General features: G+C 43.5%; 61 protein-coding genes and 1 other annotated feature. Of the genes, 48 read left to right on the top strand and 13 right to left on the bottom strand.

The window, feature by feature from the left end:
- The first annotated feature begins 284 nt into the window (after window positions 1–284).
- From AAEO50_RS09135 to gndA, 3 genes are all read left to right on the top strand, one after another.
- Window positions 285–758: a chemotaxis protein CheW gene (locus AAEO50_RS09135; RefSeq protein WP_341982732.1), complete on the top strand. Its 474-nt coding sequence runs from the start codon at window positions 285–287 to the stop codon at window positions 756–758.
- Between the two features lie 21 nt (window positions 759–779).
- Entirely contained in the window at window positions 780–2,033 is a 1,254-nt protein-coding gene (locus tag AAEO50_RS09130) for a DNA polymerase IV (RefSeq protein WP_341982730.1), read from the top strand.
- A gap of 170 nt (window positions 2,034–2,203) precedes the next feature.
- Window positions 2,204–3,613, top strand: coding sequence for an NADP-dependent phosphogluconate dehydrogenase (gndA, locus tag AAEO50_RS09125; protein WP_341982728.1), 1,410 nt, complete (start codon window positions 2,204–2,206; stop codon window positions 3,611–3,613).
- Window positions 3,614–3,674: 61 nt separating this feature from the next.
- Here gndA and zwf read toward each other — a convergent pair whose 3' ends face one another.
- On the bottom strand, window positions 3,675–5,177 hold the full coding sequence (zwf, locus tag AAEO50_RS09120; protein WP_341982726.1) for a glucose-6-phosphate dehydrogenase: 1,503 nt from the start codon (window positions 5,175–5,177) through the stop codon (window positions 3,675–3,677).
- 416 nt (window positions 5,178–5,593) lie between these two features.
- On the opposite strand from zwf, the gene rnz reads away from it, so the two are divergent.
- Both rnz and AAEO50_RS09110 read left to right on the top strand, forming a co-directional pair.
- Window positions 5,594–6,520, top strand: a complete 927-nt coding sequence (gene rnz, locus AAEO50_RS09115) for a ribonuclease Z (RefSeq protein ID WP_341982724.1) — start codon at window positions 5,594–5,596, stop codon at window positions 6,518–6,520.
- Window positions 6,521–6,536: 16 nt separating this feature from the next.
- Window positions 6,537–7,073 carry a histidine phosphatase family protein gene (locus AAEO50_RS09110; protein ID WP_341982722.1) on the top strand — a complete coding sequence of 179 codons (537 nt, stop codon included), beginning with the start codon at window positions 6,537–6,539 and terminating at the stop codon, window positions 7,071–7,073.
- A 974-nt stretch (window positions 7,074–8,047) separates the two neighbouring features.
- Here AAEO50_RS09110 and namA read toward each other — a convergent pair.
- Both namA and proC read right to left on the bottom strand, forming a co-directional pair.
- On the bottom strand, window positions 8,048–9,064 hold the full coding sequence (gene namA, locus AAEO50_RS09105) for an NADPH dehydrogenase NamA (RefSeq protein WP_341982720.1): 1,017 nt from the start codon (window positions 9,062–9,064) through the stop codon (window positions 8,048–8,050).
- A 104-nt stretch (window positions 9,065–9,168) separates the two neighbouring features.
- Complete coding sequence (gene proC / locus AAEO50_RS09100; protein ID WP_341982718.1) at window positions 9,169–9,996, bottom strand: pyrroline-5-carboxylate reductase; 828 nt, start codon at window positions 9,994–9,996, stop codon at window positions 9,169–9,171.
- A 42-nt stretch (window positions 9,997–10,038) separates the two neighbouring features.
- Window positions 10,039–10,258: a binding site (T-box leader), on the bottom strand.
- Between the two features lie 168 nt (window positions 10,259–10,426).
- Between proC and AAEO50_RS09095 the strand changes: the two genes are divergently transcribed.
- Genes AAEO50_RS09095 through AAEO50_RS09085 form a run of 3 tightly spaced genes read left to right on the top strand, consistent with a single transcriptional unit; the run spans window position 10,427 to window position 12,782 of the window.
- Window positions 10,427–11,392 (top strand): MBL fold metallo-hydrolase, encoded by a 966-nt coding sequence (locus AAEO50_RS09095; RefSeq protein WP_341982716.1) that lies wholly within the window; start codon window positions 10,427–10,429, stop codon window positions 11,390–11,392.
- Window positions 11,393–11,407: 15 nt separating this feature from the next.
- Window positions 11,408–12,202: an SDR family oxidoreductase gene (locus tag AAEO50_RS09090; RefSeq protein ID WP_341982714.1), complete on the top strand. Its 795-nt coding sequence runs from the start codon at window positions 11,408–11,410 to the stop codon at window positions 12,200–12,202.
- A 49-nt stretch (window positions 12,203–12,251) separates the two neighbouring features.
- Window positions 12,252–12,782 carry a DUF3221 domain-containing protein gene (locus AAEO50_RS09085; RefSeq protein ID WP_341982712.1) on the top strand — a complete coding sequence of 177 codons (531 nt, stop codon included), beginning with the start codon at window positions 12,252–12,254 and terminating at the stop codon, window positions 12,780–12,782.
- Window positions 12,783–12,822: 40 nt separating this feature from the next.
- Here the strand turns inward: AAEO50_RS09085 and AAEO50_RS09080 are convergent, their stop codons facing one another.
- Both AAEO50_RS09080 and AAEO50_RS09075 read right to left on the bottom strand, forming a co-directional pair.
- Window positions 12,823–13,323: a hypothetical protein gene (locus tag AAEO50_RS09080; RefSeq protein WP_341982710.1), complete on the bottom strand. Its 501-nt coding sequence runs from the start codon at window positions 13,321–13,323 to the stop codon at window positions 12,823–12,825.
- Window positions 13,280–13,726: an alpha/beta hydrolase gene (locus AAEO50_RS09075; protein ID WP_341982708.1), complete on the bottom strand. Its 447-nt coding sequence runs from the start codon at window positions 13,724–13,726 to the stop codon at window positions 13,280–13,282. The genes AAEO50_RS09080 and AAEO50_RS09075 overlap by 44 nt, the downstream gene beginning before the upstream one ends.
- Window positions 13,727–13,925: 199 nt before the next feature.
- On the opposite strand from AAEO50_RS09075, the gene AAEO50_RS09070 reads away from it, so the two are divergent.
- From AAEO50_RS09070 to AAEO50_RS09055, 4 genes are all read left to right on the top strand, one after another.
- A complete protein-coding gene (locus AAEO50_RS09070) occupies window positions 13,926–14,780 on the top strand; it encodes a GRP family sugar transporter (protein ID WP_341982706.1) in 855 nt (284 codons plus the stop codon).
- A gap of 129 nt (window positions 14,781–14,909) precedes the next feature.
- Window positions 14,910–15,695, top strand: coding sequence for a glucose-1-dehydrogenase (locus AAEO50_RS09065; RefSeq protein WP_341982704.1), 786 nt, complete (start codon window positions 14,910–14,912; stop codon window positions 15,693–15,695).
- Between the two features lie 793 nt (window positions 15,696–16,488).
- Window positions 16,489–17,751, top strand: a complete 1,263-nt coding sequence (locus AAEO50_RS09060) for a DNA polymerase thumb domain-containing protein (RefSeq protein WP_341982702.1) — start codon at window positions 16,489–16,491, stop codon at window positions 17,749–17,751.
- Window positions 17,752–17,774: 23 nt separating this feature from the next.
- A complete protein-coding gene (locus tag AAEO50_RS09055) occupies window positions 17,775–18,110 on the top strand; it encodes a YolD-like family protein (RefSeq protein WP_341982700.1) in 336 nt (111 codons plus the stop codon).
- Between the two features lie 63 nt (window positions 18,111–18,173).
- Here the strand turns inward: AAEO50_RS09055 and AAEO50_RS09050 are convergent, their stop codons facing one another.
- Window positions 18,174–18,389: a CDGSH iron-sulfur domain-containing protein gene (locus AAEO50_RS09050; protein WP_341982698.1), complete on the bottom strand. Its 216-nt coding sequence runs from the start codon at window positions 18,387–18,389 to the stop codon at window positions 18,174–18,176.
- Between the two features lie 127 nt (window positions 18,390–18,516).
- On the opposite strand from AAEO50_RS09050, the gene AAEO50_RS09045 reads away from it, so the two are divergent.
- The gene (locus AAEO50_RS09045) at window positions 18,517–18,849 is read left to right on the top strand and encodes an iron-sulfur cluster biosynthesis family protein (RefSeq protein WP_341982696.1); all 333 of its coding nucleotides are present in this window, start codon (window positions 18,517–18,519) and stop codon (window positions 18,847–18,849) included.
- 14 nt (window positions 18,850–18,863) lie between these two features.
- Here AAEO50_RS09045 and AAEO50_RS09040 read toward each other — a convergent pair whose 3' ends face one another.
- The 4 genes from AAEO50_RS09040 to AAEO50_RS09025 all read right to left on the bottom strand — a co-directional run bounded on the left by AAEO50_RS09040 (window position 18,864) and on the right by AAEO50_RS09025 (window position 21,946).
- Window positions 18,864–19,754, bottom strand: coding sequence for an aminoglycoside phosphotransferase family protein (locus AAEO50_RS09040; protein ID WP_341982694.1), 891 nt, complete (start codon window positions 19,752–19,754; stop codon window positions 18,864–18,866).
- Between the two features lie 23 nt (window positions 19,755–19,777).
- Window positions 19,778–20,716: an alpha/beta hydrolase gene (locus tag AAEO50_RS09035; RefSeq protein WP_341982693.1), complete on the bottom strand. Its 939-nt coding sequence runs from the start codon at window positions 20,714–20,716 to the stop codon at window positions 19,778–19,780.
- A 132-nt stretch (window positions 20,717–20,848) separates the two neighbouring features.
- Window positions 20,849–20,980, bottom strand: coding sequence for a hypothetical protein (locus tag AAEO50_RS09030; protein WP_341982691.1), 132 nt, complete (start codon window positions 20,978–20,980; stop codon window positions 20,849–20,851).
- A gap of 66 nt (window positions 20,981–21,046) precedes the next feature.
- On the bottom strand, window positions 21,047–21,946 hold the full coding sequence (locus AAEO50_RS09025; RefSeq protein ID WP_341982689.1) for a hydroxymethylglutaryl-CoA lyase: 900 nt from the start codon (window positions 21,944–21,946) through the stop codon (window positions 21,047–21,049).
- A gap of 184 nt (window positions 21,947–22,130) precedes the next feature.
- On the opposite strand from AAEO50_RS09025, the gene AAEO50_RS09020 reads away from it, so the two are divergent.
- From AAEO50_RS09020 to AAEO50_RS09005, 4 genes are all read left to right on the top strand, one after another.
- A complete protein-coding gene (locus AAEO50_RS09020; RefSeq protein ID WP_341982687.1) occupies window positions 22,131–23,318 on the top strand; it encodes an acetyl-CoA C-acetyltransferase in 1,188 nt (395 codons plus the stop codon).
- Window positions 23,319–23,354: 36 nt separating this feature from the next.
- Entirely contained in the window at window positions 23,355–24,044 is a 690-nt protein-coding gene (locus tag AAEO50_RS09015) for a CoA transferase subunit A (protein WP_341982684.1), read from the top strand.
- A gap of 18 nt (window positions 24,045–24,062) precedes the next feature.
- Entirely contained in the window at window positions 24,063–24,725 is a 663-nt protein-coding gene (locus AAEO50_RS09010) for a CoA transferase subunit B (protein WP_341982786.1), read from the top strand.
- A 428-nt stretch (window positions 24,726–25,153) separates the two neighbouring features.
- Window positions 25,154–25,384, top strand: a complete 231-nt coding sequence (locus AAEO50_RS09005) for a YqkE family protein (RefSeq protein WP_341982682.1) — start codon at window positions 25,154–25,156, stop codon at window positions 25,382–25,384.
- 81 nt (window positions 25,385–25,465) lie between these two features.
- Here the strand turns inward: AAEO50_RS09005 and AAEO50_RS09000 are convergent, their stop codons facing one another.
- Both AAEO50_RS09000 and mciZ read right to left on the bottom strand, forming a co-directional pair.
- Window positions 25,466–26,389: an aldo/keto reductase gene (locus AAEO50_RS09000; protein ID WP_341982680.1), complete on the bottom strand. Its 924-nt coding sequence runs from the start codon at window positions 26,387–26,389 to the stop codon at window positions 25,466–25,468.
- 152 nt (window positions 26,390–26,541) lie between these two features.
- Window positions 26,542–26,667 (bottom strand): Z-ring formation inhibitor MciZ, encoded by a 126-nt coding sequence (mciZ, locus tag AAEO50_RS08995; RefSeq protein ID WP_341982678.1) that lies wholly within the window; start codon window positions 26,665–26,667, stop codon window positions 26,542–26,544.
- A gap of 81 nt (window positions 26,668–26,748) precedes the next feature.
- Here mciZ and AAEO50_RS08990 point away from each other — a divergent pair, with 81 nt between their 5' ends.
- From AAEO50_RS08990 to AAEO50_RS08905, 18 genes are all read left to right on the top strand, one after another.
- Entirely contained in the window at window positions 26,749–27,297 is a 549-nt protein-coding gene (locus AAEO50_RS08990) for an NUDIX hydrolase (protein ID WP_341982676.1), read from the top strand.
- Window positions 27,298–27,840: 543 nt separating this feature from the next.
- On the top strand, window positions 27,841–28,494 hold the full coding sequence (gene spoIIM / locus AAEO50_RS08985) for a stage II sporulation protein M (protein WP_341982674.1): 654 nt from the start codon (window positions 27,841–27,843) through the stop codon (window positions 28,492–28,494).
- Between the two features lie 109 nt (window positions 28,495–28,603).
- Window positions 28,604–29,059 carry a Fur family transcriptional regulator gene (locus AAEO50_RS08980; RefSeq protein WP_341982672.1) on the top strand — a complete coding sequence of 152 codons (456 nt, stop codon included), beginning with the start codon at window positions 28,604–28,606 and terminating at the stop codon, window positions 29,057–29,059.
- A 276-nt stretch (window positions 29,060–29,335) separates the two neighbouring features.
- The gene (locus AAEO50_RS08975) at window positions 29,336–29,563 is read left to right on the top strand and encodes a YqzK family protein (RefSeq protein WP_341982671.1); all 228 of its coding nucleotides are present in this window, start codon (window positions 29,336–29,338) and stop codon (window positions 29,561–29,563) included.
- Window positions 29,564–29,569: 6 nt separating this feature from the next.
- Complete coding sequence (gene xerD / locus AAEO50_RS08970) at window positions 29,570–30,463, top strand: site-specific tyrosine recombinase XerD (protein WP_341982669.1); 894 nt, start codon at window positions 29,570–29,572, stop codon at window positions 30,461–30,463.
- Between the two features lie 250 nt (window positions 30,464–30,713).
- Window positions 30,714–31,898, top strand: coding sequence for a phosphopentomutase (gene deoB / locus AAEO50_RS08965; RefSeq protein WP_341982667.1), 1,185 nt, complete (start codon window positions 30,714–30,716; stop codon window positions 31,896–31,898).
- A 123-nt stretch (window positions 31,899–32,021) separates the two neighbouring features.
- Window positions 32,022–32,837 carry a purine-nucleoside phosphorylase gene (locus AAEO50_RS08960; protein WP_341982784.1) on the top strand — a complete coding sequence of 272 codons (816 nt, stop codon included), beginning with the start codon at window positions 32,022–32,024 and terminating at the stop codon, window positions 32,835–32,837.
- A gap of 59 nt (window positions 32,838–32,896) precedes the next feature.
- Window positions 32,897–34,201: a pyrimidine-nucleoside phosphorylase gene (locus tag AAEO50_RS08955; RefSeq protein ID WP_341982665.1), complete on the top strand. Its 1,305-nt coding sequence runs from the start codon at window positions 32,897–32,899 to the stop codon at window positions 34,199–34,201.
- Window positions 34,202–34,420: 219 nt separating this feature from the next.
- On the top strand, window positions 34,421–35,587 hold the full coding sequence (locus tag AAEO50_RS08950; RefSeq protein WP_341982663.1) for a D-alanyl-D-alanine carboxypeptidase family protein: 1,167 nt from the start codon (window positions 34,421–34,423) through the stop codon (window positions 35,585–35,587).
- A 117-nt stretch (window positions 35,588–35,704) separates the two neighbouring features.
- Entirely contained in the window at window positions 35,705–36,055 is a 351-nt protein-coding gene (gene spoIIAA / locus AAEO50_RS08945; RefSeq protein ID WP_172251397.1) for an anti-sigma F factor antagonist, read from the top strand.
- A 2-nt stretch (window positions 36,056–36,057) separates the two neighbouring features.
- Entirely contained in the window at window positions 36,058–36,501 is a 444-nt protein-coding gene (spoIIAB, locus tag AAEO50_RS08940) for an anti-sigma F factor (protein ID WP_341982659.1), read from the top strand.
- A 12-nt stretch (window positions 36,502–36,513) separates the two neighbouring features.
- Window positions 36,514–37,275, top strand: a complete 762-nt coding sequence (gene sigF / locus AAEO50_RS08935; protein WP_341982657.1) for an RNA polymerase sporulation sigma factor SigF — start codon at window positions 36,514–36,516, stop codon at window positions 37,273–37,275.
- Between the two features lie 159 nt (window positions 37,276–37,434).
- On the top strand, window positions 37,435–38,055 hold the full coding sequence (locus tag AAEO50_RS08930) for a stage V sporulation protein AA (RefSeq protein ID WP_341982655.1): 621 nt from the start codon (window positions 37,435–37,437) through the stop codon (window positions 38,053–38,055).
- Window positions 38,045–38,467 (top strand): stage V sporulation protein AB, encoded by a 423-nt coding sequence (locus tag AAEO50_RS08925; RefSeq protein ID WP_341982653.1) that lies wholly within the window; start codon window positions 38,045–38,047, stop codon window positions 38,465–38,467. The genes AAEO50_RS08930 and AAEO50_RS08925 overlap by 11 nt, the downstream gene beginning before the upstream one ends.
- Before the next feature lie 24 nt (window positions 38,468–38,491).
- On the top strand, window positions 38,492–39,061 hold the full coding sequence (locus tag AAEO50_RS08920) for a stage V sporulation protein AE (RefSeq protein ID WP_341982651.1): 570 nt from the start codon (window positions 38,492–38,494) through the stop codon (window positions 39,059–39,061).
- Entirely contained in the window at window positions 39,054–40,529 is a 1,476-nt protein-coding gene (locus AAEO50_RS08915) for a spore germination protein (RefSeq protein WP_341982649.1), read from the top strand. The genes AAEO50_RS08920 and AAEO50_RS08915 overlap by 8 nt, the downstream gene beginning before the upstream one ends.
- Window positions 40,530–40,933: 404 nt before the next feature.
- The gene (gene lysA, locus AAEO50_RS08910; protein ID WP_341982782.1) at window positions 40,934–42,238 is read left to right on the top strand and encodes a diaminopimelate decarboxylase; all 1,305 of its coding nucleotides are present in this window, start codon (window positions 40,934–40,936) and stop codon (window positions 42,236–42,238) included.
- Window positions 42,239–42,902: 664 nt separating this feature from the next.
- The gene (locus AAEO50_RS08905) at window positions 42,903–43,256 is read left to right on the top strand and encodes a GNAT family N-acetyltransferase (protein WP_341982647.1); all 354 of its coding nucleotides are present in this window, start codon (window positions 42,903–42,905) and stop codon (window positions 43,254–43,256) included.
- 36 nt (window positions 43,257–43,292) lie between these two features.
- Here the strand turns inward: AAEO50_RS08905 and AAEO50_RS08900 are convergent, their stop codons facing one another.
- Window positions 43,293–43,814 (bottom strand): DUF309 domain-containing protein, encoded by a 522-nt coding sequence (locus AAEO50_RS08900; protein WP_341982645.1) that lies wholly within the window; start codon window positions 43,812–43,814, stop codon window positions 43,293–43,295.
- Between the two features lie 522 nt (window positions 43,815–44,336).
- Here AAEO50_RS08900 and AAEO50_RS08895 point away from each other — a divergent pair.
- The 13 genes from AAEO50_RS08895 (at window position 44,337) to AAEO50_RS08835 (ending at window position 57,262) form a co-directional block, all read left to right on the top strand.
- Entirely contained in the window at window positions 44,337–45,104 is a 768-nt protein-coding gene (locus tag AAEO50_RS08895) for a segregation/condensation protein A (RefSeq protein ID WP_341982780.1), read from the top strand.
- Window positions 45,091–45,684, top strand: coding sequence for an SMC-Scp complex subunit ScpB (scpB, locus tag AAEO50_RS08890; protein ID WP_341982643.1), 594 nt, complete (start codon window positions 45,091–45,093; stop codon window positions 45,682–45,684). Before AAEO50_RS08895 ends, scpB begins: the two co-directional genes overlap by 14 nt.
- Window positions 45,685–45,893: 209 nt before the next feature.
- Complete coding sequence (locus tag AAEO50_RS08885; RefSeq protein WP_341982641.1) at window positions 45,894–47,018, top strand: D-alanyl-D-alanine carboxypeptidase family protein; 1,125 nt, start codon at window positions 45,894–45,896, stop codon at window positions 47,016–47,018.
- A complete protein-coding gene (locus tag AAEO50_RS08880; RefSeq protein ID WP_341982639.1) occupies window positions 47,011–47,604 on the top strand; it encodes a nucleoside recognition domain-containing protein in 594 nt (197 codons plus the stop codon). The genes AAEO50_RS08885 and AAEO50_RS08880 overlap by 8 nt, the downstream gene beginning before the upstream one ends.
- Window positions 47,605–48,135: a spore maturation protein gene (locus AAEO50_RS08875; protein WP_341982637.1), complete on the top strand. Its 531-nt coding sequence runs from the start codon at window positions 47,605–47,607 to the stop codon at window positions 48,133–48,135.
- A 160-nt stretch (window positions 48,136–48,295) separates the two neighbouring features.
- Window positions 48,296–49,027, top strand: a complete 732-nt coding sequence (locus AAEO50_RS08870) for a pseudouridine synthase (RefSeq protein ID WP_341982636.1) — start codon at window positions 48,296–48,298, stop codon at window positions 49,025–49,027.
- Between the two features lie 228 nt (window positions 49,028–49,255).
- Window positions 49,256–49,786, top strand: coding sequence for a thiol-disulfide oxidoreductase ResA (gene resA, locus AAEO50_RS08865; RefSeq protein ID WP_341982634.1), 531 nt, complete (start codon window positions 49,256–49,258; stop codon window positions 49,784–49,786).
- Window positions 49,787–49,825: 39 nt separating this feature from the next.
- Window positions 49,826–51,508: a cytochrome c biogenesis protein ResB gene (gene resB / locus AAEO50_RS08860; RefSeq protein ID WP_341982632.1), complete on the top strand. Its 1,683-nt coding sequence runs from the start codon at window positions 49,826–49,828 to the stop codon at window positions 51,506–51,508.
- Complete coding sequence (ccsB, locus tag AAEO50_RS08855; RefSeq protein ID WP_341982778.1) at window positions 51,489–52,664, top strand: c-type cytochrome biogenesis protein CcsB; 1,176 nt, start codon at window positions 51,489–51,491, stop codon at window positions 52,662–52,664. The genes resB and ccsB overlap by 20 nt, the downstream gene beginning before the upstream one ends.
- Window positions 52,665–52,777: 113 nt before the next feature.
- Window positions 52,778–53,494 carry a response regulator transcription factor gene (locus tag AAEO50_RS08850; protein ID WP_341982630.1) on the top strand — a complete coding sequence of 239 codons (717 nt, stop codon included), beginning with the start codon at window positions 52,778–52,780 and terminating at the stop codon, window positions 53,492–53,494.
- Complete coding sequence (locus tag AAEO50_RS08845; protein ID WP_341982628.1) at window positions 53,491–55,260, top strand: ATP-binding protein; 1,770 nt, start codon at window positions 53,491–53,493, stop codon at window positions 55,258–55,260. Before AAEO50_RS08850 ends, AAEO50_RS08845 begins: the two co-directional genes overlap by 4 nt.
- Window positions 55,261–55,491: 231 nt before the next feature.
- The gene (sigX, locus tag AAEO50_RS08840) at window positions 55,492–56,046 is read left to right on the top strand and encodes an RNA polymerase sigma factor SigX (RefSeq protein ID WP_341982626.1); all 555 of its coding nucleotides are present in this window, start codon (window positions 55,492–55,494) and stop codon (window positions 56,044–56,046) included.
- A complete protein-coding gene (locus tag AAEO50_RS08835; RefSeq protein WP_341982624.1) occupies window positions 56,018–57,262 on the top strand; it encodes a hypothetical protein in 1,245 nt (414 codons plus the stop codon). The genes sigX and AAEO50_RS08835 overlap by 29 nt, the downstream gene beginning before the upstream one ends.
- Window positions 57,263–57,429: the final 167 nt, after the last annotated feature.

The following is a 57,429-nucleotide window of genomic DNA, read 5'->3' as shown; positions in this document are numbered from 1 at the left end:
CTTAGAGGCACATGTCATAAGTCAACTCGTCCAAGAAGGCAAAGAACGCCTTCGTGGACGATTCGCCTTATGCCACCCGCCTCTGAACAAAGCCCCTCCGCTTTTCTACCCGCAGGCTTGCCGAGGAGGCTCACGGGCTACCCGCGGAAAGCGAAGTCTTGCATGGAAATCAATAGCGGTAATTAGGCCCTTCACAAAATCTGGATTCTTTATCTCTCCATATCCTCTGGAATATGGTACATTAGAAGTACCATAAAGATAGAGAGTTGAGAGGAGACATCACTATGATGACAAAAGTAGTCGTATTCCATGCAGGCAGGGAAGAGTATGCACTGCCAATTGAAAATGTCGTTTCAATTGAAAAACTGGATCACATAAATCCTATTCCACATCTGCCTCCCTATGTACTCGGTTTGGTTAAAGTAAGAAATGAACTTATTCCTGTAATGGACATGTCCTCTATTTTATATAACAATCCATTAACTAACGATGAAGGTTTATTTCTGCTTGTGGTACATACAGAGACTCTTGAGGTCGGACTAGTGGTAAAAGAAGCAAAAGAAATTTTGGAAGTTGCTGACGCCTCCATTACTGATGTCGGACTGCTGTCCTATTCAAGGACCAAATATTTCAACGGCGTGATCAACCTGGAGAAACGTATGATCACAAAGATTGATCCTGAGGTTTTGGTCGAAAGCTTAGAAGGTATTAAAGAATTAAGAGATTATGTCCAGGAGCAAAAAATCTCACAAATCTAATGATATGAAAGACGCGATAGTATGAATTCACATTACCCCAAGAATGGCAGAGTCATTCTTCACGTCGATATGAATAGCTTTTACGCATCGGTTGAAATGGCTTATGATCCCAGTCTTAAAGGGAAACCTTTGGCGATAGCAGGCAACCCCAAAGAAAGAAAAGGCATTATCGTTACTTGCAGCTACGAAGCAAGAAGCTTCGGTGTAAAGACGACTATGCCTCTTTGGGAAGCAAGGAAACTCTGTCCGAACTTGATTATAAAGACCCCTAATTTCGATCGATACCGGGCAGCATCCAAAGGCATGTTCGATATACTGCGCCAGTACTCTGACCTTGTGGAGCCGGTCTCCATCGATGAAGGCTATATGGATATTACCGATTCATATGAAAAAGAAACCCCGTTGGAAATAGCCTCTTCCATTCAAACCCAAATTAATAGTCAGTTGGACCTGCCTTGTTCTATAGGGATAGCTCCAAACAAATTTCTTGCGAAAACAGCTTCTGATATGAAAAAACCAATGGGGATCACAGTTCTAAGAAAAAGGGATATCCCAATGAAGCTATGGCCTCTCCCAGTCATTGAAATGCACGGAGTCGGCTCGAAAACAGCTGAAAAGCTGAACACTCTTGGTATAGAAACGTGTAAGGATTTAGCAAAAGCAAACGATATTCAACTTAAATCTCTATTGGGGATCAACGGCCTGCGCCTCAAAGAACGTGCAAATGGTATAGACAGACGAGTTGTGGACCCTGATTCTATTTATGATTATAAAAGTGTAGGGAACTCGACAACCCTCCCGAAGGATACAACGAATCAAAGTGAGCTGCTGTCCATCATTGATAAACTGTGCGGCAAAGTATCCCAAAGACTGACTCAAAAGGATGTCGTTGGAACGACAGTCCAAATCATGATTCGTGATAAATTTCGCAAGACCATTACAAGAAGCAGGAAAGTAGAAAACCCCGTCATAAAAAAAGAAGAGCTCTTTCATCACTCCAAGGAATTATTTATCAAACATTGGAATGGAGATCCTGTACGGCTTCTGGGAGTGACTGTACAGGATCTAATTGAGAAAAATGAGGCGACAGAGCAGCTGGACCTTTTTTCTTATGAAAGTGCCGCGCAGAAAGAGCCCTTATATAATGTCCTTTCTCAATTGCAGGAAAAGTTCGGTAAAAATTCCATATCCAAAGGCGTCCGGGGGAAAGATAAGGGACCTTCCTATCATTCAAAGCAGGATACAAGTTTCAATAAGGACTTTTTACGGGATTAATGGGCATTCTAACATAAGGGGACTGAGCAAGTATCGGCATCGCGAAAAAACGGATTATTTGCATCGGCTCCGCATTCTTGTTAGATTGAAAGGGATTGTCTAACGTGTTTTAGAAATAATATAAGATTTCTATAAACAGGAAAACTTACACAGAAAGGACGTTGACTGAAATGTCTAAGCAAGAAATCGGTGTTATTGGATTAGCAGTAATGGGAAAAAACCTTGCATGGAATATTGAAAGCAGAGGATATTCTGTGTCTGTTTATAATCGTTCCCGTGAAAAAACGGATGAAATGGTGAATGAGTCAAGCGGAAAGAAAATCGTACCTACATACACAATTGAGGAATTCGTAAACTCGCTTGAGAAACCGCGAAAGATCCTCCTTATGGTGAAAGCGGGAAAAGCAACCGATGCCACAATCGATCAATTGAAACCTTTCCTCGAAAAAGGAGATATCCTGATCGATGGCGGTAATACATTCTTCGAGGATACAAGAAGACGTAATCACGAACTGAGTGAATCTGGCATTCACTTTATCGGCACAGGTGTATCAGGCGGTGAAGAAGGGGCATTGACCGGCCCGTCAATCATGCCTGGCGGTCAAAAGGAAGCTTATGAGCTTGTTGCTCCGATCCTTAAAGACATCGCTGCTAAAGTAAACGGTGAAGCTTGTACAACCTACATCGGTCCCGATGGTGCGGGTCACTATGTGAAAATGGTTCATAACGGAATTGAATATGGTGATATGCAGCTGATCGCAGAATCCTATTTCCTCATGAAAAACGTTCTCGGATTAAGCGCAGAAGAACTTCACGAAGTTTTCGCTGAGTGGAATAAAGGAGAACTCGATAGTTATCTGATTGAAATCACAGCCGATATCTTCACGAAAAAAGATGATGAAACAGGCAAGCCGATGGTCGATGTCATCCTCGATAAAGCCGGACAAAAAGGTACTGGTAAATGGACAAGCCAAAGTGCGCTTGATCTGGGGGTATCCCTGCCGATCATTACAGAGTCCGTATTTGCACGCTTTATTTCTGCAATAAAAGATGAGCGCGTCAAAGCGAGCAAAATCCTGAAGGGTCCTGACACACCAGCGTTCACCGGTGATAAGGGAGCTCTTATTGAATCCATCCGCAAAGCCCTTTACATGAGCAAGATTTGTTCATATGCCCAAGGATTTGCCCAAATGCGTTCAGCGAGCGACGAATACGACTGGAACCTTCAATATGGTGATATCGCAATGATTTTCCGGGGAGGCTGCATCATCCGCGCTCAATTCCTTCAAAAGATCAAGGAAGCTTATGACCGCGAATCAGGCCTTTCGAATCTTTTATTGGATCCTTACTTCAAGGAAATCGTGGAAAGCTATCAATACGCGCTTCGCGAGGTCATCTCTGTTGCCGTTCAAAACGGTGTACCAGTACCTGGCTTCTCAGCAGCGCTTTCTTACTACGACAGCTATCGTACCGAAACTCTGCCTGCCAATTTGATTCAGGCACAGCGTGACTACTTTGGTGCTCATACGTATCAGCGTGTCGATAAAGAAGGAACATTCCACACTGAATGGATGAAATAAGAATACAAGCAAAAGCCCCGCTGAAATGAGCGGGGCTTTTTGTACGTCTATTTCACTTTTATTAACATTGTTCTACATCGAGATTTGCTATTGGCCACCAGTAATACCCGTCTTTTGCTAATAGATTATCGGCAGCTTTAGGTCCCATTGAACCGGACTCGTAATTAGGGAACTGTTCGTCACGTGTCCTTTCCCATACTTCTGAAATTTTATCCACGAACGCCCATGATAGTTTCACTTCATCCCAGTGAGTGAAATTAGTGGCGTCTCCACGCATACAATCATGCAGAAGCTTTTCATACGCTTCAGGTGTATTCATGCCATCGACACTTGTATTGGCAAAATTTAATTTAACCGGAGTCGTTTCAATGTTTTGACCTGATTTCTTAACATTCAGATGAAGGGTGATGCCTTCTTCAGGCTGAATGTGTATAACGAGCAGGTTCGGCGCTAGAGGCTTGTCTGTATTATAGTATAGGTTCATCGGGATATCTTTGAATTGAATCACGATTTTCGTGGACTTAGTAGCCATTCTCTTTCCTGTGCGGATATAGAACGGCACCCCGGCCCAGCGGAAATTATCAATCATCAGCTTCCCGGCTACGAATGTTTCGGTATTGGAATAGTCGTCTACATTCTCGGCTTCGCGGTACCCCTTTAGCGCTTGGTCTTTCGAAGTCCCCGGCCCGTACTGGCCTCGTACAAAATAGTCCTTTACTTCTTCGGATTCAAATGGACGAAGAGCTCTCAATACACGGACCTTCTCACTTCTGATTTCATCAGTCGTCAACTTGATCGGCGGTTCCATCGCCAAGAGGGCAACCATTTGAAGCATATGGTTCTGCACCATGTCTCTTAACGCGCCGCTTTTTTCATAATAACGGCCTCGTTCTTCAACACCCAATTCTTCAGAAGAAGTCACCTGGATGTTTGAAATATACCGATTATTCCACAACGGTTCGAACATCGCATTGGCAAAACGGATCACTTCGATATTTTGCACCATTTCTTTACCAAGATAGTGGTCGATCCGATAAATTTGATCTTCAGTGAAGGACTCACGGATTTGATTGTTCAACTTTTCAGCAGACGGCAAGTCATGTCCGAACGGCTTTTCGATGACTAAGCGCTGGAAACCAGTCGTATCCGTCAACCCTTGATTCTTTAATTGTTCTGTAATGGTCCCGAAGAATTCCGGAGCCATCGCCAAGTAGAAAATACGGTTTCCTTCCAGTTGATAATGTTCATCCAGTTCTTCTGAAATTTGTTTCTGCGCCTGATAGGAATCATTATTCGATAAATCATTTTGCTGATAGTAAAAATGAGAAACGAATTCATCGATGTTTTCATTTTTACCTAAAGCATTATGTACTGATGTTCTGACATGCTCTTGAAAATCTTCATTTGACCAGTCACGGCGTCCGACACCGATGACGGCAAATCGTTCCGAGATTTTTCCTTTACGGAACAAATGATAAAGGGATGGATATAGTTTTCTTTTTGCTAAATCCCCTGTAGCTCCAAAAATAGTGATCAGAGAAGAGGGAGTATTAGTATTTTTCACTGTCATGACCTCACTTTATCTTGTTGCTGATCTGTTTTAAAAGAATGTTTCTTCCTATTTATTATCTACTACAATTATTTAATTTTAAAGATTTTATGAGTATTTAGCAAATCATATGCTGATAAACTTTTTTCTGAAAGTTATTAACAATTGTCTCTGTTAAACACTGCTGCCCGATCCGGTGCAGGACTTCGCTTTCAGCGGGTGATCGGTGAGCCTCGGGTATTCTAATTTAAATTGACAAAGTATCGTCCTCTTTATGTTGGCTTAATTCTTTAATCTTATAACCTGATTGCAAATAGGTACTAAAAGTGAGTCATTTACATGCGAATATGGAAGTAAGGCTTTACTGCACTAGGTTCGCATGCAAATATGCTATTATAGTGGTATCACCGATCGCAGTAGGAGTGAAGAATGTGGAATTATTATTTTTGGGTACAGGAGCGGGAGTACCCGCCAAGCTCCGCAATGTGACAAGCATTGCTTTGAAATTACTGGAAGAAAGAGGGGCCGTGTGGCTTTTCGATTGCGGGGAAGCCACGCAGCACCAAATTTTACATACGAGCTTGAAACCGAGAAGAATCGAGAAAATCTTTATCACCCATCTTCATGGGGACCACATATATGGACTTCCTGGCCTGCTTGGGAGCAGATCGTTTCAGGGAGGGGAATCCGAGCTGACTGTCTATGGACCAAAGGGCATTAAACAGTTTATTGAAGTCTCATTAACAATCAGCCAAACACATCTGAAATATCCCCTTCGAGTAGAGGAAATAGAAGAAGGAGTAATCTTTGAGGATGAAGGCTTCAGAGTGGAGGCTCGTGAACTTCAGCATGGACTGCCGTCTTTCGGCTTCCGGGTGGAGGAAAAAGATAAGCGCGGGGAGCTCCAGGTCGACCGGCTGCAGGAAAGAGGGTTAAAGCCAGGCCCTATTTATAAAAAAATGAAGGCGGGCGAAGAGGTTGTCCTTGATGATGGAAGCATCGTGGATGGGAAGGATTTCATCGGTCCATCCATCCCGGGGCGTGTCGTCACGATTCTAGGGGATACCCGCACGTGTGAAAATGCATTCGAACTTGCACGTTCCGCTGACGTACTGGTTCATGAAGCTACATTCAATCAAGATCAGGAAGAGATGGCACATGAATATTTCCACTCAACCACCAGACAGGCAGCCGAAACCGCGTCCAAAGCGGGAGTGAACGTCCTGTTCCTGACTCATATCTCCTCAAGATTCGCTAAAGAATCCTGGCCGGAGTTACAAAAGGAAGCAAGGGAAGTCTTCCCTGACAGCTATATCGCAAAGGATTTTATGGAACACACGATTCCTTTGAAAAAATAGAGAGAGGAGATCCCATATGAAAACCATTTATATTGTCCGTCATGCCAAGGCAGAAGGTCAGCCGTTTCATGCATCATTGACTGCAGAAGGGGAGGAGCAGGCACGCCGCCTTGCTTCCTTCTTGGAGAAATACCCTGTTGATGCTATTTATTCAAGCCCTTTTAAAAGAGCCCTCCAAACGATTCAGCCTTTTGCCGAACGTAAAGGATTATCCATAATCGAAGATGATCGTCTTGGTGAGAGAATACTGAGCGAAAAGGATTTTACCGACTGGAAGCAGAAATTGCGGGAAAGCTTCGAGGATTTTTCCCTGGTCTTTCCCGGCGGTGAATCCAATGAACAGGGGCTGGCACGTGCCGCGTCGTTTATCGAGTTTGTGGTTGAAAGGAAAGAGGACCATATCGTTGTTGTGAGCCATGGCAACCTCACCACCTTATTGCTGCGTTACTTTGATGAAACATACGGATACGATGAATTGTTTGCTCTGACCAACCCGGATGTGTATCTTGTGAAGGTGGATGAGGGAAGAGTGGAACGGGTTTGGGAGTCTTGACCTTTACTGTCCATCGATGGAGATGTTCCTGATCAATTATGAAGCATGCTTGAAGAGGGAAATTGCCTTCAAGCATGTTTTTTTATTATTGAGGTTGAAGTTGGAGGGGTTTTTAATGCGTTATCTACAATAAAAAGGTAGATTTTTAAGTTGTTTTTATGTTTTTCACAGTAAGGAAGTTGAAATCGGAAGCATTTGGGGAGCAACTATAAACTTTTTCCGGATTTATGATCTTGTTTTCTGGTTTATGATCCTGTTTCCGGATTTATGATCCGGTCTGCAAATATATGATCTTTTTTCCAAAAATACGATCCTATTTAAGGATTTATGATCTTTTAATAATCATTCTAAATAAGATCATTTATCACAAACTTTTTATCAAAGAAAAAACCGAGCCATAACCTGCTCGGTTTTTAACGGATGGCTCTGGTCTCAAATTTGCCGGCTCTGAGCAAAACGCCCATTTCCGCTTTTCTATTGTCCAGCTCCAGGGCTTAGAGGCTCGAGACATAAGTCATGTCATCCAAAAGGCAAAGAGCGCCTTTATGTCTGCCCTGCCTTATGCTTGTCGCCTCTGAGCGAGCCGCCTCCGCTTTTCTACTTGTCCAGCTCCAGTGGTCTGCTCCCGTTTGAAAATTAACCTTTGTCTTTTGAGGCAAAAAGCGCCTCTAAAGACAAAGAACATTTTTCAAAGGGAGCAAAACGCCCACTTCCGCTTTTTTATTGTCCAGCTCCAGGGCTTAGAGGCACATGTCATAAGCCAAATCGTCCGGGAAGGCAAAGAACGCCTTCTCGGACGATTCGTCTTATGCCACCCGCCTCTGAGCAAAGCCCTTCCGCTTTTCTATTTGTCCAGCTCCGGCGGCTAGAGACTCGAGACATAAGCCAGGACAGCCAAAAAGGCAAAAAAGCGCCTTTCCGGCTGCCCTGTCTTATGCTTGTCGTCTCTGAGCAAGCCGCCTCCGCTTTTCTAGTTACCAGCCTCTCTCATACTGCTTCGGCGGCTGGATTTCTTCGTTTAATTCTTTGGCTGCGCTTCGTGGCCAGTAAGGATCTCTTAGCAGTTCTCTGCCAAGGAGGATCAAGTCTGCACGCTCATTTTGAAGGATTTCTTCAGCTTGCAGGCCTGAGGTGATTAGTCCGACAGCACCTGTCGGTATAGCGGCATCCTTTTTTATCGTTTCTGCCAGTTTGACCTGATAACCGGGGTATACCGGTATTCGTGCAGGAACGACTGCGCCGGAGCTGACATCGATAAGGTCGATTCCCTGCTCTTTCATCCATTCCGAAAATGCAACATAATCTTCAACATCTAATCCGTCCTCGTGGTAGTCCTTTGCTGAGACACGCACGAGAAGGGGGCCGTTCCAAACGCCTTTGATGCCGTCGATCACTTCTCGGAGGAAGCGGTAGCGGTTTTCGACAGTTCCCCCATATTCATCGGTTCTTTTATTTGAAAGCGGAGACAGGAATTCGTTGATGAGATATCCGTGGGCTCCATGTATCTCGATTACATCGAACCCCGCTTTCCTTGCCCTTTCCGCTCCTTTCACGAATGCCGAAATGGTTTCTTTAATATCCTCTGAAGTCATTTCAACAGGGGTCTTCATATTCTCGTTAAAAGGGATGGAAGACGGGGCGATGATGTCACCCTCCAATACGGCTTTTCTTCCGGCGTGGGCCAATTGGATTCCGGTTTTCGCACCTTGTTCTTTGATCATGCTGACTAACTCGCTCAATCCTTCGATGTGGTCGTCACTCCAGATACCGAGATCCTGCGGCGAGATTCTGCCCTGCGGGGTGACTGCAGTTGCTTCCTGAATAATCAGCCCAGCACCTCCGACAGCTCTGCTTACATAATGTGTACGATGCCAATTTTCTATTTTTCCATCTTCATTGTGAGAAGAGTACATGCACATAGGTGCCATTACAATCCGGTTTTTTAGTTCAATATTTTTTAGAGAATAAGGTTCGAACAATTTTGTTTTCAACAAAAAATCTCCTTCCGGCGTTTTATTTCGAGTTCCTAAATAGTTTGTGCGTTCTCATTATATCAATCTGGAATTACAGGGGAAAGAAATCTGCTTTTCAGAATTCACTTCATCTGATTCATAATTAATTCTTTGCCCATCTCTTCAGAGCGGTTCTTGGCAGAGTCCACACATTTCGAGAATGCTTCGCTCACTGCATAGTCTTCAAGGACGGATAGTCCCGCTTCTGTCGTTCCTCCTGGACTGGTCACATTTTTACGCAGTATCCCGACTTCCAGACCGGATTCTTCAAGCATTTTAGATGCGCCTGCTATGGTCTGGGTGATCAATGCCTTTGCAAGTTCCTTCTGCAATCCTAAATCCACTGCCGCTTTTTCAAGCTGTTCTGCCACATAATAAATATAAGCTGGACCGCTGCCGGATACGGCGGTGATCAAATCCATCTGCTTTTCTGGAACCTCTACGGATAGACCGACGGAACAAAAAAATTTCAGTGTCCATTCTTTTTGCCGTTCTGAAAGAAATTCATTATATGTGACAGCGGTTGCCGACTTTCCTAGTGCAGCACTCGTATTCGGCATTGCTCTGGCAATTGCCCCGTTAAACGCTAGGGTTTCCCCGATATGAGTTATCGTTATGCCCGCTAACACAGAAATGATGAGGGTGCCCGGGGACAGGAAGTTCTTTATCACCGGTGCTGCTTCATGGAAATCCTTTGGCTTCATGGCAAGGATGACCACATCAAAACCTTCATTTGAAGGGAAACGGCCGCTTATCCCGTTCACACCAAAATGTGCAATTAGTTCTGTTAAACGCTGTTGGTTGGACCGGTTTGTGATATAGACGTCTTCTTTTTCCAAAACCTGTGCATCTATGGCTCCGTTTAGTAAGGCGTGTGCCATAGAGCCAGCTCCGATAAACAATGTTTTCATCTTCCCATTCCCTCCTTGTAAAAAATAAAGACCCCTTCATCCATAAAGGACGAAAGGGTCATGCTTCCGTGGTACCACCTTGTTTTATTCATCCATCAGAGCTGAATGAATACACTTAAATTCCATGTAACGCTGGAAACGTTCTGTTTTAAGACGCTCTAAAGGCAGGTTCACAGACAGAGAGGACGACAGTGCTTTCCAGCCTATGAGCACCGCTCTCTTGCGTCATTTATCTGCTACTATTCTTTATCATCGCTTTAACTTTATATTATAGGTGATTATCTTAAAAAAACAGCTTGTCTGTCAAGGGTTTATTTCAGTATATTCACAAGATAAGAAAAATGACAAAGAAAGGAATACAATGTACACTATAAAATGAAGGGTCATTCATTTTTATGATAAATATAATACACTGGAATGTGGTGAAACAATGTCAACAACTGGTTTCGTGGATAACATTGCTAAAATTACATTGTCAACTCCTTACGCAGTGGGAGACGTTAATGTCTATTTGATAAAAGGGGATGTGCTTTCCTTAGTGGATGCAGGTCCGCTAACGGATACGGCTTGGGCACAACTTACCGGGGCGCTTGCCTCTTTAGGCTATTCAGCCGGTGACATCGAACAAATAATCCTTACTCATCATCATCCTGATCATGCTGGGATGCTCCAGCGTTTTTCAGAGTCTGTAAAAATAGTCGGGCACAAGTATAATCAATTTTGGATCAACAGGGATGAGTATTTCCACCAAGTATATGACCGTTTTTTCTATGAGTTAGGGCTTGAATCGGGTCTGCCCGAAGCCTTTCTTTCAGCTATCCCGAAATTTAAAAGCCCTTTGAAATACATGGGGAACAGGAACTTGGATGATGCTATAAAAGAAGGGGACACCTTACCGGGTCTGTCCGAGTGGAAGGTCATTGAAACTCTGGGGCATGCCCAAAGTCATCTCTCTTTCTACCGGGAAAGTGACGGAGTGATGATAGCAGGCGATCATATTCTTGCCCATATCTCGCCGAATCCGATTATTGAACCTCCATTTGATGGTGGAACAGAGCGTTCAAAGCCTCTTCTTCAATACAATGATTCGTTGAAAAAACTTATGCACATTCCCATCTCTTCCGCTTATACCGGGCACGGGAAGGAAGTCGAAGATGTTCATGCCCTGATTCCGAAGCGATTGGTGAAGCAGGAAGAAAGAGCGGAAGCAGTCCTCGGGATGCTTCAGGGTAAACAGCAAACGGTTTTTGATATTTGCAAGCTCTTATTTCCTTCCGTTTATAAAAAGGAGCTCGGGCTTACCTTGTCAGAAACAATCGGTCAACTGGATTATCTTGAATCTATCGGTTCCATCCGGAAAGAAAAACAAGATAATGCTTACTACTATCATGCATAATCGGGGTGAAGAAAGTTGAATCAAAGAATGAAAGGGAAGACGATCATCATTACAGGCGCATCAGGCGGGATCGGGGAACAAATGGCTTTAAAAGTCGCCGAAAACGGTGGGAATCTGGCATTGATTGCCCGTCGTCTTCATTTGCTGGAGAAGCTGAAACAAACGGTGGAGAGTAAGTTCCAAACGAAAGTGGAAATTTACCCATTGGATGTCGCCAGATACGAAGAAGTACCAGGCGTTTTTCAATCGATCGTGAATGATTTCGGCGTAGTACACGGTTTAATCAATAATGCTGGATATGGGATATTCAAAGAAGCACATGAAGCTCCTTTTCAAGAAGTGAAAGGAATGTTCGAAGTGAATGTGCTGGGGCTGATGGCCTGTACGGGGGAGGTCCTTCCCCATATGCGTGAACAGGGGTTTGGCCATATCATCAATATTGCTTCGCAAGCAGGTAAATTTGCTTCTCCAAAATCAAGCGCTTATTCAGCATCTAAACATGCGGTTCTCGGATATACCAACAGCCTGAGGATGGAAGCAGCAAGATATGGGGTGAAGGTTAGCGCTGTCAATCCAGGACCGATCGCCACCGACTTCTTTTCGATTGCCGATGAATCGGGAACGTATGTAAAGAATGTCGAGAAATGGATGCTGAATCCTCATTTTGTCGCAGAAAAAGTAGTTGATGCACTGTTTACAAATAGAAGGGAAATAAATCTGCCGCGCTGGATGAATGCCGGGAGTGTCATGTATCAATTATTTCCATCTTTTGTAGAAAAAGTAGGAAATAAACTTTTTTTCAAAAAATAGTGAAACCGGATAGTACTTTAGTACGTCTAATCTTATAAGGAGGGAGTCTATGAAAAAACGGTCCATTTTATTCATGCTGTGTGTCTTTTTTCTTATAACCGGATGTAATTCACCCGGAGTCGGCAAGCCTCAGCTTAATGAACAATTCATAGGCTTTGCGACTGAAATAGATTTAGAAAATAATAAAGTGCTGATTAACGACGTATGGTTTTCCTTCGATAAAGAAACAAAATTCACATCTGATAAAAAGAAATCGTTACATAGTGAAGATTTAAAGGTCGGTCAGAAGATAAAGGTGAAGTATGATGGAGTCGCGGAGGAATCTTTTCCCGCCAGTGCAGCTGCCCATCAATTCATTCTGCTGACAGATGAACAAAGTGAAAGACAAGGAGACGCGGTAGAGCTTGTGGTGAATGATCCGCGTTTTTCCCAAGTCGTGATGCAGTCAATGGAAAAAAATCCGACAGGCATGTATTCCCTGCGCTTTAAAGACTTATCCCTCAATAGGGATGTTCACGTGCTTGTCAGTATTGATGACGAACGTGTCATCGTACCCATTTCAACAACTGCCAATGAATGAGAAAGAGCGGCCACCCGAAGGTCCGCTCTTTTTTGTAAGTTTAAATATGTTTTTGAATGGCTTTTGCAACGATTTCGGGATTTTCCATATGAATATTATGACCGTGGGTTGTTTTTATTTCCGTCACGTGATCTGAAAGTTCTTTTAGCCTGTCCTGATAGTTGATCCATTCCACGGTCTGATTACCTGATTGGATGACTGTCAGGGGAAGCGATCGATCAAGCGGGCGGCTGCTTAATACCTGCTGAGCCGTTGTGCCGCTATCCCTTAATTCTTTGAATACCGCTTCATAGGCGTTCGGGCTGTAACCGACGAAGGAGTGGTACTTCTCCAGTTCAGGAAAAAGATATCTTCCCCCTACTTTCATCTTCAGCAGCCGGGGCAGACCCGTGTATGAGGTGTAATGGCCTATTTTCATTATTCGCAGACTTTTCTGCCATTCCTTCTTTCCCTTTGAATCGAATCCACCTGTCAGGTATCTATCCTCACCAACAGCATCAACGAAGACGATTCCCTTCACCCTCCCTGTTTTCACTTGCAAATAAGCGGACGTTCAGCCCTCCGTAAGAATGTCCTGTAAGCACCAAGGGGGAAGTGATGCCCAGTACGGTAAGAATGGCCTCCATATCTTTCACTGTATTCAATCCGTCCCCATATTTTCTCTCACTGCTCCAGCCGTATCCTCTGCGGTCAAAAGAAATGGTATGAGTACAGGCGCTCAGTATCTCCTGCACCCTGTGCCAGTGCAGGGACTGACCTGATAACCCTGCATCCATCAAGACCGTGACAGGGCCATTTCCCTTCTCGATTACATGAAATGTTCCTCTTTCGGTATGTACTAATTTACCCGGGGGCGGCTGCTTTTCTTTTCTTCTTAACAGGGCATTGGCGGTGCTCGCCGGAAATAACAGGGAGGTGATTGCAGCGCGTATCCAATTATCCATTTGAGTCCTCTCCTTTTCATTCTTAAACATAATTCTCCAAAAAAAGAGAAAATCCTTTAACAGAAAAATTCATTCCACCTCCCGGGCGATTATAACGAACAAAAGGAGGGTATGCATCATTGAACAAGGAAAATGCATGCCTAATTTTTTCCTTCAGTGGAAAACTAGTGTTATCTATTGTGAAAGAGGATGTGAATATATGACAGGAATTTTGTTAGCACTGATCCCTGCAGCAGCATGGGGGAGTCTTGTGTTTGTTAGTGTCAAACTCGGAGGTAATGCCTACAGTCAGACGGTTGGAATCACAATTGGTTCCCTGCTGTTTGCCGCTGGTATTTTCTTCTTTAAATCACCCCAGTTATCTATGCTTGTCTGGGGAGTCGGCTTCATCTCAGGTGTATTTTGGGCTGTGGGACAAGTCAATCAGCTAGCCGGCGTCAAGTTTATAGGTGTCGCCAAAACCGTCCCGATTTCCACCGGGATGCAATTGATCGGTACGACTTTATTCGGTGTGCTGGTGTTTAAAGAGTGGACCACCACTGAGACCATCCTGCTCGGCAGCGGTGCTGTCATTGCGCTTATCATCGGGGTAATCTTAACCTCCTACACCCAAAAATCTGAGGACAAAGACAATCAGCAGTTAAAAAAAGGACTTGTTACATTGCTTATTTCAAGTCTCGGATACATAGCCTATGTCGTCATTGTCCGCTGGTTTAAAATCGACGGCTGGGAAGCCATTTTACCCCAGGCCATCGGGATGTTTATCGGAGCGGTTGCCATAACCATCAGACATAAGCCATTCAATAAATATACAATCCGAAATATTTTAACCGGTCTCATGTGGGCAGCGGGAAATCTCGGGTTATTACTTGCCCTGCCGAGAATCGGAGTGGCCACAAGCTTCTCCCTTTCACAAACGGGAATTGTCATCTCGACGATCGGAGGGCTTTTCTTCTTAGGTGAAAAGAAATCGAAAAAACAAATAATGCTTGTTATTGCAGGGTGTATCCTCATCATCACCGGCGGGGTGCTGCTTGGCTTTACCAAAGAATAGGCTGATCGATAATAAAGGGCAGGCAATGAGAGTAAATCATTTAAGAATGAATTGGAAGAAGAATCGAAACAACATTAAGCATGACAAACTGCGGCTCTGTGGAGCTGAGAAAATAAAGGAGGAAATCCAATGTTTTCAGATTTAAAAGGAAAAGTCGTCATTATCACAGGAGCTGCGACCGGAATCGGAAAGGCGATTGCCAAGCGGTTTGCGGAGGAACAATGCAAGGTGGTCATCAACTATTTCAGCGAAGAAGAGAATCCCCGTGAATTATTGAAGGAAATCGAACAGGGAGGGGGCACTGCCTCCATCATCCAGGGTGATGTGACAAAAGAGGAGGATGTGTTGGCCTTTGTCAAGTTCGCCCAAGATACGTATGGCAGTCTCGATATTTATGTGAACAATGCAGGAATCGAAAATGAAGTACCGACTGAACGGCTGTCCCTCGAAGATTGGAATAAAGTATTGAATACGAACCTGACAGGAACCTTCCTCGGCTGCAGGGAAGCGGCTGAATACATGCTGAAAAATAACATCAAGGGATCGATCATCAATATTTCATCTGTGCATGAGATTATCCCATGGCCCCATTTCGTTCATTATGCTGCCAGCAAAGGCGGAGTGAAGCTGCTGATGGAAAGCATGGCTCTAGAATTCGCGCCCGACGGAATACGGGTCAACAATATTGCCCCCGGTGCCATCGATACGCCCATCAACGCAGAAAAATTTTCTGATCCGGAAAAGAAAAAAGGTGTCGAAAAACTCATTCCGCTTGGCTACATCGGTGAACCTGAACAAATCGCTTCCTGCGCGGCATTCCTTGCGTCAGAACAGGCAAGCTATGTGACCGGTACGACACTGATCGCAGATGGCGGGATGACGAAGTATCCTGGATTTCAGGCCGGGAAAGGGTAAGGGGTTTGTTTATGGAGAAGGTCTGCCCTTTAGAGGGCGGGCTCTTTTTGTTTGCGGGCAGGGGAGGGGCTCCAGCAGAAGATGGAGAGAAGGTTTTCATCCCTATATGAGAGGAAAAGGGGATAGTTACAGCTGAAATTGATTTGCAATCATGTTTTTATGTGAAAAAAGGTTGTTTCAAGGCAATGTTCATCTCTATTTTCCTCCTGGGACTCGGGTAATGAAGATAATTGTGCCACTTATTTGAAGTATTGCGCCGGATTTTAATTAATTGCGCCAGTTCAGGGATAATTGCGCTTCTTTCCAATTTATTGCGCCACTTTTTCGGTTATTGCGCTACTTAGAATGATTCTTGTTTGTCCCGTGGTTCACTTTAATCAATCGCCTTATGCTTGCCGCCTCCGCTTTTCTAGTGTCCAGCTGCAGGACTTAGAGGCACATGTCATAAGCCAAATCGGCCAAGAAGGCAAAGAACGCAAAGAACGCCTTCGTGGCCGATTCGTCTTATGCCACCCGCCTCTGATCAAAGCCCTTCCGCTTTTCTTTTGTCCAGCTCCGCCGGCTAGAGGCTCGAGACATAAGTCATGCCATAACAAAAAGGCAAAGATCGCCTTTATGGCTGCCCTGCCTTATGCTTGTCGCCTCTGAGCAAGCCGCCTCCGCTTTTCTGACTCCCAATATTTTAACTCCATTCCCAGTAATTTAAGTTGAAAGCGAACGTATATTCGTATAAAATCATAGGTATAATAAAATAGAACGAATGTTCGATATTGGTGATGAAGGAGGGAGAAGGATGACTGTCGATTACAGCGGGCTGCCGCACCACAAGATTTTATGCATCGATATGAAGAGCTTTTACGCCAGCTGTTCGGCTGTCATGCTCGGACTCGATCCACTTGAATGTCATTTAGCGGTGGTGGGAGACCGGGACCGGCAGGGGAGCATTGTATTGGCTGCGTCTCCCAAGTTAAAGAAAGACTTCGGCATAAAAACCGGGTCGAGGATGTTCGAAATTCCAAAGGACCCCCGCATTCTCCTTGTAGAACCTAAAATGGCCACTTATGTGCGCATTTCCACTGAAATTACCCGGTTGTTTCATCGATACGTCCCAAAAGATGCCATTCACACGTACAGTGTCGATGAAAGCTTCATCAAGATTGACGGGGCCACTCATCTTTGGGGGGACGCCATGACCATCGCCCGTAAAATCAAGGATGATATGGAGAGGGAGTTTCAGCTGCCGTGTGCGATTGGAATCGGTCCCAATATGCTTCTTTCTAAGTTGTGTTTAGATCTCGAAGCAAAGAAAGAAGGAATTGCAGAGTGGAGGTATGAAGACGTGCCGGAAAAGCTGTGGCCTCTGTCTCCCCTAAGTGAAATGTGGGGAATCGGCCGCCGCCTTGAAAAGACCCTCAACCGGATGGGGATCTTCTCGGTCGGACAGCTGGCACAGTACGATCTGGAAAAGCTCGAAGCAAAGTTCGGAGTGATGGGCAACCAGCTGTATTATCATGCGTGGGGTGTGGATTTATCGGAAATCGGTGCGCCGATCATGGAAGGTCAGATCAGTTTCGGAAAGAGTCAGATTCTCCTCAGGGATTACAAGGAAAGGAAGGAAATCAAGTCCGTCATTCTCGAGATGTGTGAAGAGGTGGCAAGAAGGGCCAGGACGCACAAGAAGGCCGGGAGAACCGTCAGTTTTGGGATCGGGTACAGTCAGGAAGAATTCGGGGGCGGGTTTCACCGCTCGCGGACTGTGGAAGAGCCGACGAATATCACGATGGACTTGTACAGAGTCTGCCTCGAGCTTTTCGAAGAAAATTATAACGGAAGGACTGTCCGGAAAATATCCATCGCCCTTTCAAATATTACAGAGGATGAAACGATGCAAATTTCTTTGTTTGATCCCAAACGGTGGGAGAAGCGCGAATTGGGATATGCAGTGGATAAGATTCGCCGCAAGTATGGGTCGGCTGCCCTGCTTAGGGCGGTATCTTATACAGAAGCAGGAACGGCGAGACATCGTGCGCGACTCGTCGGAGGACACAAATCGTGATGAAATCCAGGAGGTGAGCAGGCGTGATTCGAGACCGTGGAAGAATCAAATGGACGTCCATGATGCTGCCGGAGCATGTGAAATTATTACGGGATTGGGCGAAGGAAGATACGTATGAAAAAAGAATAGAGCTTGATGAACAATCATTGGAAGTATTGAACGAAGTGGTGGCGGAAGCGATGGAGTTCGGTAAGCCCGTATCGATCACTCATTATGTACATCACCGGCATGAGCTGCTGGTCGGATCCATTCACCATGCCGATTCGCTGGAAGGGAAGCTGCATGTGGTGGACCGTGATGGGAAAGTTCACTATATTCGTTTATCGGGCATATCGGATATCCGTTTTTTTGAAGAGTGAGCAGGGTGCCCTGTGACAATAAAAAAGAGAGACTTTCGCAATGAAGTCTCTCCGAATGCAAGATTATTCCTCATCCAGCACTTTCTCCGCACGCACACACGACTCGAATTTCCCCTTGTGAGAAGCGTCGCAGAACGGCATTTTAGTAGACAAACCACAACGGCACAGCGAGAAGACTTGTTTCGTAGGAAATACATTTCCGTCCGCATCGATCAATTCTACATCCCCGCTTACACGAAGAGAACCGTTGTCATTGACTTTGATTTGAGCTTTTGCCATGAAAAACCACCCTTTCTATAAAATACAAAAGTTTCCCCATTATGATAGTAAAGTGAAAGACGAAAAAATGCAATATGATAAAGGAAACAGTGGAAATATGATAGGATGAAGAGGAGGAGGAAGTCATATGAAAATTCAACTAACAGATGCAGCAGCAGAAAAGATAACCGAGAAAACAGCAGGTAAAAAAGGCTATTTGAAATTGAAATATGACATAGACGGATGCGGATGTGTAGTGAGCGGAATCCCGACCTTATGGTATGTGTCAGAACCGGATGAAATAGATGATGTGACAGTCGAGACCAATCATTTTCCGATTTTGGTTGAAAAGTCGAAAACGGTTTTTCTTGATGAAGATTTGAAAATCGATTTTTCAACAACCAGTAATACCTTTCAACTGAAAAGTCCCGGACAGATCCTCAACGGAAGAATGAACTTCATCCTGTACCCTGGAGAATAGAGAAAAAGCCGGTCCTAAAAGGAGCCGGTTTTATTTTCATTCATGAGCCTCTCATACATTTCGGCAGTGGCCGCCCCGTTTTTCCAGCAGTCACCCCCGTCTTCTGTACACCAGCAGGCAGAAAGGACAGAGTGACAGAATCCGTAAGCGATGAGCCTTTCATAGGAAAGGGAAAGCAGGGAACATAAGGTCTGGATCCTGAACTTTAAGAGCTCATAAGGATCTTCATGGTCTTTCCAGTGATTCAGGGTGTACTGGATGCAATCATATTCCCGCTCCCCGATCAACCCCTTTGGATCGATGGCCGACCAGCCATGAGAATCTGAATACAGAATATTTTCGTGATGCAGGTCACCGTGAAGCAAGTATACGTCCTGTGAAGAACTGAGGAGGCTGTGGAAAAGAGACTCTGCCTTTGATATCATCTTCTCCGGCAGGGGGCCACCCCCTCGGTTGAAACGGGATCGATAACGTCTGAGACCTTCCGACCAGGTTTGAACGTCAGAGAAGGGATGTGAAGATGAAGACTTACGCCACAATGATTTGGCAATTGAAGCGAAAATCTTTAACTGTGCTTTTTCATCGTTTAAAGAATGTAAAGGGGAACCGGGCTGTAAGTGGGATAGGAGCAGCCAGCCCGCTTCCTTGTCAGAGTCGATCACCTTCACCATGGCTTTACCGGAGAATTCCTGAAGTGCCTGAAACTCATTCGAGAAGTCTTTATTGGGGTACCCCAATTTCAACACCGCGGAAGTACCGTCATGGAGCAGGACAGGGACCACGAAATTGTAGCTCAAGGAAAACGGTTCACCGAATGTCAGGTTGAATCGTTCCTTCAGGGTGAATATCGTCTGTTCGGCTCGATCGATCCAGGCAGCCCCGGATTCTCCATACATTGTTTCCATTTTAGAACGAAAGTAGCAGGGGATCATGAGGCTCCCTCCTTTTTATAGTTGACGACTTCATCCAGGAATTGTTGAACCACGCCTTCATATTTCTCCGGATCGTCATTGTATGATTGTGCATGGGTCCCGCGGAAATCAAGGTGCATCATTTTGGGGCCTTGTTTCTTTTGAAATAATTCTTCGGTCATTTGCGGCAGTATATAATCATCTTCGAAGCTGTGGATGAACAGCACAGGCTTTTGAATGTTCTGGATGACCGAAATAGGCGACAGCTCTTTTAACGAATAGCCTTCGCGTAATTTTAATGTGCGATTTACCAGCGGAAGGAGAAATCTCGCTGGCACTTTTAGTTCGGCACTCATCCGATAGGCAAGCTGTTCACCGAAGTCGGAATAAGGGCAATCGGCGATATAGAAATCGGCACGATCCTCAACACTCCCGCCATAAAGCAGCGTGGTTGCGGCGCCCATGGACTCCCCGTGTATCCCGAAAAAAACGTCATCACCCGCACGGCGGATCAATTCATCGACCACGGCTTTTAAATCAAACTTTTCATAGTATCCGTAGCTCGTCGTTTTACCGCCAGACTCTCCGTGACGGCGGTGATCATAGATGATCGCATTGAACCCTTTCTTAATGAATAGATTCATATATTTAATAGAGTTGAGTTTGTTTTCAGTAACACCATGCGCAAAGATCATGTATTTCTTATGAGGGTGGGGCGTGACAAAAATAGCGTTGAGATGATAGCCGTATGGAGAAGGGATGTTGACCTCTTCTTTTGGAAGGGCATCATACTCCTCCTCAATGAGGCGGAGGGCACCGGTTTCCCTGGATCGAACGAGTTTATCATCTTTTTTGGGAAGGTACATGAAGGTATTCGTAATGAAATATCCGAGTCCGCCGATACCGAGAGCGGAAAGGACCCCTCCTAAAAATAGTGATCTTTTTTTCAATATCATACACCTCTCCTTGTCTTTCTGTGGTGCTATTATTTTATCATTAAGAGGAAAGAAGTGGTATTTATCAGCCAAAAAGCAATGAGTGGATAAAAAAGCACTCCCCATGAAACGGGAGCGCTTCTGCAGATTGAATCAAGATTTGGCGTTTTGCCGTTTAGTAGGGTGAATCGCTTTCTCCAGTTCTTCAGCAGCCAGGGTGTTCGCCGTTGTATCGCTGTTTGGTTTTCCTTTTTGACTGAATCCTTTTTCGCGTTTTTGGCTCATGTTCTCATCTCCTCCAGCGTTCGGATAGTCTTAGAATGCTCGAGGGAAAAGGGGGATATTCACCAATTATTTATTCAGTTCGTAAAGCCGGTAATACCCGCTTTCAATCGAACGGCTGATGTGAGGCTTCACGACATCGATCGCTTGGGAAAGCTTTTCTAAATCGATCCCGGTCTCTATACCCATTTCTTCTGCCATGAATACTACGTCTTCAGTCGCAACATTCCCTGTAGCCCCTGGAGCAAACGGGCATCCACCAAGTCCGCCGGCAGAAGTGTCAAAACGACTCACTCCAGCCTGCATGGAAGCGAGGATATTAGCCAGGGCAAGCTTCCTCGTGTCATGAAAATGAGCAGTCAGGAGTGTTCCCGGCAATTCCTTTTTGAGTAAAGTGAACAGCGTATACGCTTCAAGAGGGTTCGCGCGCCCAACTGTATCCGCAACACTCAACTCATCAACGCCCATCCCGGCAAATCGTTTGCAAAGAGAAAGGGTATCTTCAGGATCGATTTTTCCTTCATAAGGACAATAAAAAGCGGTCGAAATACACGCTCTAACAAAATAACCCCGGTCTTTTAACTGAGCAATGAGAGGCTCAAGATCTGAAAGCGCCTCTTCAGTTGTTTTATTGATATTCTTTTGGTTGAATGCACTGCTGACCCCGACGAATACTGCCACTGCCCTGCATCCCGTTTCGTATACGCGGTCGACCCCCTTCTTATTCGGTGCAAGAACGAAGTCGCGGGAATCACTTGTTAAGCAGGAATCCACGATGTCACCCGCATCCTGCATCTGGGGAACCCATTTAGGAGACACAAAGGAAGTCAGCTCCATTTCACGGATGCCGGATTCCTTCAGGCGTAAGATAAATTCTTTCTTCGTATCGGTCGGAACAAAGTTCTTTTCATTTTGCAAGCCGTCACGCGGCCCCACTTCGATAATGGTAATGTTTGTAGGTAATTTCATCAATTTCCGCCCCCTTCTCTTTATTGTAGGAAAATTTCGACAACAAAATCAACTAAATTTTTTAAGAAAGAGAAAGGAAAATGAAGCGTTTACATAGAAAAGGTTAAAGTGGAGATATTTTTGCCTATTCTCTAAAGGGTGGAAATTCATGCAAATCAGTCAGAATGGAATGGGAGGAAGAGAAATGTCGAATGAAGTTGTAATCGTAAGCGCTGTACGTACAGCGATTGGAAGCTTTAACGGCTCATTGAAGGATGTTTCAGCACCTGAGCTTGGAGCGATCGTCATTAAAGATGCCCTGGAAAAGGCCGGACTGAAAAAAGAAGATGTCGATGAAGTCATCATGGGGAATGTCCTGCAGGCCGGATTAGGTCAAAACCCTGCAAGGCAGGCATCCATAAAGGCAGGATTACCCGAGAGCGTACCTGCTATGACGATTAATAAAGTATGTGGATCCGGATTGAAAACCGTACATTTGGCAACTCAGGCTATACTTGCGGGAGATGCCGATATTATAGTGGCAGGCGGAATGGAAAACATGAGCCAGGCCCCATATTTGTTAAAAGGGGCAAGGAATGGATTCAAAATGGGAGATCAAAAGGTAGTGGACAGCATGATTTCCGATGGCTTATGGTGTGCTTTCAATGATTACCATATGGGAGTGACAGCTGAAAACCTGTGTGACCGCTATTCCTTATCCCGTGAAGAACAGGATGAGTTTGCAGCGTGGAGTCAGGAGAAAGCAAGTGCTGCCATCGAGTCAGGCAGATTTAATGATGAGATTGTCCCTGTACATATCCCTCAGCGTAAAGGTGATCCGGTTGAGTTCAGCCAGGATGAATTTCCACGCAAGGGTTCAACTGCAGAAAAATTATCCGGACTTCGTGCCGCATTCAAAAAGGATGGAAGCGTGACAGCCGGAAATGCTTCCGGGATCAACGACGGAGCAGCTGCTGTTGTGGTCATGTCAAAGAAAAAAGCAGAAGAACTTGGCATAACTCCCCTTGTCACGATTAAAGGGAATGCAAATGCCGGGGTCGACCCTAGTGTAATGGGGATTGGTCCTGTAGCGGCTGTTAAAAAAGTGCTGGAAAAAACAAAGCTGACGATCGAGGACATGCAGTTGATCGAAGCCAATGAAGCGTTTGCGGCTCAATCCCTGGCTGTCGATAAAGAACTTAGCTTCAAACGGGATGCTCTCAATGTAAATGGAGGAGCCATCGCTTTGGGGCATCCGATAGGAGCAAGTGGAACAAGGATCCTGGTTACCCTTATCCATGAAATGAAGAAAAGACAGGTACAGCATGGTTTGGCTACTTTATGTATCGGCGGAGGCCAGGGAGTGGCGACAGTCGTAGAGCTGCATCAATAAGAAGTCTGGCTGAATAAGAACTGAGGAGGGAATACAATGAAACAAGTTTATACTTCATACAGTGAAGCGGTGGCGGATATACATGACGGTGCCACGCTTATGGTAGGCGGATTCGGCCTTTGCGGAATCCCGGAGAAATTGATTCTTGCCCTGGTTGAAAAAGGCGTCAAAAACCTCACTGTCATCTCTAACAACTGCGGTGTGGATGACTGGGGACTGGGATTATTACTGAAAAACAAGCAGATTGATAAAATGATCGGCTCTTATGTAGGTGAAAACAAAGAGTTTGAAAGACAGGTGCTGTCAGGAGAGCTTGAAGTGGAACTGGTTCCTCAAGGAACATTGGCGGAAAAGATTCGTGCAGGAGGAGCCGGCATCCCGGCATTCTATACGCCCGCAGGAGTCGGGACACCGGTTGCGGAAGGAAAAGAAACACGTACCTTCAATGGAAAAGAATATCTTTTGGAAGAAGCATATACAGCTGATTTCTCGCTTGTCAGAGCCTGGAAAGCAGATAAAATGGGGAACTTGGTATACAACAAAACGGCGCAGAACTTCAATCCGATGATAGCTGCCGCAGGGAAAGTAACCATTGCTGAAGCGGAAGAAATAGTGGGGATAGGAGACATCAACCCGAATGAAGTACACACTCCAAGCATCTATGTTCAACGATTGGTTCAGGCAGAGCAGGAGAAACGTATTGAAAGAAGAACAGTCAAAGCCTAGAAGGGAGAGTGGAAAGTGATGGATCGTGCAAAGATGCGTGAAAAGATTGCCAGAAGAGCGGAAAAGGAAATTCAAGATGGTTTTTATGTGAACTTAGGAATTGGGATGCCCACTTTGGTCGCCAACTATATCACAGAGAATAAACAGGTTGTACTCCAGTCTGAGAACGGACTGCTCGGTATCGGTCCTTATCCGACAGAAGAAGAATTGGATGCTGATTTGATCAATGCAGGGAAAGAAACGGTCACTGCCATTCCAGGCTCCTCTTACTTTAACAGTGCGGAATCCTTTGGGATGATCAGGGGAGGCCATATCAATATCGCCATCCTGGGCGGAATGGAAGTAGCCCAAAACGGTGATCTTGCCAACTGGATGATCCCTGGGAAAATGATCAAAGGTATGGGCGGAGCGATGGATCTGGTCCATGGTGCCCAAAGGATCATCGTCATCATGGAACACGTGAACAAGGCCGGTGAAAGCAAAATCCTTAAAGAGTGCACGCTGCCTCTTACAGGACAAGGGGTGGTCGACCGGATCATCACCGACCGTGCCGTCATGGATGTAACAGAGGATGGCTTGCTTCTTCGCGAGGTAGCGAACGGTTTCACAGTGGAAGATATCCAATCCTCAACAGCCGCCAAACTAAAAGTCGCAGAAGACGTAAAACTCGAAGCATACTAATCAATCAACGAACCATCCGGGAAAGCAATACCTCCCGGATGTTTTTTTTATTTCATCATGCTATATTTCTAGTAGTGCAATTGTTTTTTGGGAATTTTAATCAAGTTATGGTGGTTAATAAACCTTTCCAGCTGTTGATTGGAGTGCAGGACGGAGACTCCTGCGGGAGAAGTGGCCAATTTGAGGCCTGTCCAGTTCCAGGGCTTAGAGGCACATGTCATAAGTCAAATTGTCCAAGAAGGCAAAGAACGCCTTCGTGGACAATTCGCCTTATGCCACCCGCCTCTGAGCAAAGCTCCTCCGCTTTTCTTCCCGCAGGCGAAGCCGAGGAGGCTCACGGGTCACCCGCGGAAAGCGAAGTCCTGCACGGAAATCAACAGCGGTGATGAGATAATAAATCTAAAATTGCATAGTCAGGGGGATTCAAAATGTCCAAAAAAAAGAAACAAGAAGCAGAATTGACATTAAAGAACTCTATAAATGCCGATCTGTTCGAACAACTGAAGAATAAGAAGAAAGAGCTGGAAAAAGTGGAAGCAGTGAAAAAAGAAGAAGAACGTCAGCAGAAAGCAGAGGAAAGAAAACAAAGAGAGAAGAATAAATCCTTTGAAGAATTGTTGAATGAAAGTGATATGAATTGGGAGAATTATAAGAAATGAAATTTTATATAAAGAAATAGCTGCAGGGAATGAGCCCTGCAGCTATTTCTGTGTAAGTTGAACGCGCAGCTCAGCATATTTCTAGTCCCGGTGCTGTTGATATCGCGAAAGCTTCGTCAATCGAGTCACTACTTCAACCTCTTCTGCGGACAAAGGAGGACCATTAACGGCTTCGATGTTCTCCTTCAGCTGCCGTGGCGAACTCGCTCCGGGAATGACTGATGCCACTGAACTATGAGCCAGGTCATACTGAAGGGCAAGTTCATTCATGCTTCGGTTATCCGCAGCTTTTTCACGGATCGAGCGCAAGACTTCTTCAAGCTCTGGATATGAATAATCCAAGTATCCATTTTCTTTTATTTTATCTGAAGCCTTCGACAGCATTTTTTCGGAGAGAAGCCCTTTCGCGAGGGGTCCGCGTGCAATGATGCTCACGCGGTGGTCATCCAAGAGTTCCATCCATTCCTCAGGACGGCGGTCTAAAAGGCTGTACTGCATCATCACGCTTTGAATGGATGATTGAGACAATACTTTCTTAATCACATTCGGACGTATCGAAGAGATCCCATAATAACGGATATAGCCTTCTTCTTTCAGCTCTTCAAATGCCTCGATACTTTCTTCAAAGTTATCTTCAATCGTTCCGCCGTGAAGCTGATAGTAGTCGATGTACTCCACTTTAAGTCTTGAAAGGCTGTCCTTTACTGCTGATTTTATATATTCCTTTGATGGATCCCACCGCCAGCCCTCACTAACGTCATTCCAGCGGTTTCCAACTTTCGTCGCGATGATAACGTCGTCCCGCACTTCCTTCAGCGCATTGCCGACTATTTCTTCGTTCCTGCCGAAATCATATAAATCAGCTGTATCAAAATAATTGATGCCGTTTTCCAATGCAGTTTGAACGATTTCTTTCGCCTGTTTCTCATCGGTACCCAGGGACATACAACCAAGTCCCATTTTTGAAACATACAGGTCAGAGCTGCCAATTTGTCTTTTATCCATTGTAACCGTCCTTTCCATTCAATCATTCATTACCTATTATTTTAACGAAAGCCGGGACGGTTAAACAAAAGATACGATTATTGTGATGGTTGTTTTTTACAAGGCCATCGAAGTTGGTCCGCCATATGCAGCAAATTTTTTGAGCAGTTCCCTTACGCCTTTCTTTCTGTCCACTCCTTGACGGTCTCATATCTCTTACTGTATTCTTTCAGCTTAGCCCTGACTTCCCAAGCTTTCCCGGCTAGAATGACTCGGTTTTTCTCTACGATAACCTGCAAAAGGGGTCACCTCATTCCTTCTATTAAGTATGGTAAAATGTATGAAGATAAAGTGAATGAGAGAACAAGGAGAGTTGAATAGTGAAAAAATTTGAAGAAAAGACCCTTAATAGTGAAATGATTTATCAAGGGAAAATCATTGATCTGCAAGTTGATGAAGTGGAGCTTCCGAATGGTAAGACATCAAAAAGAGAGCTGATCAAACATCCGGGGGCCGTGGCGGTTATCGCTTTGACACCGGAAGGCAAGATCGTGATGGTGGAGCAATATCGTAAGGCACTTGAAAAATCAATCATTGAGATTCCTGCCGGTAAGCTTGAACCAGGCGAAGAACCGATCATCACGGCTGCCAGGGAGCTCGAAGAAGAGACAGGGTATGGGTGTGAAGAGCTCGAGCACCTAATTTCCTTCTACACATCGCCTGGGTTTGCAGATGAACTTGTACATCTATACATCGCCAAAAATATTACACGTATAGAAGAAGCAAGAGAACTCGATGAAGACGAGTTTGTAGACCTTTTAGAGGTGACGGTGGAAGAGGCTTTAGGGCTGCTGAAAGAGAAAAAAATCTATGATGCAAAAACCGCCTATGCCGTACAGTATCTCCAACTTCAGCAATTTAATAGATAAAGACTGAAGAAAGAGGCTGGGACAAAAGTATTTTAGTCTAAGTAAAACCCGAACTAAATTGCCTTCAGAGAGGTAAATTAGCTCGGGTTTTTTATTGTTTTGTACAAACGTGCGTTAAGTTTTAGCTTGTTCCAGCGGTTGATTGTAGTGCAAGACGAAGACTCCTGCGGGAAGAGTAGCTTATTAGAAAAGCGGAAGGGCTTTGCTCAGAGGCGGGTGGCAGAAGACGAATCGGCCACGAATGCGCTCTTTGCCTTCTTGGTCGGTTTGGCTTATGACATGTGCCTCTAAGCCCTGCAGCTAGACAAGTGAGACCCCGCAGGAGCGCAGCTCCGAGGAGGCTCACGGGTTACCCGCGGAAAGCGAAGTCTTGCACGGAAATCATTAGCGGTGATTAGAGGCTAAACTAAAATGTTCGTCTTTAGGCAGTGTTTTTTTAGTTTTGTCCCAGGCGTTTTATACTAGACTGATAAATTATCGAAAGCATAAACTTGTCCCCTCCTGCATATATTCTAGTAACCGATATCTGGGAGGAGCGTTGTGATGCGTAAAAAACAATCAAATTCAAACCCACTCATTCAACATGTACAAGCACATTCCTCAATATACTTATTTATCATTACACTGTTTTTAATGGGAATCATCTTTGGGGCAATCGTCGTGAATTCATTATCTTTTGCTCAAAAAGAAGATTTATATTTTTATTTGAGTAAGTTTTTCACTGAAATTGAAGGGGGAAGAATCACATCGGCAGAAGAACTGTTCAGACAAAGCTTCCTTCATAATGTGAAATATCTTGGCCTGATTTGGATATTGGGTATATCAATCATTGGACTCCCGCTGATTTTTGTGCTGATTTTCATGAAGGGGGTCGTAGTCGGCTTTTCTGTCGGCTTCCTGGTGAATCAAATGGAATGGAGCGGCTTTCTGCTGTCTTTTGTCAGTGTCCTGCCGCAAAACATCATCATTGTTCCGGCTTTCATATTCATCGGAGTGGTCAGCGCGAGCTTTTCCCTGACTCTCATACGGAAAATTTTTGTCCGTCACAGTGCATCCATGCAATTTCAAATTATCCCCTTCCTGTCGAGGTATGTCATTTTCTTCGTCATTGCAGTGGGGATAGTGACGATTGCAGCCAGTATAGAAGCATATCTTTCTCCCAATTTAATGGAAGCTGTCATTTCCAGAATCAAATAATTAATATTAAGTAAGAATGATTTCAGTTTCTTCATTATAATAATTTTATTTTGCTTATTCCTCCCTTTTTGATATAATAATATAGACATTGACGAGGGAGGGAAGGACTATGGAAAGTCGTATAGAACGAATCAAGAAGCTGCTTCATTCCGCCAGCTATAAATTGACTCCGCAGCGTGAAGCTACTGTACGCGTGCTGTTAGAGCATGAGGAAGATCACCTGAGTGCCGAAGATGTATACCTCCTCGTTAAGGAAAAATCTCCTGAAATTGGCCTTGCAACTGTGTACCGTACACTCGAGTTGCTTTCTGAATTGAAAATCGTGGATAAAATCAATTTTGGGGATGGTGTATCCCGATACGACCTCCGTCAAGAAGGAGCCGCCCACTTCCATCATCATTTAGTATGTATTGAATGCGGAGCGGTAGATGAAATCCAGGATGACTTGCTTGAAGACGTGGAAAAGATTGTGGAGAGAGATTGGAAATTTAAAATTAAAGATCACCGATTAACCTTTCACGGCATCTGTTCAAGATGTCAGGATAAAGAGGAAGAATCTGAATAGTAAATGGAAAAGCCCTGAAGAAGCTGGTTATTGTTTCATTCTGAAACGATTATATACATATCTTTAAGGGCTTTTTTTAATCAAACGCAGTAGCTAAGGGCGTTCACAGGCCGCCCATGGAGAGCGAAGTCTTGCACGGAAATCAACTGCGGTATTTAACAGCCCAAAATGATAAAAAATTATGTCCCCTTGGTATAAAACAGTCCAAAAACGTCATAGCTTGTAATATAGAGTGATGGACTGTGGAAATATCAATTAAACATGGAGGACAACCCTATGAAAAAAGGACTTGGAATGGTCTGGCAGACCATGAAAGTATTTATTTTATTTACCGGATCGACGATATTATTTTATTATGGAATCATATGGATAAGCGAAGAATATGAAGGTTATCACAAATACGATGAACCAGAGGGAGCCGCGGTTAAAGTGTTTTCGTCGGTCGCAGATGAAGAAAGCCATTGGTACGACCGATTATTATTTTTTTATATGAACGGGGAGTAATGCAATTTGAAAGACGAAATTAAAGATTATATGCATTTTTTGATTGTGGAGAAAGGACTCGCAAAGAATACCATCGAATCCTATCAGCGGGACTTAAGGAACTATGCTCTGTATCTAACCAACGTAGAAGAGATTTCAACACTCAATGAGGTGACAAGAGTGAATATCGTCCAATTTTTGGGCTATCTGAAGGATCAGGGGAAATCCACTAAAACCGTTGCCAGACATGTGGCATCGATCCGATCATTTCACCAGTTTCTCCTCAGGGAAAAGAGTACCGACCAAGATCCAACTGTCCATATTGAAACACCTAAGACCGAGAGGAATTTACCGAGGATATTAAGCATTGAAGAAGTGGAAGCTCTGCTTGACGCTCCGGAGGAGTCAACACCTTTGGGGATGAGGGACAAAGCGATGCTCGAGATCCTCTATGCAACCGGCATCCGTGTGAGTGAGCTCATTTCTCTTAAATTGGAGGATGTCCATCTTACAATGGGGTTTGTACGCTGTATCGGAAAAGGGAATAAGGAACGAATCATTCCCATTGGAAAGACTGCCATGACAGTGCTGGAAAAATACCTGGAAGATGCCAGGCTGAAATTGAGGTCGAAAAAGCATAAGGATGATCATCTGTTTTTAAACCACCACGGTAAAGGGTTGACAAGGCAGGGCTTTTGGAAGAACCTGAAGGCGCTTGCTAAAAAAGCCAATATTGAAAAAGACTTGACCCCTCATACATTGAGGCATTCTTTTGCCACGCATTTATTGGAAAATGGAGCCGATTTGAGGGCCGTTCAGGAAATGCTCGGCCATGCAGATATATCTACCACTCAAATTTATACACATGTTAGCAAAACCCGATTGAAAGACGTTTATTCAAAGTTTCATCCCAGAGCGTAATGAAAGAGAGACTTCTTAAAGAATTCAATTAAACTTTAAGGGGTTCTCTCTTGTTTTTTTTGAAAGGGAAAAGTAAAATATAGATGTCAGACTTCTGACGTGAATCTTGTTCGATTGATTCGTCAGGGATGGGGGTAACATACGTTTAAGGACTCAAAATGTAACCGTTTTTTTGAGCGGCCTGAACCGTTTTCTAATAGAGGTTTAACAGGAGAGTGCAAATTTAGCAGCAATAATAGGAGGATTTTGAATGAGTAACTATACATATAAAAGAGTTCACTTGATTGTAATGGATTCAGTTGGTATCGGGGAAGCTCCAGATGCTAAACTGTTTAACGATGAAGGTACAGACACTCTTGGACATATCGCTGACCATATGAATGGCTTGAAAATGCCGAACATGGCAAAATTAGGACTCTCAAATATCAAGGAAGTAAAAGGAGTGGAAAAAGCAGCTTCTCCACTCGCTTATTTCACGAAAATGCAGGAGTCGTCTGTCGGGAAAGATACAATGACAGGTCATTGGGAGATCATGGGACTTCATATAGATACTCCATTTAAGACGTATCCCGATGGCTTTCCTGAGAAATTGATTCAAAAGCTTGAGGCGGAAACCGGCAGAACGGTGATTGGAAACAAACCTGCAAGCGGCACGGCCATCATTGAAGAGCTAGGAAAAGAGCATATGGAAACAGGGGCGCTGATTGTCTACACATCCGCAGATCCTGTTCTGCAAATAGCAGCACATGAAGACGTTATACCAATCGAAGAACAGTACAAAATATGCGAAATTGCACGAGAAATTACAATGGATGAAGAATTCCTCGTCGGACGTGTCATTGCCCGTCCGTTTACAGGAGAGCCGGGAAGCTTTAAGCGTACATCCAACCGCCATGACTATGCATTGAAGCCATTTAACCGCACAGTAATGAACGAATTGAAGGATGCCGGGTTCGATGTCATTGCAATCGGGAAGATTTCGGATATCTATAATGGTGAAGGTGTAACGAAATCGATTCGCACGAAACATAATATGGACGGGATGGATGGATTCATAAAGACGTTCGATGAGTCCTTTACAGGTCTCAGCTTCTTGAATCTGGTCGACTTCGACGCACTGTACGGCCACCGCCGAGATCCAGGAGGATATGGAAAAGCGCTTGAAGAATTCGATGCCCGTCTTCCGGAAGTTTTTGAAAAAATGACAGAAGATGATCTTCTCCTCATCACTGCCGATCATGGGAATGATCCGACAGCACCCGGAACCGATCATACAAGAGAATATGTACCTCTTCTGGCTTACTCTAAGCGGTTCAACGAAGGAAATGAGCTTCCGGTAAGAGAAACATTTGCAGATATCGGGGCTACGGTAGCGGATAACTTCAATGTAGATATGCCTAAATTCGGAAAGAGCTTTCTATCACAATTGAAATAATGATAAAACAATAGGCTGTTTATAACGAAAGAGCAAACAGTAAAAGGGATGAATGGAAACTGCAGGTTCTCCATCTCATCTCCTCTTTCTGTTTAGTCTAATAAAAGGGAGTCAATAAATATGATGAATTTTGAAAATATACAAAATGCTGCTAATCATTTAAAAAATCAATACACAGGGCAACCCCGGATCGGTTTGATCCTGGGATCTGGATTGGGTGTGCTTGCGGATGAAATACAAAATGCCGTGAAAATCCCTTATAAAGAAATACCGGACTTCCCTGTATCCACAGTGGCCGGTCATGCGGGGCAGCTGGTGTTCGGACAATTATCAGGACAGGAAGTCGTTGCAATGCAGGGACGGTTCCATTACTACGAAGGATATGGTTTCGATAAGGTAACTTTCCCGGTTCGCGTCATGAAAGAACTTGGAGTGGAAGTCCTCATCGTAACCAATGCGGCAGGCGGAGTGAATGAGAAGTTCGAAGCGGGAGATCTGATGTTAATTTCCGATCATATTAATAATATGGGAGGAAACCCTTTAATCGGAGCGAATGATTCCCGTCTTGGACCAAGGTTTCCTGACATGTCTCAGGCATATGATAAAGAACTGCGTCAAAAAGCCAGAGATATCGCCGCTGAACTTTCCCTGAAGATTCAAGAAGGAGTATATGTAGGGAATACCGGTCCTGTATATGAGACACCGGCAGAAGTAAGGCTTGCCCGTACATTAGGCGGAGACGCCGTAGGGATGTCTACGGTTCCAGAAGTCATTGTTGCCCGTCACGCGGGTATTAGAGTACTTGGAATTTCCTGCATTTCAAATATGGCAGCAGGAATATTGGATCAGCCCCTTTCACATGATGAAGTAATCGAAACAACTGAAATGGTTCGTGCTAACTTCCTGTCATATGTAAAGGAAATTGTTAAGTCTATCTGATTGTCCCTGTTTGCTGAAAACGGGAGCTGCTTAAAATTTATAGAAGTTGGTGAATGGAAATGAGAATGGTAGATCTAATCGAAAAAAAGCGTGAAGGAAAAGAACTGACAACCGAAGAAATCAAATATATCATTGATGGCTACACAGATGGATCAATCCCGGATTATCAGGTAAGTGCCCTGACGATGGCGATCTTCTTCAAGGATATGAGTGAAAGGGAACGTGCTGATTTAACAATGGCGATGGTAGAGTCCGGAGATCAAATTGATTTATCGGCAATCGAAGGTATTAAAGTCGATAAACACTCAACGGGCGGTGTTGGAGATACGACCACTCTTGTGCTTGGACCTTTAGTGGCATCTGTAGGTGTTCCTGTCGCTAAAATGAGTGGGAGAGGACTCGGACATACCGGCGGGACCATTGACAAACTTGAGGCAGTCGAAGGTTTTCATGTAGAAATCGAAAATGATGAATTCATACGATTAGTCAATAAAAATAAGCTGGCCGTTATTGGACAAAGCGGAAATCTGACGCCGGCGGATAAAAAGCTCTACTCATTACGTGACGTAACAGCGACTGTTAACTCTATCCCGCTCATTGCAAGTTCCATCATGAGTAAGAAAATCGCTGCAGGAGCTGACGCGATTGTCCTTGATGTCAAGACGGGTGCGGGTGCATTCATGAAGACACTTGAGGATTCAAAAAACCTTGCCAAAGCGATGGTCAGCATCGGAAATAATGTCGGAAGAAAAACAATGGCAGTCATTTCTGACATGAGCCAGCCGCTTGGATTTGCTATCGGGAACGCTTTAGAAGTGAAAGAAGCGATTGACACCTTGAAAGGCAAAGGTCCGGAAGATTTAACTGAACTATGCTTAACACTTGGAAGTCATATGGTGTATCTGGCAGAAAAAGCTTCATCACTATCAGAAGCAAGAGAATTATTGCAAAAAGCAATTGAAGACGGTTCTGCACTTGAAAACTTCAAAGTATTCCTTGAGTCTCAAGGAGGGGATGCTTCGGTCGTTGATGACCCATCCAAGCTGCCTCAAGCTCAGTACAAAGTAGAACTCGGGGCCAAGGAAGATGGCTATGTATCAGAAATCATCGCTGATTCAGTAGGGACTGCCGCTATGTGGCTTGGCGCGGGAAGAGCAACGAAGGATTCTGTTATCGACCTGGCAGTAGGCCTTGAACTACGCAAGAAAATCGGGGATGAAGTTAAAGCTGGAGAATCTCTTGCTACCATTTACAGTAATCAGGAAGACATTGAAGATGTGAAAAACAAATTATATGAAAGCATCAAGATCTCTTCAGAAAAAGTGGATGCACCGACGTTGATCCATACTGAAATCACAAATTAATTAGTAGAATTAAAAGCCCTCTGTGAAAGGATTCGTCCTTTTGCAGAGGCTTTTTTGTTTAAGGTAATAACGCGAATATTCAAGTTTTGAAATGATTCCGTTTTTCAACATATATACATAGATAATTTTACAATTTAATTGTATAAAAATGGTTTCGATGGAAAAAATGGTTCTATAAGTATTGATTAAAATGAGAGATTTTGATTGGAGGACATTTAAATGAAACGTGTTATATGTATAATGGCAGCATTTTTTCTTATAGTTTCTCTATTCCCTTCGCTTGGTTTTGCCCAGGAGAATAAGTCTCAACTCGCTGAGGCAGCAAAGTCAGCTATATTAATTGAACGGGATACAGGAGCAGTTCTGTATGAAAAGAATAGTCATGAGAAATTAGCACCTGCGTCGATGACGAAAATCATGACCATGCTTCTGATCATGGAGGCCCTGGAGAAAGGTCAAATCAAATGGGATGACGAGGTTCGGACAAGCGAATACGCTGCTTCAATGGGGGGGTCACAGATATTCCTTGAGCCGGGGGAATCCATGACTGTCAAGGAGATGCTTACAGGTATTGCGATCGGATCTGCAAACGATGCATCTGTGGCCATGGCTGAACATATTGCCGGAAGTGAAGAAGCATTCGTAGGGAAGATGAATAAAAGAGCGGAAGAGATCGGATTGAAGGATACACAATTCCAAAATCCGACCGGCCTGCCTGCCAAGGATCATTACAGCTCGGCCCATGATATGAGCATGATGGCGAAAGAGTTACTGAAATATAATGAAATCACCAAGTTTACCGGCACTTATGAGTCTTACCTGCGTGAAAATACTGAGAATAAATTCTGGCTGGTTAATACGAATAAGCTGGTTCGGTTTTATGACGGAGTGGACGGGTTAAAAACCGGTTTCACGAATGAAGCGAAATATTGTTTAACGGCAACCGCCAAAAAAGGAAATATGAGAGTCATTGCAGTCGTATTCGGAGCCAGCACTCCGAAAGAGCGGAACAGTGAAGTGACCAAAATGCTTGATTATGCATTCAATCAATATCAAACGAAACCTATGTTCAAAAAAGGGGATCCGCTTTCTCAGGTGAAGGTGTCCAAAGGGCAAGAAAGTAAGGTCCAGGCTATAACGGACGAGCCAATCTCCATTCTTTCCAAAAAAGGGGAAAAGCTTGATAAGGTCGAGCAAAAAGTAACACTTTCTAAAGACTTAAAAGCTCCAATTAAAAAAGGCGATAAGGTAGGAACACTGGTGATCAAGAATAATGGAAAAAAAGTTCTTGAAAGTGATCTTGTTGCAAAACAGGATGTAAGTGAAGCAAGTTGGTGGCAGTTATACAAGCGGTCATTCGGGATGTTTTCTAAAGTCGGCAACTGATCCATAAAAATTAACACACATTATGGCGAATTTCTTCTAGTTTTGTCAGGGAGAAGGATATCGGCATCATTATAGCGAAATGACTCACTATACGACAGAGAAGGAGGCTTTCTGATAGTGAGTCTTGCTATTAACCTTGAAGTGAAAAAAGATGTTTTGTGTATACGTCTGAGTGGAGAATTGGATCATCATACGGCAGAAGAATTAAGAGAAGAATCTTCAAAACTTATCGAGAGCGAAAATATCAAGCATATCATTCTGAACTTGGAGGAACTGGGCTTCATGGACAGCTCAGGGCTGGGCGTCATTTTAGGGCGATATAAGCAAATCAAACAAAAGCACGGAGAAATGGTGGTTTGCGCGATTTCCCCTGCAGTCAACCGATTATTTGAAATGTCAGGGTTGTTTAAGATCATCCGTCTTGAACCTTCCGAAGAAAATGCATTACAAAGATTGGGGGTCGCCTGAACATGAGAAATGAAATGAACATTCAATTTAGTTCCCTGAGCCAAAATGAGTCATTTGCCCGGGTCACTGTTGCATCGTTTATCGCTCAGTTAGATCCGACAATGGATGAATTGACGGAAATCAAAACAGTTGTTTCTGAAGCTGTCACGAATGCCATCATCCACGGGTATGAAAACAATCCCAATGGCATTGTGTATATTTCAGTAGTAATGGAAGAGGATGGATTTATCGACATGACGATTCGGGATGAAGGAATCGGCATTGGAGATGTGGAAGAAGCCAGACAGCCTTTATATACGTCAAAGCCCGAGCTTGAGCGATCAGGAATGGGTTTTACCATAATGGAAAATTTCATGGACGAGGTAGAAGTGTCATCACACCCGGGGACAGGCACCACTGTAAGACTGAAAAAGCACTTGACCAATAGTAAAGCGCTATGCAATTAAGGAGTCGTGCCTATGGATGTCGAAGTGAAAAATGAAAAATCCCAGCCATTTTTGAAAGATCATGAAGTAAAGGAACTCATTAAGAAAAGCCAAGCAGGGGACCAATCTGCCAGGGATACCATCGTGCAGAAAAATATGAGACTTGTGTGGTCCGTGGTTCAGCGCTTTCTTAATCGGGGATATGAACCCGATGATCTGTTTCAAATAGGCTGTATCGGGCTGCTGAAATCAGTGGATAAGTTTGACTTAAGCTATGATGTGAAATTCTCTACCTATGCTGTGCCGATGATCATTGGCGAGATCCAGCGATTCATCAGGGACGATGGCACAGTTAAGGTAAGTCGTTCCCTAAAAGAAATGGGAAATAAAATCAGGAAAGCGAAAGATGAGCTTTCCAAGAAATTCGGAAGGGTGCCGACTGTAAGTGAACTGGCCGAACACCTCGAATATTCGGTGGAAGAAGTCATCATGGCCCAGGAAGCAAGCAGGGCACCGTCATCCATTCATGAAACGGTCTACGAAAATGATGGAGATCCCATCACTTTATTGGATCAGATTGCTGACAATACGGATCATAAGTGGTTTGATAAGATTGCCTTAAAAGAAGCGATACGCGAATTGGATGACAGAGAGCGGCTGATTGTATACTTAAGGTACTACAAAGATCAGACCCAATCAGAAGTTGCCGACCGGCTTGGTATATCACAAGTTCAGGTATCGAGACTTGAAAAGAAAATCCTGCAGACAATGAAGGAACATATGTATACAGAATAAGATATTAGCCTTATCTTTTTTTCTCAAAAATATTTTGGGATAGAAAGGGTAAGGTTATTTTTTTGCTTCAGTATGCGGATTTACGTCTTACATAAATTATTTCCGTTAATCCATACTATTGATACGAGGGAAAAATCATGTTTTCAGGAAGTGAACAGCATGGAAGAAATTGTGTACATTCGGCTGAGGCATCGTGTTCAAGTTAAATCAGAGAGTTTGGTCAATCTCGGTCAATTAGCGCAAATCATCGCCCCTGAAGGTGTGCTTGAAGACTTAAAGCGCATCAACATCCATCAGGTGACGCCTTCTGATAAAAACATTATCGTCATTGATGTAATGACTGTGATCAAAGAGATTTCTGTAAATCATCCTTACTTGGACATCCAGACCATTGGTCCTGTGCAGAGTATCATTGAAGTGATTTATGAGAAAAAAAAGATCTCTCTGCCACTATTTATTGGTGTATGGCTCCTTTTGTTTATAGGTGCTGCAATGGCAATCATGAATTTTCACGAAGATGTCAGTATGAGACAAGTTCATCAGATGCTTTATCATTTCATTACCGGTGAAGAAGACCCGCATCCGCTGCTTTTTCAAATCCCATATTCCTTTGGTCTGGGTCTGGGGATGATCTTATTCTTCAATCATATCTTCCGTAAGAGACTGAATGAAGAACCGAGTCCTTTAGAAGTAGAAATGTTCAATTACCAGCTGGATTTGGATCAGTATGTGATTATGCATGAAAATAAAGAAAGTATGAAGAGATTAGATGACAATTAGTGTAATCCTTACAACGTTCATAGGGTTTGCGGGTGGTTTGGCGGTCGGATCTGGCTTTGTAGCTTTCTTAACAGTACTTGGAATCATTCCAAGGCTTACTCAATTGACCAAAACAATGAAAATGATTCACTACTACGAAATTGCGGTAATAACCGGAGCGCTGACTGGTGGATTTATCAGTTTGAATAATTACACGATGCATATAAGTCCATTTGTACTGGTGCCAATCGGTTTGGCCAGCGGGATTTTTATCGGACTTTTGGCAGCTGCATTAACTGAAGTCCTGAATGTTTTTCCGATCCTTGCCAAGAGGATTGGAATTGAAGGTAAAATTGTCATACTGATCATGGCCATTGTATTTGGTAAGATATTCGGCTCCCTCTTTCATTGGCTGTATCTGGTTTATCAATAAATCGTTTGAGGCAGGGGTTTTTTTATGAGTGAAAGAAGAAAAGTGGTTCTGATAACAGATGGAGATGAATACGCGAAAAAAGCAATCGAGAGGGTCGCAAAAGATTATGGAGGACGCTGTATCTCAAGTTCTAAGGGGAATCCGTCTGTACTGCCAGGACCTGAAATTGTGAAACTCATAAAAAAAGCAAAGAATGACCCGGTCTTTGTCATGTTTGATGATAGTGGATTTATAGGTGAAGGCGCGGGTGAAACAGCATTGAAATATGTTGCCAATCACTCAGACATCGAAGTCCTCGGTATCATCGCTGTTGCGAGTAAAACGCGGCAGGCAGAATGGACCAGGGTGGATGTCTGTATTGATAAGTTTGGAGAATTAACGCCTTATGGAGTAGACAAGTTTGGTGTACCTGAGCTTGAAATAGGAAGAATGAATGGGGACACCGTTTATTGCTTGGACGAATTGGACGTCCCCGTCATTGTTGGTATTGGTGATATAGGAAAAATGGCGAAAAGAGACGATTACTCACAAGGAGCTCCCATTACAAAAAAAGCGGTGGAAATCATCTTAGAAAGGAGCGGTTATCATGCCTGAAATCAAAAAAACGCCCATTCCAAAGGATGTGGCTGTTTTAGAAGAGTATATGCAAAAGAACGTAGGCTTGAATAAAAGCTTCGACCTTGGCGTCAGAAAATTAAAGATTCTTAAGAAAAATGTTCATTTCTACTATATCAACGGCTTGACAGATGCAGGGTATATCATAGAACTTGTCGAAGAACTTGTTGCCATCAACGATAATGAGCGCCTCTCCACACATTTATTTGATATTGTTCATAACCGGCTGGTTCATCAGTCGGTGGAACCGGTAAATACAATAGAAGAAGCGGTTGATGAAGTATTATCAGGCTTGATCGCTGTAGTGGTTGAAGGGTATACAGAAGCGTTGATTGTTGATGTAAGAAGTTATCCCGGCCGTCAGCCGATGGAACCGGATACTGAAAAGGTAGTTCGTGGATCACGGGACGGTTATGTAGAAAATATCATCATAAATACGGCATTAACAAGACGCAGAATCAGGGATCCGAGACTGAGATTCGAAATCTTCCGCATCGGGGAACGTTCGAAAACAGATATATCCATTGCTTATATTGATGACGTTGCAAATCCGAGTCTGATCGAAGTCATCAAAAAAGAGCTCAAGAGCATCAAAATTGACGGCTTGACAATGGCGGATAAAACGGTAGAAGAGTTCCTTGTGAAGCAGGGGTATAACCCATACCCTCTTGTACGCTACACAGAGAGGGCGGATGTGGCGGCCACTCACTTATTAGAGGGGCATGTACTCATTTTCGTTGATACATCCCCAAGTGTCATCATCACTCCCACTACTTACTTTCATCACCTTCAGCATGCGGAAGAATACAGGCAGTCACCAGCTGTCGGGACATTTGTAAAGTGGACGAGATTTCTGGGGCTGCTGGCGTCGCTGTTTCTTTTACCTCTTTGGTATTTATTCGTTCTTGACCCGGCATTGCTGCCAAAGGGACTTGAATTTATCGGGCCGAACGAACAGACGAATATCCCGATCATCGCTCAGTTATTCATTGCGGACATTGGAGTGGAGATGTTCAGGATAGCCGCCATTCACACTCCTACACCGCTATCCACTGCCATGGGTTTGATTGCAGCGGTATTAATCGGACAAATAGCCATCGATGTCGGCTTGTTTCAGCCAGAGGTTATCCTTTACGTGGCTGTGGCTTCTATCGGTACATTTGCTACACCCAGCTATGAATTAAGTGTGGCCAATAAAATGGCAAGGCTGCTGCTCCTTATAGCTGTAGCATTCTTCCATATTCCGGGACTTGTCATCGGCTGTACACTTTATATCCTGTTTATTACGAATATCAAATCGCTTAATACACCGTACTTATGGCCATTGATCCCGTTCAGTCCGAAAGCGTTCGTCCAGATTCTCATCAGACGGTCAATGCCGGGTGCAAAGATTCGTCCGAGTATCGTACAGCCGCGCAATAAATATAAGCAGCCGGCTAAATCTTAAGAATATTGCAACACCTCTTGATCTGTGTTAAATTACTTTTAATTAGTGGGCTTGTTAAAAACATATATTATTGATTTAGACCGTCTCTAGCTGTTGATTGGAGTGCAAGAGTGCAAGACGAAGACTCCTGCGGGAGAAGTGGCCAATGTGAGACCTGTCTAGCTCTGGGGCTTAGAGGACATGTCTCAGTCAAACCGACCAAGAAGGCAAAGAACGCCTTCGTGGTCGATTCGCCTTATGCCACACGCCTCTGAGCAAAGCCCCTCCGCTTTTCTATCCCGCAGGAGCGCAGCGACGAGGAGGCTCACGGGTCACCCGCGGAAAGCGAAGTTTTGCACGGAAATCAACAGCGGTGTTTAACAGGTCCAATCAACATAGGATCAAAGAGGGGAATGAGTCGTTACATGCATCTTCATGGTACAGCAGTGATAAATGATAAAGGACATTTAATGATAGGCGGAGTCAGTACAATCGATATGGTTAAACAGTACGGCACCCCCCTTTATGTCTATGATACAGCCTTAATAAGGGAAAGAGCGAGAGGGTTTAAAGAGACGTTTCAGGAATTGGGTGTAAAAGCGGAAGTAGCATATGCCAGCAAAGCATTTTCAAGCATTGCGATTTTCCAATTAATGAAGGAAGAAGGATTGTCGCTGGATGTTGTATCGGGCGGGGAGCTGTATACGGCCTTGAAGGCAGAATTCCCTTCAGAAAGAATTCATTTTAACGGAAATAATAAGTCACGGGACGAACTCTTGATGGCCGTGAAAAATAATATTGGCTGTATCGTAGTAGATAATTTCCACGAACTTCGTCTCATTTCTGGAATCACAGGTGAAATGAAGCAGCATGTAAAAGTGCTATTGAGGGTGACTCCCGGCATTGAAGCCCACACGCATGATTATATTTTGACGGGACAGGAAGATTCAAAATTCGGATTTGATTTGCAGAATGGCCAGGCAGAAGAAGCCATGAAGCAGTCACTTGAATCAGAGTACATAGATCTATTGGGGCTTCATTGTCACATCGGGTCTCAAATCTTTGAAACCACAGGCTTCAACCTTGCTGCAAAGAAAATCATCGAAAAGGTTGCAGAGTGGAAATCGGCCTATGGATTTATCCCTCGGGTCATTAATCTTGGAGGGGGATTTGGCATTCGTTATACACAAGAGGATGACCCGATACCACCGGGGCAATACGTGAAGGAAATGATTAATGCAGTTAAAGGAGAAACAGCCAGATTTGGTCTGGAAATGCCTGAAATCTGGATAGAACCCGGACGTTCGCTTGTTGGTGATGCCGGAACAAGCTTATATACAATCGGATCAAGTAAAGAGGTTCCCAATATCCGTAAGTATCTTGCGGTGGATGGCGGTATGAGTGATAACATCCGTCCGGCTTTATATAGTGCCAAATATGAAGCCGTCATCGCCAATAAGGCTGGTGCAGATCCGCAGGAGACAGTATCCATTGCAGGTAAATGTTGTGAATCAGGTGATATGCTCATTTGGGATCTGCCTCTGCCGGAGTCTGAAGCGGGAGATATTCTGGCCGTATTCTGCACGGGTGCATATGGATACTCAATGGCAAACAACTACAACCGCATCCCCCGTCCCCCAGTCGTATTCACCGAGAATGGCAAGTCAAAACTCGTCATACGCCGCGAAACCTACGACGACCTGATCACACTCGACCAATTACTGACTTAATAAGCAAAAGCAGTTTGAAAGTGATGCGATTACTTTCAAACTGCTTATTTTATTTATTCAATAATGAGCATCAATTTAGACTGGTTTAATTAAAGATATTGTTTGGCAAAGATTGTACGATTGAAATGTTTTAAATGGTTCTAGCTGTTGATTGGAGTGCAAGACGAAGACTCCTGCAGCTAGACATGTGAGACCCCACAGGGAGGTACGACCGAGGAGGCTCACGGGCTGCCCGCGGAAAGCGAAGTCTTGCACGGAAATCAACAGCGGTGTTAAAAGAGCCTATCAATTTCATATACGGAAGAAAGAGCATTGGACTGTGGGACTTTCATTATTTCTTTATTTTATATACAATAAACAAGGTATACATATCAACTTAGTGAAGGTGAAAGTAATAATGAAGCTGAATAATGGGATGCTGTTCTTAATATTATTGGTCCTTGGCCTCTTGGGAGGAATCCTTTACTGGTTTGTGCTCGCCGCTAACTAGTGAAAATTAGGTTGAATAAACAAATTAAGTTTAGTAAGATATATAAACATTCTTCTTATTGACGTGATTTAATTCTTGAGTGGAAATCAATCTATTATTGATTTAAAAATTATTGTTTTTGTCTATAATGTTGATAAAAGCCATTATAGGTATAAAACGTAACGAGGGGTAATTATGTTAATTCGGTATAAAAAGGCATTTGAAAAGATTGCAATGGGCCTATTATCTTTCATGCCAAATGAAAAAGATTTGAAAAAGCTTCAACACACAATGAAACAATATGAAACGGAAGATAATTGGCAGCTTTTTTTATGGAAAGAAGAGGATATTGTCGGATTAATCGGAGTGTATAAAACTGACAGCACTTTGGAGGTTCAGCATATATCGGTTAACCCTTCACATCGTCATGAAGGCATCGGGAAATCAATGGTAAAACAGTTGAAAGAAATGTATTCGGAGCTAACGGTCAAACCGAATTCGGACACGGCTTCTTTTTTCGAAAGATGCGATGAAGAAAATATCGTTTAAAGATAAAGTAAGAGACTAACCAGCAGCGTCATCACACTAGGTTAGTCTCTTTTTCTTGAGCGCATTCAGCCTTTCGGTTATCACCGGGGTGCGGTCCCTCATAGAATGCCGGTGGATGAGCTCCTTATTTGACAGGTCACTTGGCATACACCATTTATAACCTTCTTTCTCGCACAGCTGTTCGGCTTTTGTTAAGAGTGCGGGATCTTTTATTGGAAGGTCGAGGCTGTTGTATGGCAGCTGTCCATCGATATCGTTTATCGTCTTTTCAAGGGTACGGATCAACGATGAGGGGTTTAATCCCAGTTGGTTAAGGACTTCTTGATTTTCTTCTGTGTTTTTTAATGCCTTTGACAGCATTCTCTTTGCCCCATCTACATTGTTTCTTCTGTAATGATATAAACCGACCGCTATTTGGATGAGCCCTACCCAATGAGAGGAACGATTTCCAGGATCGACTTCCTTCCAGTACTCTTCCAATACTTCATGACATTCAAAATAATCACGATTTCCGTGGAAATAGACAAGATATTGAATATACGCTTGAGGATACTCCACAATATCCCTCCTTTTCAACTAGTGTATCATATTCAGTTTGTTCTTTTAAAAGGGCTTTGTCTCTAAATGGTCGTTGCCTAACATCAAATTGATGCAAGCGGTAATTTGCAGCCTTTTTTTTTTTATAAATATATAGTTGATTTTGTGCAGTTCCAGCTTTTGATTTGAGTGCAGGACGAAGACTCCTGCGGGAAAAGCGTGTTAGGTGAGACCTGTCCAGCTCCAGGGCTTAGAGGCACATGTCATAAGTCAAATCAACCAAGAAGGCAAAGGACGCCTTCGTGTCCGATTCGCCTTATGCCACCCGCCTCTGAACAAAGCCCTTCCGCTTTTCTAACCCGCAGGAGCGCATGCGACGAGGAGGCTCACGGGTCGCCCGCGGAAAGCGAAGTCTTGCACGGAAATCAACAGCTGCGTTTCTAGACAGTCTATGATTCAAAAAATTACTATTGGAGATTAGTGTCTAATCTACTATACTTATAGAAGTAGCTCTTAGGAAAGAATGTAATAGAAACTGGTGATATAGTGGAATACAATGTAAAGATCGATGCGTTTGAAGGTCCACTCGATCTTCTTTTGCATCTTATCAATTCTTTGGAAGTCGATATTTATGATATACCGATGGCCCAGATCACGGAGCAATATTTATTATATGTACATACGATGAAAAACCTCCAGCTCGATGTGGCAAGTGAATATCTTGTCATGGCTGCCACGCTCCTTGCCATTAAGAGTAAGATGCTTCTTCCAAAACACGATGAGGGCATTGTGGATGAAGACATAGAATTTGAAGAAGAAGATCCGCGTGATGAACTGGTTGAGAGACTGGTAGAGTACAGGAAATTTAAAGAAGCGGCGAACGAGCTGAAAGCTCGTGAGGAAGAAAGAGGACAAGTCTTTACCAAGCCGCCGAGCGACCTCACGGAGTATACGGATGAAGCGGATTTGAAAAACACAGAAATTCAAGTATCACTATATGATATTCTTGGTGCTTTTCATAAGCTGTTAAGACGCAAAAAAATCCAAAGACCCATTCAGACAAGAATTACAAAGCAGGAAATATCCATAGAGAAACGTATGGATGAAATCTTAGGCAGTTTACGGAATGTTAAGGAAAGAACGCCCTTTACTGCGCTTTTCCCATCTGATGACAAAGAGCATTTAGTGGTGACCTTCCTTGCTGTATTGGAATTAATGAAAAGAAAACAGATTGTCGTGGATCAGGAAGATAATTTCTCGGAAATTTTTGTAGAGTCAAGTGAGGAGGTAGGACTTGTTGGACAACATTAATTGGAAAGGAATCTTGGAAAGTCTGCTTTTTGCAGCGGGAGATGAAGGCCTTTCTTTGAAACAAGTCTGTTCAGTTCTTGAATTGAGTGAAGATGAGGCTAATGACACCCTTCAGGATTTAAAGAAAGACTATGAAGAAAATGAAGATCGTGGCATATACATGACGGAACTTGCTGGTACGTTTCAGCTCGTGACCAAGAAATGTCATGCAGATTATTTAAAGAAACTGGTGGAATCGCCCAGCGTCAGCTCCTTATCGCAGGCTGCACTGGAAACACTCGCAATCATTGCGTATAAACAGCCGATAACGAGGGTGGAGATTGAACAAATAAGAGGTGTCAAAACAGAACGCCCGATTCATACCCTTACCTCAAAAGGCCTTGTGAAGGAAGTTGGTCGAGCGGAAGGGACAGGACGTGCCTATCTGTTTGGCACGACAAAAGAATTCCTGGACTATTTTGGGTTGAACAGTATTGATGAACTGCCGCCGCTTCCTGAAAACATCCAGGAAGATTATGCCGAGGATGAGGCAGACTTGTTTTTTGAAAAGTTCCAGGAAACCATCCATTCAGATGAATAGTAAATGGTAAATGAATGCCCGCAAACACGGAAGGTCCCCGGACCGCCGTGTTTTTTTATTCTTTTTTTGATTGTACTTATTGAAAGAGAAAGTTCAGGTTTCATTCATAATAGCACTTGTCCCGCATAAACTTGTACAAACACTTCAAAGTACGATTAAAGGGGTTGATGAGTGTGTGTGGGAAAAAAACGAAATTTTACATATATTATATGCTTGTATTTGCTTTATTGTTTGCATTGGTCTCTAAGGAAGTCCAGGCTGCACCTTCAGTGAGTGCACAAAGGGCCATCCTGATGGATGGGGAAACAGGGAGGGTATTGTTTGAAAAAGATGCTCACAGTAAAAGCAGGATAGCGAGTATAACGAAAATAATGACGGCGATAATAGCGATCGAGTCCGGAAAAATGGATGAAGAAGTCACTGTATCCTCAAACGCCTCCGGAACAGAAGGTTCCTCTCTCTACCTGAAGGCTGGGGAAAAAATAAAGCTTGAAGACCTGGTATATGGATTGATGCTCAGATCAGGGAACGATTCTGCAGTTGCAATCGCTGAATCCGTTGGCGGAAGCCTTAAGGGCTTTGCACATTTGATGAATCAAAAAGCTTCGGAAATCGGGATGGAGAATTCACATTTCTCAAACCCGCATGGTCTGGACGATCATGACGATCACTATTCTACTGCCTATGACATGGCATTACTAACCAAATATGCAATGGAAAACGATGTCTACAAGAAAATTGCGGGTACCAAAGTCCACACCGCACCTAACCCGGAAGAAAAATGGGATCGCAAATGGAAAAATAAAAACCGGCTCGTGACCGAGCTTTACAAACATAGTACAGGCGGTAAAACCGGATATACTAAATTGGCTAAAAGAACGCTTGTTTCCACTGCTTCCAAAGACGATGAAAACTTAATCGCAGTAACGTTGAATGCACCGGATGATTGGAATGACCATATTGGGATGTTTGAATATGGATTTGAGCATTTTGATTACAAGACCGTGCTGGATAAAGGGGTCATCAAGAAATTTGATGATGAGTTTTATGAAGGCCATGTGTATGTGAAACGCGAAGTGATCATGACATTGCAAGATAATGAAGAAGAGTCGGTAAGGATCGAATACAAAATGCTAGAGCCGAAACAGGAATGGAAGAAAAATAAAAATGTCCCGGAAGTGGTCGGTAAGGCTGTCATATATTTGGAGGATAGAGAGGCAGATTCATTGCCTGTTTACTTTAAGGGAGAAGAGGAGCCTGAGGAAGAGAAAAGCTGGTGGAAGTTCTGGGCATATTCAATGAAAACCTTCCTGGGAGTAAAGCAAAATGGTTAATCTGATCTGGGTTGGCATGACCATCATAGGAATAATATTTGCCGTCATCAATGGAAGAATGGAAGAGATTAATGAAGCGATCTTTAAATCTGCCAATGAAGCGGTAACCCTCTGTATCGGGTTAATCAGCGTGCTGGTATTCTGGCTCGGGATCATGAGGATCGCCCAGGAAGCTGGTTTGCTTGATAAACTGGCCAAGCTGTTCAGACCGTTTGTAAAACGTTTATTCCCGGAAGTTCCTGATGACCATCCTGCCATGGGGTATATCCTGTCAAATATGATTGCAAACATGTTCGGGCTTGGGAATGCCGCCACCCCGCTAGGCATCAAGGCCATGGAACAATTGAAGAAGTTAAACGGGGGAAGTGATTCAGCCAGCAGGTCAATGATTACATTCTTAGCCATTAACACCTCCAGCCTGACGATCATTCCGACGACCGTCATTGCGATAAGAATGAAATATGATTCAGCGTCACCGACTGAAATTGTCGGACCGACACTGATCGCCACCATGCTGTCCACCATAGGAGCTATATTGATAGACCGATATTTTCATTACAGACGTACTCGTCGCGAGGTGAAATAGATGCAATGGATTTCGACTATATCACTGTGGCTGATCCCGATCATGATAGGCTTTATACTAATCTATGGGACACTGAAGAAAGTCCCGACATACGAAGTGTTTGTGGAAGGCGGCAAAGAAGGAGTTAAAATTGCTATCTCCATCATTCCTTTTTTAATAGGGATGCTTGTTGCGATCACTGTGTTCAGGGAATCTGGTGCATTGGAATTCTTTGTTGGCCTTATACGTCCGGCACTGCTTGCGTTAGGCATTCCGCCTGAGATAGTTCCGCTTGCCATCATCAGGCCGATTTCCGGTACAGCAGCTCTCGGGATGATGAGTGATATTGTGGCAGCATATGGCCCTGATTCCTTTATCGGAAGACTTGCATCCACCCTGCAGGGCAGTACCGATACAACGCTTTACGTCCTGACAGTTTACTTCGGTGCAGTCGGCATCCGGAAAATGGGCGATGCACTCAAAGTAGGATTACTCGCAGACCTCGTCGGCATCGCAGCAGCCATCTTCATCGTCACAATCATGTTCGGTTGATAGTCACGCAGAAAGCGAAGTCTTGCACGTAAAACAAAAGCGGTATTCAAAAGAAAAACAGCCACCCGTGCTGTTTTTTCTTTTTGCCTTTCTATTTTGTCCCGATTGTGTAATAATTCATGAAGACAAAAGTTTTGAAAATCAGAAGAGGTGAAATACCGTGGAACGTTTACAAAAAGTAATTGCTCACAGCGGCGTGGCATCAAGACGTAAAGCAGAGCAGTTAATCATAGAAGGTAAAGTGAAAGTGAATGGAAATGTTGTAAAGGAGCTTGGAACAAAGGTCTCATCCTCCGATAAAGTTGAAGTGAACGGTGTACAGATCGAAAGAGAGAACAAAGTATACTATCTATTATACAAACCAAGAGGCGTTATTTCAGCAGTCACAGATGATAAAGGCCGTAAAGTGGTAACGGATTTCTTTCCTGAAATAGAGGAGAGAATCTATCCTGTAGGACGTCTTGATTACGACACATCAGGATTATTGCTCCTGACGAATGACGGTGAGTTTGCTAATTTACTCATGCATCCAAGCAATCAGATTGAAAAGACCTATGTAGCCAGATTAAAAGGGGTCCCTCCTAAGTTTAAAATCAGGGAGCTGGAAAAAGGAATCAAATTAGAGGACGGAATGACGGCACCGGCCAAAGTGAAAGTCCTCAGTATCGATAAAAAACAAGGTAAGTCAATTGCCGAAATCACCATCCACGAAGGAAGGAACCGTCAAGTCCGCAGAATGTTCGAAGCAATCGGGTTTCCCGTTCAGAAACTAAAGAGGGAAAGATTCGCTTTCCTTACACTTCACGGATTGAATGCAGGTGAAGGACGCGAGTTGACGCCTCATGAGGTCAAACAGCTCAGAACTCTTGCGGAAACGGGAAGTATTCGATAAACATGAAGTGAAAGTGTCACATATCCTTCATATATTTACACTGCGGGAGTAGTGATAAATGTTATAATGGGAAGGGAATTTTCCTGGCAGGTAGAGGTTAATTCCCTACATAGCAATTATGATAACTGACTATTTTGTAGGGACTGATCTTATAATCAGGCCCTTTCCTGTTGTTAGGAGTATCATTGATAATTGTGAGAACGATTACATTGGTGGAGGGATCGTCAAGTGAACAAAAAGAAGCGAAGACTGCTTATAAGAAGCATCATCCTTATCCTGTTGACCTCTGCAGTTGTGTATACCTTGTATGCAAACTTTACGAAAGATGAAAGAGGACAAATCAAAGCAGGAGATCCTGCACCTGATTTTGTACTGACAGATATGGATGGAAACAAGCACAAACTATCGGATTATAAAGGGCAAGGCGTATTCCTGAATTTCTGGGGTACATGGTGTAAGCCTTGTGAAGAAGAAATGCCGTATATGAATAATCAGTATAAAGAGTTTAAAGATCAAGGCGTACAGGTGCTTGCCGTCAATGTGAGCGAGTCGGAATTCCTGGTTAATCGTTTTGTTGCAAAACATAGTCTTGAGTTTCCGATCGTTATCGACAAAAATGGTGAAGTATTGAATGCTTATGGAGTAGACCCGCTGCCTACCACCTTTCTTATCAATCCAGAAGGGAAGGTTGAAAAGGTTCTGACAGGCACCATGACAGAAGAGGACGTCAAAAATCATATGGAAAGCATCAAACCTTAATGCAACAGAGTTCGAGCTTAGAATAAGGAGTTTTATTTTATGAAGGAAATAAAATGTGAATGTGGACACGTCAATCCTGTTGGAACTGTTCTTTGCGAATCATGCGGACGTGCCCTGACATCCAAAGCAAAAGAGGAAAAGCTTCATGATATGCGCTATGAGGGCAGTGCCAGACGTTCTCAAACGTATAATAAATCAATCATCGACAAAGTGTGGAATTTCTTTTCATCAGTGAAAGTGGGAGTATGGCTGATTGTCATTACATTGATTGCTTCCGCGGTGGGGACGATCTTTCCACAGAAACAATACATTCCTTCTGTACTTCCTCCCGACCAGTATTATGAAGAAGTTTACGGTTTTGCAGGGGAACTGTATTATACTCTCGGATTCCATGACCTATACAGTTCCTGGTGGTACCTATTATTGATCGCTTCAATCGGGGTATCACTGGTCATCTGCAGTCTGGACAGGGTCATTCCGCTGCACCGCGCACTGAAGACCCAGCGTGTCTCACGTCACGAAAGCTTTTTAAAACGTCAGCGTGTATACGGAATGACGGATGTGACGAATATAGATGATAACCTTGAGAAAATCAAGAAAAAGCTCAAGGAAAAGAAATATAAGATCCGTGAAGAAAATGGAAACATCCTTGCAGAGAGGAATCGTTTTTCCAGGTGGGGACCTTATGTCAATCACGTCGGGTTGATCATCTTCCTGATAGGCGGAATGCTCCGGTTTGTTCCCGGGATGTATATTGACGAAACAATATGGATCCGTGAAGGTGAGAAGAAAGCTGTTCCAGGGACTAAGGATGAATATTATATCGAAAATAAAGAGTTCACCCTTGAAAACTACGACAATAAAGATAAAGAGGTCTTTCAACAATCGATTGAACGTGTAGGTACCATTGCGAAGAACTATCAATCGGATGTTGTTCTGTATAAAGAATCCGGTAAAACCCTTCCAGGTGAAAAGGCAGATCTGAAAATGGAAAAAGAGGATTCGATAAAAGTAAACCATCCTCTTAAGTTTGAAAACTTTGCCGTTTATCAGACAAGCTACAAGTTGAATGAATTTAAGTCGATGTCATTTACGTTTGATAACAAAGAAACTGAGAAGACTTTCGGTGAGTTTACCGTAGATTTATTTGATCCAAAGGACAAATTTGATTTTGGGAATGGATACAGTATTGAATTAATGGGCTATTACCCTAACTTTACAGGGTTTGATAAAAACGGGGAACCGATTTCGGATAAACCGGTACCTGATAATCCTGCCTTCCTTTTCAAAATGTTTTCACCTGAAAAACCTGAAGGGGAAATCAGTTTTGTGGGAATCAGAAAAAACCTCGAGCCTCTCGGGGAGAACGAGTTTAAAGTTTCCTTTGCTGGAGTGGAAACACGTGACGTATCAGCACTGACTGTTCATAAAGATTTGACTCTCTGGATCATTGCGCTTGGAGGAGCTATTTTTATGATAGGTGTTGTTCAAGGCGCATACTGGCATCATCGCAGAATATGGTTCAGAAGAAGCGGGGATGGTAGTTTAATAGTAGCTGGACATACGAATAAAGGCTGGTTCGGCTTGAAAAATGAGCTGAAAGGAATTCTTGAAGGAACGGATATTCGAATGCCTGAGGATCAGCAAGAGGAACAGAAAGAAAAGCAGGGAGTAAGGAGGAACAAGGATGACGGCGACAACAATGGCCGAATGGAGCAGTAATTTACTCTATATCGCTTTTATCATGTATTTAGTTGCAACATTGTTTCTTGGCGGAAGCATCCGTCAGAAGAATACGACAGAAACAAATCAAAGCAAATGGGGCCGTATCGGTATCGTGATTACCATCATAGGATTTGCAGCTCAGCTCGGCTTTTTCTTCTTGAGATGGGCGGTAGCGGGACACGCTCCTGTAAGCAACCTGTTTGAATATACAACATTTTTCGGAATGACGCTGGTGGGCTCGTTTATTATCATTTATTTTATTTACAAAAAGACGATCCTCGGGGTAGTTGCATTGCCGATTGCATTACTGATCATCGCATATGCCAGCATGTTCCCCAGAGATATCAGCCCGCTGATTCCGGCTCTTCAAAGCGACTGGTTAAAGATCCATGTAACGACAGTGGCAGCAGGTGAATCCATCCTTGCGATCAGCTTTGTAGCAGGATTGATTTATTTATTGAAATCTGTTGAACATACGAAGGGAAACAGGCAGTCATTCTGGCTTGAGACTGTTATGTACGGAATTGTCGTAGTTATCGGATTCATTGCGGCATCAACCGGATTTACGTTATCAAATTATGAAGCAACCTTTAACTATGTAAATCAGCAAGGCCAGGAAGCAGTATCGGAATATACGCTTCCCCCGCTAGTAGGTCCGAATGAAGGCAAGTTAGTGACAGATAACGTAATGGAACCATTGGCGGAAATGCCGAAATTGATCAATGCAAAAAAATTGAACACCGTCATTTGGTCACTCATTACAGGAACCGTGATCTATCTGTTACTGCGCTTGATATTTAGAAAACGCATCGCTGCCAAGATCCAGCCTGCCGTTAGGAATGTTAATTTAGACTTAATGGATGAAATCGGTTATCGTTCTGTACTGATCGGTTTCCCTGTCTTTACATTGGGCGGTTTGATCTTTGCAATGATATGGGCTCAAATCGCGTGGACAAGGTTCTGGGGCTGGGATCCCAAAGAAGTATGGGCGCTCATCACCTTCTTGTTCTATGCCGTTTTCCTGCATCTCCGGCTTTCTAAAGGATGGCACGGAGAAAAGTCAGCTTGGCTAGCCGTTATTGGTTTTGCCATCATCATGTTTAATCTTGTAGCAGTAAACCTCATCATCGCAGGATTACATTCATACGCATAAAAAACTGGATGAACAAGAGGCTGACGAAACGGGTATCAATTTCCCTTTGAGTCAGCTTCTTTTTTGAATTACAATAAGAATAATGGTGTAACTACAAAAAGGGGGACACATTCATGGAAGAAAACATCCGCATATTGGTTGTAGATGATGAAGACCGAATTAGACGATTACTGAAAATGTACTTAGAAAGAGAAAATTATATCATTGATGAAGCAGAAAATGGTGAAGAAGCTTTAGAGAAAGCGCTTGAACAAGACTATGATTGTATCTTGCTGGATATCATGATGCCGGGTATGGATGGAGTCGAAGTGTGTAAACACCTTCGTGAGACGAAATCCACCCCTGTAATCATGCTTACAGCAAAAGGGGAAGAAGTAAACAGAGTGCAAGGATTCGAGGTGGGAACGGACGATTATATCGTAAAACCATTTTCCCCGAGGGAAGTTGTGCTCAGAGTGAAAGCGTTATTGCGGCGTTCGTCAAAAACAACGTACATACAGACAGAGGCAAAGGCAAAAGACCTTATTGTTTATCCTCATCTGACAATCGACAATGATGCACATCGGGTGACGGCTGATGGAGTGGATGTTAACTTGACTCCGAAGGAATATGAACTATTGTATTTTCTTTCAAAGTCGCCTGATAAGGTTTTCGATCGGGAGCACCTTCTTAAAGAAGTGTGGCATTATGAGTTCTTTGGTGATTTAAGAACGGTTGACACACATGTGAAACGCTTAAGGGAAAAACTGAATAAAGTATCTGAAATGGCTGCTAAAATGATCGTGACGGTCTGGGGAGTCGGGTATAAGTTCGAGGTTACAAATGAATGAGACTTTGGCGAAGTGTAGTAGGAAAACTATGGGTGACCATTTTATTACTGGTCTCATTTGTCCTATTTATATTAACGATTCTCCTATTGGAGTTTTTCCAAAACTATCATGTGGATGAAGTCGAGAAAGAATTAACGAACACAGCCGAAAAAGTAGCCAGGGTCGTCGAAAATCATAAAGATTTAGACCTCGGTATGGAGCTGGGAAAAGAAATCATCGATGAACCGGTGAATATCCTGATTGTGCTGGATGATGATAAATCTATTTATTCTCATGATTCTAAAGGAAGTCACGAAGATATTCATAACTTGATTATGAATGATAAGGACTTACAAAAAGTTTCTCAAGAAAAAGCTGTAAAAAAAGAATTTGAATTAACCTCCGATCTTTCAGACAACAGATATGAAAATATCATAGTGGTCGGAACCCCTCTCCACATTGATGAAAGAGACGGAGCTGTGTATTTATATCAGTCGCTTGGAGTCATTAAGGATACTACGCGGCAAACGACAAAACTGATCCTTCTGGCTGCAGGTATAGCGATCATCCTGACAACCATCTTCGCCTTCTTCCTCTCGACACGAATTACCGCTCCTCTAAGAAAAATGAGGGAAGCAGCTTTCGAAGTCGCAAAAGGGAAGTTCGATACGAAGGTACCGATCCTGACAAAGGATGAAATAGGTGAATTAGCTACAGGGTTTAATCAGATGGGGAGACAGCTCAAGTTCCATATCAATGCATTGAGTCAGGAGAAAGAACAGCTTTCCAGTATTTTAAGCAGTATGGCAGACGGAGTCATTACGTTTAACCGGGATGGTACGATCCTGATCACGAACCCTCCGGCTGACCGGTTCCTGCAGCAATGGTATTACGAACAGAGCGACCAGGATGATGAACCGATACCGACTTCACTTAAAGTACTCCTACAAAATGTAGTGGTCACCGAGACGGAGCAGACGGGTGAAATGACTCTTCAGGGAAGGTCCTATGTCGTCATCGTCAGTCCCCTTTACAATAATAATACGATACGCGGGGCAGTGGTGGTGGTCCGTGATATGACAGAAGAGAGAAGGCTGGATAAGCTTCGGAAGGATTTCATTGCGAACGTATCACACGAACTCCGGACACCGATTTCCATGCTTCAGGGATACAGTGAAGCAATTGTGGATGATATCGCAGAGTCTGAAGAAGAGAAAAAAGAAATTGCACGAATTATATATGATGAATCTTTGAGAATGGGTCGCTTGGTAAATGACCTGCTGGATCTCGCAAGAATGGAAGCCGGGCATATCATGCTGAACAAAGAAGCTGTGCTGATTATGCCTTTTACTGAAAGAGTCACAAATAAATTTCTTGGTCTTGCGAGGGATAATCGGGTTTCCATCTACTTTGAGAGCAGTGTGGATTTAACGAAAGAAATGTCAATGGATGCTGACAGAATCGAGCAAGTATTAACAAACCTGATCGATAATGCAGTACGTCACACTCCCGAAGAAGGAACGGTTACCGTTTCATTAACGGAAGGGAAAGGTGGATTTCTGTTTCATGTAAAGGACACAGGTTCAGGGATCCCTGAGGAAGATCTGCCTTTCGTGTTTGAACGTTTTTATAAAGCTGATAAGGCAAGGACAAGAGGGAAATCAGGAACAGGTCTTGGCTTGGCGATCGCTAAGAATATTGTAGAAGCCCATAGGGGACATATCCAGGTTCATAGTAAGCTTGATCAAGGGACAACATTCACATTCTTTCTTCCTTTTCAGTCATAAATCGAGGAAAAACACAGAGTGATAAAGAAATTGAAGAAATGTGACGATAAATCTTGTTACATGGGGAACAATTTACAGTCGAAAAGTCAACAGTAGAGACCTCGCATAGCAGGGAATACTGTTGACTTTTTTAGATTGATGTCCGGATTTGAAAACGTTTAAAAAAACTGTTTCAATGTGTGTAACTTTTATATAAAATAATCGACTAATTAGTTGACGGGGAGGTATAAAATGGACTCCGTTTTTGACGAATTATATTCTAAATATCACCAGGATGTCTTTAACTTTTTGATATACATGGTGCAAAATCGGCAGCAGGCTGAAGATCTCGTTCAGGAAGTGTATATCCGGGTTCTTAAATCACATCAGCACTTTGAGGGGAAAAGTTCTGAGAAAACATGGCTTTTTTCCATAGCTAAAAATGTGGCGATTGACCATTTCAGAAAACAGAAAAATTGGAAGAATCGTATTTTGGAAAAATTCGATTGGAACCGTAATGATCTGACTTCAGATGATGCACCTCCAGATAAAATCGCAGTCGCAAATGAAGAAATACAAGTACTATATCAATGCCTGAAGACTTGTTCGACCGACTATCGTTTGGTAATCATCATGCGCTACCTGCAGGAGTTATCCATCAAAGAGACAGCTGAAGTACTCGATTGGTCGGAAAGCAAAGTGAAGACAACACAACATAGAGCATTGAAATGGCTGAAAATAGAGATGAATCAGCGTCTAAGAAAGGAGGAGGAGGACCTTGAAGAAATCAGAATGGAACGACCATGATATTAAAGAGATGATTAAACAACTGCCCAGAATAAAAGATGACCGCCATCCCTCCCATATTTACTCAAAAGTGAAAAAAGAGAAGAGGCCGTGGAACAGCGTGCGGCGTTTCGTACCTGCGCTCGTGACACTTGCTGCGCTGTTTATCGTCGTCCTTTTGTCACCTGCACTCATATCGCAGCTGAATCAGTCGAATCAAGACAGCGCAATGGAAGGATCTTTCTCTACTGATTCATCCGGAGGAGAGGCGAAAACCGCCACAGAATCTCCTGCAAATGAGTTAGATTCAGATCCCGGTCCAGCCCAGGATCCCAAGGAAGAAAGTCAGCTCAAAATGGCGGAAGACAATGATAAGTATAGTGAATCAATCACAACTCCTGAAACAGAGCTGCAGCATGAAAGACTTTCTGTGTTTAAAGAAGATGTAGCTGATAAAGACTACTATTCTTATGGTGTTGTATCTGCAGATGCGATACCAGTTCCAGTTTCGGTCATCACGAAAGCTGAAGAAAACCAGAAAGACTGGGTAGAGCAATATGAAACAATCTCGAATCTGCTACCGGAATCAGATTGGGGCTTCCAGGATTATTTTCCAATCAAGGGGGATCTATCTCTCGGTGAAAATAAGGAAACTGTATTACTGACCATGGATGAAAACCATCCTTACAGTGGAAGCAGTGCAATCGAGTCCAATTTCTATCAATCGCTTTTGTATTCATTTGAAGAGAAAGATGTGAAGGAAATCATCCTGCAAAATAAAGATGGAAGTACACCGGAATTCAGCCATTATGGAACTTTATCTTCCATTCCGCTGAATCAGGATTTGCATCATGCATTTTATAGTTATTCCCCTAATGGCCGCGACCGATATTTGGTCCCTGATCCGGTAAACAGGAAAAATGTAAAGCAATCGATAGGTGCGATGAAAGAAACACCATCCGGCCTATTTAAAAGCGTGATACCGGAACATCTTTCGATGGATGTGACAGAATCTGATGATATGGTCATTGTCACGTTCAATGAGAAAGTAGATTTAGACTCTATGAATTTCCAATCTGCTCAGGAATTAATTGAAGGAATACTGTTAACAGCCAGAAGTTCAGGCTATGAAAAAGTGCAGTTCCAAAACATCGTGCAGGGGAAATGGAATGGTTTCAACTTTGCACATCCGATTGAGACACCTTTAAGTCCGAATAAAAAAAGTTTGAATGAGTAAATGATGAACGACTGAAATGGAATGCTTGATGCCATTTCGGTCGTTTTTTTTGATGGGCTCTGTCTGCTATATACCGCTGTTGATTTCCGTGCAAGACTTCGCTTTCCGCGGGCGGCCGGTGAGCCTCCTCGTCGCTGCGCTCCTGTGGGGTCTCACCTGTCTCGCTT

The sequence above is a fragment of the Rossellomorea oryzaecorticis genome, from assembly GCF_038405515.1.
In the GTDB taxonomy this organism is placed as follows: Bacteria; Bacillota; Bacilli; order Bacillales; family Bacillaceae_B; genus Rossellomorea; species Rossellomorea oryzaecorticis_A.
Note: the sequence above shows the minus strand (reverse complement) of the source record. Positions and strands in the feature narration are given on the sequence as shown.

Excerpts from the sequence above, each read along its gene's own strand:
- AAEO50_RS09135 (WP_341982732.1), top strand. The coding sequence starts at position 285 with ATGATGACAAAAGTAGTCGTATTCCATGCAGGCAGGGAAGAGTATGCA.
- AAEO50_RS09130 (WP_341982730.1), top strand. The coding sequence starts at position 780 with ATGAATTCACATTACCCCAAGAATGGCAGAGTCATTCTTCACGTCGAT.
- gndA (WP_341982728.1), top strand. The coding sequence starts at position 2,204 with ATGTCTAAGCAAGAAATCGGTGTTATTGGATTAGCAGTAATGGGAAAA.
- AAEO50_RS09110 (WP_341982722.1), top strand. The coding sequence starts at position 6,537 with ATGAAAACCATTTATATTGTCCGTCATGCCAAGGCAGAAGGTCAGCCG.
- proC (WP_341982718.1), bottom strand. The coding sequence starts at position 9,996 with ATGAAAACATTGTTTATCGGAGCTGGCTCTATGGCACACGCCTTACTA.
- AAEO50_RS09095 (WP_341982716.1), top strand. The coding sequence starts at position 10,427 with ATGTCAACAACTGGTTTCGTGGATAACATTGCTAAAATTACATTGTCA.
- AAEO50_RS09085 (WP_341982712.1), top strand. The coding sequence starts at position 12,252 with ATGAAAAAACGGTCCATTTTATTCATGCTGTGTGTCTTTTTTCTTATA.
- AAEO50_RS09075 (WP_341982708.1), bottom strand. The coding sequence starts at position 13,726 with ATGGATAATTGGATACGCGCTGCAATCACCTCCCTGTTATTTCCGGCG.
- AAEO50_RS09070 (WP_341982706.1), top strand. The coding sequence starts at position 13,926 with ATGACAGGAATTTTGTTAGCACTGATCCCTGCAGCAGCATGGGGGAGT.
- AAEO50_RS09065 (WP_341982704.1), top strand. The coding sequence starts at position 14,910 with ATGTTTTCAGATTTAAAAGGAAAAGTCGTCATTATCACAGGAGCTGCG.
- AAEO50_RS09060 (WP_341982702.1), top strand. The coding sequence starts at position 16,489 with ATGACTGTCGATTACAGCGGGCTGCCGCACCACAAGATTTTATGCATC.
- AAEO50_RS09050 (WP_341982698.1), bottom strand. The coding sequence starts at position 18,389 with ATGGCAAAAGCTCAAATCAAAGTCAATGACAACGGTTCTCTTCGTGTA.
- AAEO50_RS09045 (WP_341982696.1), top strand. The coding sequence starts at position 18,517 with ATGAAAATTCAACTAACAGATGCAGCAGCAGAAAAGATAACCGAGAAA.
- AAEO50_RS09040 (WP_341982694.1), bottom strand. The coding sequence starts at position 19,754 with ATGGAAACAATGTATGGAGAATCCGGGGCTGCCTGGATCGATCGAGCC.
- AAEO50_RS09035 (WP_341982693.1), bottom strand. The coding sequence starts at position 20,716 with ATGATATTGAAAAAAAGATCACTATTTTTAGGAGGGGTCCTTTCCGCT.
- AAEO50_RS09030 (WP_341982691.1), bottom strand. The coding sequence starts at position 20,980 with ATGAGCCAAAAACGCGAAAAAGGATTCAGTCAAAAAGGAAAACCAAAC.
- AAEO50_RS09025 (WP_341982689.1), bottom strand. The coding sequence starts at position 21,946 with ATGAAATTACCTACAAACATTACCATTATCGAAGTGGGGCCGCGTGAC.
- AAEO50_RS09020 (WP_341982687.1), top strand. The coding sequence starts at position 22,131 with ATGTCGAATGAAGTTGTAATCGTAAGCGCTGTACGTACAGCGATTGGA.
- AAEO50_RS09015 (WP_341982684.1), top strand. The coding sequence starts at position 23,355 with ATGAAACAAGTTTATACTTCATACAGTGAAGCGGTGGCGGATATACAT.
- AAEO50_RS09010 (WP_341982786.1), top strand. The coding sequence starts at position 24,063 with ATGGATCGTGCAAAGATGCGTGAAAAGATTGCCAGAAGAGCGGAAAAG.
- AAEO50_RS09005 (WP_341982682.1), top strand. The coding sequence starts at position 25,154 with ATGTCCAAAAAAAAGAAACAAGAAGCAGAATTGACATTAAAGAACTCT.
- AAEO50_RS09000 (WP_341982680.1), bottom strand. The coding sequence starts at position 26,389 with ATGGATAAAAGACAAATTGGCAGCTCTGACCTGTATGTTTCAAAAATG.
- spoIIM (WP_341982674.1), top strand. The coding sequence starts at position 27,841 with ATGCGTAAAAAACAATCAAATTCAAACCCACTCATTCAACATGTACAA.
- AAEO50_RS08980 (WP_341982672.1), top strand. The coding sequence starts at position 28,604 with ATGGAAAGTCGTATAGAACGAATCAAGAAGCTGCTTCATTCCGCCAGC.
- AAEO50_RS08975 (WP_341982671.1), top strand. The coding sequence starts at position 29,336 with ATGAAAAAAGGACTTGGAATGGTCTGGCAGACCATGAAAGTATTTATT.
- deoB (WP_341982667.1), top strand. The coding sequence starts at position 30,714 with ATGAGTAACTATACATATAAAAGAGTTCACTTGATTGTAATGGATTCA.
- AAEO50_RS08960 (WP_341982784.1), top strand. The coding sequence starts at position 32,022 with ATGAATTTTGAAAATATACAAAATGCTGCTAATCATTTAAAAAATCAA.
- AAEO50_RS08955 (WP_341982665.1), top strand. The coding sequence starts at position 32,897 with ATGAGAATGGTAGATCTAATCGAAAAAAAGCGTGAAGGAAAAGAACTG.
- AAEO50_RS08950 (WP_341982663.1), top strand. The coding sequence starts at position 34,421 with ATGAAACGTGTTATATGTATAATGGCAGCATTTTTTCTTATAGTTTCT.
- spoIIAB (WP_341982659.1), top strand. The coding sequence starts at position 36,058 with ATGAGAAATGAAATGAACATTCAATTTAGTTCCCTGAGCCAAAATGAG.
- sigF (WP_341982657.1), top strand. The coding sequence starts at position 36,514 with ATGGATGTCGAAGTGAAAAATGAAAAATCCCAGCCATTTTTGAAAGAT.
- AAEO50_RS08930 (WP_341982655.1), top strand. The coding sequence starts at position 37,435 with ATGGAAGAAATTGTGTACATTCGGCTGAGGCATCGTGTTCAAGTTAAA.
- AAEO50_RS08925 (WP_341982653.1), top strand. The coding sequence starts at position 38,045 with ATGACAATTAGTGTAATCCTTACAACGTTCATAGGGTTTGCGGGTGGT.
- AAEO50_RS08920 (WP_341982651.1), top strand. The coding sequence starts at position 38,492 with ATGAGTGAAAGAAGAAAAGTGGTTCTGATAACAGATGGAGATGAATAC.
- AAEO50_RS08915 (WP_341982649.1), top strand. The coding sequence starts at position 39,054 with ATGCCTGAAATCAAAAAAACGCCCATTCCAAAGGATGTGGCTGTTTTA.
- lysA (WP_341982782.1), top strand. The coding sequence starts at position 40,934 with ATGCATCTTCATGGTACAGCAGTGATAAATGATAAAGGACATTTAATG.
- AAEO50_RS08905 (WP_341982647.1), top strand. The coding sequence starts at position 42,903 with ATGTTAATTCGGTATAAAAAGGCATTTGAAAAGATTGCAATGGGCCTA.
- AAEO50_RS08885 (WP_341982641.1), top strand. The coding sequence starts at position 45,894 with ATGCTTGTATTTGCTTTATTGTTTGCATTGGTCTCTAAGGAAGTCCAG.
- AAEO50_RS08880 (WP_341982639.1), top strand. The coding sequence starts at position 47,011 with ATGGTTAATCTGATCTGGGTTGGCATGACCATCATAGGAATAATATTT.
- AAEO50_RS08875 (WP_341982637.1), top strand. The coding sequence starts at position 47,605 with ATGCAATGGATTTCGACTATATCACTGTGGCTGATCCCGATCATGATA.
- resB (WP_341982632.1), top strand. The coding sequence starts at position 49,826 with ATGAAGGAAATAAAATGTGAATGTGGACACGTCAATCCTGTTGGAACT.
- ccsB (WP_341982778.1), top strand. The coding sequence starts at position 51,489 with ATGGCCGAATGGAGCAGTAATTTACTCTATATCGCTTTTATCATGTAT.
- AAEO50_RS08850 (WP_341982630.1), top strand. The coding sequence starts at position 52,778 with ATGGAAGAAAACATCCGCATATTGGTTGTAGATGATGAAGACCGAATT.
- AAEO50_RS08845 (WP_341982628.1), top strand. The coding sequence starts at position 53,491 with ATGAGACTTTGGCGAAGTGTAGTAGGAAAACTATGGGTGACCATTTTA.
- sigX (WP_341982626.1), top strand. The coding sequence starts at position 55,492 with ATGGACTCCGTTTTTGACGAATTATATTCTAAATATCACCAGGATGTC.